Annotated in this window: 42 protein-coding genes, 1 pseudogene and 1 riboswitch (2 of these 44 cut by a window edge); of the genes and pseudogenes, 31 read left to right on the top strand and 12 right to left on the bottom strand. The window is 41.3% G+C overall.

From position 1 onward, the window contains the following. From yidC to G1O98_RS01830, 7 genes are all read left to right on the top strand, one after another. Positions 1-864, top strand: the 3' portion of a protein-coding gene (yidC, locus tag G1O98_RS01860; protein ID WP_163926908.1) for a membrane protein insertase YidC. The gene continues 288 nt to the left of window position 1, outside the view; the window shows 864 of its 1,152 coding nt (coding positions 289-1,152); its start codon lies off the left edge, out of view; its stop codon occupies positions 862-864. Then, positions 861-1,388, top strand: a complete 528-nt coding sequence (locus G1O98_RS01855) for a R3H domain-containing nucleic acid-binding protein (RefSeq protein ID WP_114081017.1) — start codon at positions 861-863, stop codon at positions 1,386-1,388. Before yidC ends, G1O98_RS01855 begins: the two co-directional genes overlap by 4 nt. Positions 1,389-1,550: 162 nt before the next feature. Continuing rightward, positions 1,551-2,072, top strand: coding sequence for a DUF177 domain-containing protein (locus G1O98_RS01850; protein ID WP_163926907.1), 522 nt, complete (start codon positions 1,551-1,553; stop codon positions 2,070-2,072). A 259-nt stretch (positions 2,073-2,331) separates the two neighbouring features. Further along, complete coding sequence (locus G1O98_RS01845; protein WP_163926906.1) at positions 2,332-2,640, top strand: hypothetical protein; 309 nt, start codon at positions 2,332-2,334, stop codon at positions 2,638-2,640. 240 nt (positions 2,641-2,880) lie between these two features. Continuing rightward, the gene (locus G1O98_RS01840) at positions 2,881-4,392 is read left to right on the top strand and encodes an AAA family ATPase (RefSeq protein ID WP_163926905.1); all 1,512 of its coding nucleotides are present in this window, start codon (positions 2,881-2,883) and stop codon (positions 4,390-4,392) included. Between the two features lie 120 nt (positions 4,393-4,512). Next, entirely contained in the window at positions 4,513-5,061 is a 549-nt protein-coding gene (locus tag G1O98_RS01835; protein ID WP_163926904.1) for an SH3 domain-containing protein, read from the top strand. Positions 5,062-5,255: 194 nt separating this feature from the next. After that, positions 5,256-6,737 carry a peptidoglycan-binding protein gene (locus G1O98_RS01830; protein WP_163926903.1) on the top strand — a complete coding sequence of 494 codons (1,482 nt, stop codon included), beginning with the start codon at positions 5,256-5,258 and terminating at the stop codon, positions 6,735-6,737. 105 nt (positions 6,738-6,842) lie between these two features. Here G1O98_RS01830 and G1O98_RS01825 read toward each other — a convergent pair whose 3' ends face one another. Beyond that, a complete protein-coding gene (locus tag G1O98_RS01825) occupies positions 6,843-9,869 on the bottom strand; it encodes an SMC family ATPase (protein WP_163926902.1) in 3,027 nt (1,008 codons plus the stop codon). A 421-nt stretch (positions 9,870-10,290) separates the two neighbouring features. On the opposite strand from G1O98_RS01825, the gene G1O98_RS01820 reads away from it, so the two are divergent. Then, the gene (locus G1O98_RS01820) at positions 10,291-11,205 is read left to right on the top strand and encodes a DUF4351 domain-containing protein (protein ID WP_163926901.1); all 915 of its coding nucleotides are present in this window, start codon (positions 10,291-10,293) and stop codon (positions 11,203-11,205) included. Positions 11,206-11,262: 57 nt separating this feature from the next. Here G1O98_RS01820 and G1O98_RS01815 read toward each other — a convergent pair whose 3' ends face one another. Continuing rightward, on the bottom strand, positions 11,263-13,344 hold the full coding sequence (locus tag G1O98_RS01815) for a cation:proton antiporter (protein ID WP_163926900.1): 2,082 nt from the start codon (positions 13,342-13,344) through the stop codon (positions 11,263-11,265). 416 nt (positions 13,345-13,760) lie between these two features. On the opposite strand from G1O98_RS01815, the gene bchM reads away from it, so the two are divergent. Beyond that, positions 13,761-14,447, top strand: a complete 687-nt coding sequence (gene bchM, locus G1O98_RS01810) for a magnesium protoporphyrin IX methyltransferase (RefSeq protein ID WP_163926899.1) — start codon at positions 13,761-13,763, stop codon at positions 14,445-14,447. A gap of 171 nt (positions 14,448-14,618) precedes the next feature. On the opposite strand, the gene G1O98_RS01805 is transcribed toward bchM, so the two are convergent. After that, positions 14,619-15,275, bottom strand: coding sequence for a DUF1295 domain-containing protein (locus G1O98_RS01805; protein WP_163926898.1), 657 nt, complete (start codon positions 15,273-15,275; stop codon positions 14,619-14,621). A 198-nt stretch (positions 15,276-15,473) separates the two neighbouring features. On the opposite strand from G1O98_RS01805, the gene G1O98_RS01800 reads away from it, so the two are divergent. Continuing rightward, positions 15,474-15,962, top strand: coding sequence for a hypothetical protein (locus G1O98_RS01800; RefSeq protein ID WP_114081027.1), 489 nt, complete (start codon positions 15,474-15,476; stop codon positions 15,960-15,962). Positions 15,963-16,056: 94 nt separating this feature from the next. Continuing rightward, positions 16,057-16,437: a DUF423 domain-containing protein gene (locus G1O98_RS01795; protein ID WP_163926930.1), complete on the top strand. Its 381-nt coding sequence runs from the start codon at positions 16,057-16,059 to the stop codon at positions 16,435-16,437. Positions 16,438-16,626: 189 nt separating this feature from the next. Here the strand turns inward: G1O98_RS01795 and G1O98_RS01790 are convergent, their stop codons facing one another. Then, the gene (locus G1O98_RS01790) at positions 16,627-17,394 is read right to left on the bottom strand and encodes a nucleotidyltransferase domain-containing protein (protein WP_202985774.1); all 768 of its coding nucleotides are present in this window, start codon (positions 17,392-17,394) and stop codon (positions 16,627-16,629) included. Here G1O98_RS01790 and egtC point away from each other — a divergent pair. Beyond that, a complete protein-coding gene (gene egtC, locus G1O98_RS01785) occupies positions 17,393-18,181 on the top strand; it encodes an ergothioneine biosynthesis protein EgtC (RefSeq protein WP_163926897.1) in 789 nt (262 codons plus the stop codon). The genes G1O98_RS01790 and egtC overlap by 2 nt on opposite strands. Before the next feature lie 562 nt (positions 18,182-18,743). Here egtC and G1O98_RS01780 read toward each other — a convergent pair. After that, positions 18,744-19,058, bottom strand: coding sequence for a hypothetical protein (locus G1O98_RS01780; protein ID WP_163926896.1), 315 nt, complete (start codon positions 19,056-19,058; stop codon positions 18,744-18,746). A 761-nt stretch (positions 19,059-19,819) separates the two neighbouring features. On the opposite strand from G1O98_RS01780, the gene G1O98_RS01775 reads away from it, so the two are divergent. The 3 genes from G1O98_RS01775 to glpK all read left to right on the top strand — a co-directional run bounded on the left by G1O98_RS01775 (position 19,820) and on the right by glpK (position 24,877). Beyond that, the gene (locus G1O98_RS01775) at positions 19,820-21,112 is read left to right on the top strand and encodes a hypothetical protein (protein ID WP_163926895.1); all 1,293 of its coding nucleotides are present in this window, start codon (positions 19,820-19,822) and stop codon (positions 21,110-21,112) included. A gap of 950 nt (positions 21,113-22,062) precedes the next feature. Further along, positions 22,063-23,232, top strand: a complete 1,170-nt coding sequence (locus tag G1O98_RS01770; protein ID WP_163926894.1) for a helix-turn-helix domain-containing protein — start codon at positions 22,063-22,065, stop codon at positions 23,230-23,232. A 130-nt stretch (positions 23,233-23,362) separates the two neighbouring features. Next, positions 23,363-24,877 carry a glycerol kinase GlpK gene (gene glpK / locus G1O98_RS01765; RefSeq protein ID WP_163926893.1) on the top strand — a complete coding sequence of 505 codons (1,515 nt, stop codon included), beginning with the start codon at positions 23,363-23,365 and terminating at the stop codon, positions 24,875-24,877. 4 nt (positions 24,878-24,881) lie between these two features. Here the strand turns inward: glpK and G1O98_RS01760 are convergent, their stop codons facing one another. Next, positions 24,882-26,168 (bottom strand): MFS transporter, encoded by a 1,287-nt coding sequence (locus tag G1O98_RS01760; RefSeq protein WP_163926892.1) that lies wholly within the window; start codon positions 26,166-26,168, stop codon positions 24,882-24,884. Positions 26,169-26,784: 616 nt separating this feature from the next. Beyond that, positions 26,785-26,916, bottom strand: a complete 132-nt coding sequence (locus G1O98_RS40565) for a hypothetical protein (RefSeq protein WP_265578544.1) — start codon at positions 26,914-26,916, stop codon at positions 26,785-26,787. A 269-nt stretch (positions 26,917-27,185) separates the two neighbouring features. Between G1O98_RS40565 and argC the strand changes: the two genes are divergently transcribed. Then, on the top strand, positions 27,186-28,175 hold the full coding sequence (argC, locus tag G1O98_RS01755; protein WP_163926928.1) for an N-acetyl-gamma-glutamyl-phosphate reductase: 990 nt from the start codon (positions 27,186-27,188) through the stop codon (positions 28,173-28,175). Between the two features lie 117 nt (positions 28,176-28,292). Here the strand turns inward: argC and G1O98_RS01750 are convergent, their stop codons facing one another. After that, positions 28,293-29,291, bottom strand: a complete 999-nt coding sequence (locus tag G1O98_RS01750) for a DUF1350 family protein (protein WP_163926891.1) — start codon at positions 29,289-29,291, stop codon at positions 28,293-28,295. A 479-nt stretch (positions 29,292-29,770) separates the two neighbouring features. Between G1O98_RS01750 and G1O98_RS01745 the strand changes: the two genes are divergently transcribed. The 6 genes from G1O98_RS01745 (at position 29,771) to G1O98_RS01720 (ending at position 34,812) form a co-directional block, all read left to right on the top strand. Continuing rightward, on the top strand, positions 29,771-30,097 hold the full coding sequence (locus G1O98_RS01745; protein ID WP_243458317.1) for an alkaline phosphatase family protein: 327 nt from the start codon (positions 29,771-29,773) through the stop codon (positions 30,095-30,097). 293 nt (positions 30,098-30,390) lie between these two features. After that, positions 30,391-30,603, top strand: coding sequence for a hypothetical protein (locus tag G1O98_RS01740; protein WP_163926890.1), 213 nt, complete (start codon positions 30,391-30,393; stop codon positions 30,601-30,603). A 254-nt stretch (positions 30,604-30,857) separates the two neighbouring features. Continuing rightward, positions 30,858-31,072, top strand: a riboswitch (cyclic di-AMP (ydaO/yuaA leader). A gap of 161 nt (positions 31,073-31,233) precedes the next feature. Beyond that, entirely contained in the window at positions 31,234-32,505 is a 1,272-nt protein-coding gene (locus G1O98_RS01735) for a glycosyltransferase (protein ID WP_163926889.1), read from the top strand. Between the two features lie 104 nt (positions 32,506-32,609). Continuing rightward, positions 32,610-32,807, top strand: a complete 198-nt coding sequence (locus G1O98_RS01730; protein ID WP_163926888.1) for a hypothetical protein — start codon at positions 32,610-32,612, stop codon at positions 32,805-32,807. Positions 32,808-33,353: 546 nt separating this feature from the next. Further along, entirely contained in the window at positions 33,354-33,995 is a 642-nt protein-coding gene (locus G1O98_RS01725; protein WP_094327655.1) for a hypothetical protein, read from the top strand. 10 nt (positions 33,996-34,005) lie between these two features. Then, entirely contained in the window at positions 34,006-34,812 is an 807-nt protein-coding gene (locus G1O98_RS01720) for a pentapeptide repeat-containing protein (protein WP_163926887.1), read from the top strand. Positions 34,813-35,014: 202 nt separating this feature from the next. Here the strand turns inward: G1O98_RS01720 and G1O98_RS01715 are convergent, their stop codons facing one another. The 3 genes from G1O98_RS01715 to lepA form a co-directional block, all read right to left on the bottom strand. Next, positions 35,015-36,202, bottom strand: a complete 1,188-nt coding sequence (locus tag G1O98_RS01715) for a glycosyltransferase family 4 protein (RefSeq protein WP_163926886.1) — start codon at positions 36,200-36,202, stop codon at positions 35,015-35,017. A 224-nt stretch (positions 36,203-36,426) separates the two neighbouring features. Continuing rightward, a complete protein-coding gene (locus G1O98_RS01710; RefSeq protein WP_163926885.1) occupies positions 36,427-39,090 on the bottom strand; it encodes a PAS domain S-box protein in 2,664 nt (887 codons plus the stop codon). Between the two features lie 383 nt (positions 39,091-39,473). Further along, on the bottom strand, positions 39,474-41,285 hold the full coding sequence (gene lepA, locus G1O98_RS01705; protein WP_012408259.1) for a translation elongation factor 4: 1,812 nt from the start codon (positions 41,283-41,285) through the stop codon (positions 39,474-39,476). A gap of 614 nt (positions 41,286-41,899) precedes the next feature. Here lepA and G1O98_RS01700 point away from each other — a divergent pair. The 6 genes from G1O98_RS01700 to G1O98_RS01675 all read left to right on the top strand — a co-directional run bounded on the left by G1O98_RS01700 (position 41,900) and on the right by G1O98_RS01675 (position 51,151). Then, on the top strand, positions 41,900-42,136 hold the full coding sequence (locus G1O98_RS01700; RefSeq protein ID WP_012408258.1) for a hypothetical protein: 237 nt from the start codon (positions 41,900-41,902) through the stop codon (positions 42,134-42,136). A 172-nt stretch (positions 42,137-42,308) separates the two neighbouring features. Then, entirely contained in the window at positions 42,309-44,096 is a 1,788-nt protein-coding gene (locus G1O98_RS01695) for an ATP-binding protein (RefSeq protein WP_163926884.1), read from the top strand. 496 nt (positions 44,097-44,592) lie between these two features. Continuing rightward, complete coding sequence (locus tag G1O98_RS01690; protein ID WP_012408256.1) at positions 44,593-44,823, top strand: NifU family protein; 231 nt, start codon at positions 44,593-44,595, stop codon at positions 44,821-44,823. 78 nt (positions 44,824-44,901) lie between these two features. Further along, on the top strand, positions 44,902-47,130 hold the full coding sequence (locus tag G1O98_RS01685; RefSeq protein WP_163926883.1) for a glycoside hydrolase: 2,229 nt from the start codon (positions 44,902-44,904) through the stop codon (positions 47,128-47,130). A gap of 362 nt (positions 47,131-47,492) precedes the next feature. Then, complete coding sequence (locus tag G1O98_RS01680; RefSeq protein ID WP_163926882.1) at positions 47,493-48,545, top strand: serine/threonine-protein kinase; 1,053 nt, start codon at positions 47,493-47,495, stop codon at positions 48,543-48,545. Between the two features lie 569 nt (positions 48,546-49,114). Next, positions 49,115-51,151 carry a serine/threonine-protein kinase gene (locus tag G1O98_RS01675; RefSeq protein ID WP_175586467.1) on the top strand — a complete coding sequence of 679 codons (2,037 nt, stop codon included), beginning with the start codon at positions 49,115-49,117 and terminating at the stop codon, positions 51,149-51,151. A gap of 95 nt (positions 51,152-51,246) precedes the next feature. Here G1O98_RS01675 and G1O98_RS01670 read toward each other — a convergent pair whose 3' ends face one another. Then, the gene (locus G1O98_RS01670; protein ID WP_163926880.1) at positions 51,247-52,461 is read right to left on the bottom strand and encodes a peptidase; all 1,215 of its coding nucleotides are present in this window, start codon (positions 52,459-52,461) and stop codon (positions 51,247-51,249) included. A 546-nt stretch (positions 52,462-53,007) separates the two neighbouring features. Between G1O98_RS01670 and G1O98_RS01665 the strand changes: the two genes are divergently transcribed. The 3 genes and pseudogenes from G1O98_RS01665 to G1O98_RS01655 all read left to right on the top strand — a co-directional run. Beyond that, a complete protein-coding gene (locus tag G1O98_RS01665) occupies positions 53,008-55,416 on the top strand; it encodes a GH116 family glycosyl hydrolase (RefSeq protein ID WP_163926879.1) in 2,409 nt (802 codons plus the stop codon). Between the two features lie 1,581 nt (positions 55,417-56,997). Continuing rightward, positions 56,998-57,204 carry a hypothetical protein gene (locus tag G1O98_RS01660; protein WP_163926878.1) on the top strand — a complete coding sequence of 69 codons (207 nt, stop codon included), beginning with the start codon at positions 56,998-57,000 and terminating at the stop codon, positions 57,202-57,204. A gap of 172 nt (positions 57,205-57,376) precedes the next feature. Then, a pseudogene (locus G1O98_RS01655) lies at positions 57,377-57,671 on the top strand (HetP family heterocyst commitment protein); its annotated part runs 41 nt beyond the window's last position; the annotation flags it as partial.

Below are 57,671 nucleotides of genomic sequence, written 5' to 3'. Positions count from 1 at the left end.
GCAGGCTGTTTTCCGTTATTAGTGCAAATGCCGGTCTTATTAGCGCTGTTTGCCACTTTGCGGGGTTCACCTTTTGCAAGTGCAAACTACAGCGTTAACCTGCAAATCGTTCCCGCAGAACAAATCGAGCAAATTCAACCGCAAGCCTTTGCGACTGCTCCTCAAAATATTTATATTGCAGATGGGGAACATGTCAAAGTAGCTGCAATCCTTCCCAGTGGTAACAAACTAGCGGTGGGAGAACAAACTAAGATCCAATATCAGACTGTTGAAGGCAAACCATTTCAGGTACTTTTAGCAGAACACCCAGAAAATAAGCTAACTCCTGATTGGAAAGTAACCAAAGGCGAAGATCGCATAAAAATTGATGCTGATGGCAATGTAGAAGCCTTGCAGCCAGGAGAAGTTAGCATTCAAGGAACAATTCCCGGACTAGCAGCAGAAAAAGGCTTTCTATTCATTGATGCTTTAGGCAGAGTTGGCGCACAAGATGCAGATGGCACAATCCACTGGGATATTGTAGCTATGATCGTCTTCTTTGGAATCAGCCTTTATGTTAGCCAAATGCTTTCTGGGCAAAATTCCAGTGGTGGCAATCCGCAGCAAGATACAGTTAACAAAATTACTCCAGTCATATTTTCTGGGATGTTTTTGTTCTTTCCCCTACCAGCCGGGGTGCTGATGTATATGGTGATTGGTAACATTTTCCAAACTGCACAAACTTATCTTCTCTCCCGCGAACCTCTACCAGAAGAACTGCAAAAAATTGTAGAGACTCAGGAGAAAGAAGCAACAGTCATCGAACAAAAAGCATTGCCATTTGAACCAAAAAGTTCTAAGAAAAAGGCAACAGGGGGATCATGAGCAATATTTCGATGCAGCGAGGTCAGCAGTGGTTAAAAACCCTGCTGGAACTCACTGGAGTACCTGCTGAGATTCAGGGTCATTTAGAAACTCCCCAATCTCAAGACAGCGATTCCCCAGAACCAGATAATTACTGGTTGACAATCGATCAAACTAATTTGACGACAGAACAAATCCAGATATTAATTGGTACTGATGGTTCTGTGCTAGATGCGATTCAGTATCTAGCAAATTCGGTTTTAAACCTGAGCCAACCCCCAGAAGAACAAGCCTCTTACACTATTGAGTTGAATGGCTACCGGGTCAAAAGAGAAGCCGAAATTCGCGCACTAGCAGAAGCAGCAGCCGATGAAGTGCGCTTTTCTGGTAGAGAAGTAGAAATCAAATCTCTCAGTTCTGCTGAAAGGCGACAAATCCATACCTTCTTGAAGGAATTTGGAGATTTGGAAACCTTCAGTCGCGGTAAAGAACCGCATCGTCATTTGGTTGTGCGACCAGCTTCGTTGGAAGAAGTTAGGGGTTAGTAGAAACGCGATTAATCGCGTTTCTACAGGAGTTAAGAGTTAATTGAAAGCTCAATATAATTTCAAAATTTCTCTTGTTCCTAAAAGCTAAAATAAAAATGTAGTATCAGTATTATTGCTGGTAATCACCATTAATTTTCGTGAGGATGTCTCACAAATCCTATGGACGCAATTTATATTCCGCAGCTAACTAAAGCCCCGGAGCGGACAGAGGAAGTTCAGGTTAAAGAATTTCTGCCTGGTCTGGAAACATTGACACCAGTTCGCGGTCATGTGCGCGTGCAGCATCATGGTACTTACCTAGAAGTATCTGCTCAGGCAGAAACAATTATTACTTGTACCTGCAATCGCTGCTTGCAGCAATACAATCGCCGCTTAGGGCTTGATACCAAAGAAATCATCTGGTTAGACGAAGCTGCAAATCAAGTAAATGACTTGCCCCTAGAAAGGGAAGTGATTATGGAAGAGTTGCTTGAAACCCTGCCACCCGATGGTCATTTTTATCCCAACGAATGGCTGTATGAGCAGATGTGTTTGGCAGTACCTCAGCGACAATTATGCGATCGCAATTGTCCAGGTATTCCTGTAAGTAATACTGTTGATAGTTCTGATAGTCCTGAAACTCCAGTTGATAACCGTTGGGCTTCTCTGGAAGCTTTGAAAAAGCAACTTCCGGGATCGTAGCTGGAATTTAACTTTTTTAAAGTGCCATTTGGTGCGTTACGGCACAATTAACTATTTTGTACAAAAAATATGTGTCTATAGTACCTAACGCTCCTAATGGCGCTGCAAGACAAAAATGGTGTTAAGAGAAAAATTAAATTATATTTTAAACTGGATTTTCCCAAAATTTTTAATTCATCATCTTAGTCTTGCCACACTATTAAAAAAGTATCTAAATTAGTTTATGTAAGCTTAATTTATATCAACTTGCGCTGCAACCATGAGTCAAAAAAGAAAGAGTCTTTTTCTAAAATGGATGTATTTAGTCAGTGATATTAATAATTTCTTGCCCAATTCACCCGCATTAGCTTGTCCAAATTGTTATCAGCTAGGAGTTGATTTTCAATATGTTGGTGATTTGCAAACAAAGATAGGCTACATGGTAATATGGTGCCCGTTTTGTTTACAAGGAATACACATTTCTAGAGTGAGCATTCCCGATCAAGCTCAGGCTCTTTCTTTTAATTTATCGCCAGAAAAAATTTTAAAGCGAATTCCAAATTTCACTCTTGTAAAGCCAGACTATTGAGAAAAATTTCAAGTTCAATCCAATTTGAGAAAAGTTTTTGGCAAGGACAAATACAGAAGTGCCACAATTAAATTGTATCAACCACCTAATAATTTAGATCATGCTATCAAAACAGAGTGATAGCACCGACAACTCTGTAAACTTGTGGATAGTAGCCTAGAATTCTTGTTATTAGTTTTTAGTTGTTATAAGCGATACAAAGCTGAACAATGAAAGAAGAACTAATCACAACAGCAAAATATGAACTTCCGTGAAGAGTTTAAACTGCTGCTACGCGCCCGCTACCCTTTAATTTATATTCCCACTTATGAGGAGGAGCGGGTAGAAGCAGCTATCCGGGAAGAAGCAACTAACCAGGGTAATCGCCCAGTGTATACCTGGGATTTTGTCGATGGCTACCAGGGAAACCCCAATGATGTGGGGTTTGGGCGACGTAACCCGTTGCAAGCTTTAGAATTTATCGAAAAATTACCAGCTTCCGCACCTGCGGTATTGATTCTCCGAGATTATCATCGCTTTTTAGATGATGTAGCGATCGCTCGTAAACTCCGCAACCTCGCCCGACTCCTCAAGTCGCAACCAAAAAATATTGTTCTACTGTCGCCGCGCGTCGCCATCCCTGACGATTTAACAGAAGTGCTGACAGTCGTGGAGTTTCCCTTACCCGCCGCCGCAGAAATTAAAACTGAGGTGGAACGCTTACTACAAAGTACTGGTAACTCCCTTTCAGGCCAAGTTTTAGATGACTTGGTGCGTTCTTGTCAAGGGCTTTCGATGGAACGGATTCGTCGGGTTTTAGCAAAAGCGATCGCTACCCACGGCGAATTGCAACCAGAAGATGTGGATCTGGTTTTGGAAGAAAAGCGTCAAACTATCCGCCAAACCCAAATCCTGGACTTCTACCCCGCCACTGAGCAAATTTCTGATATAGGCGGACTCGACAACCTCAAAGACTGGCTGATCCGTCGGGGAGGATCATTTACTGATAAGGCCCGACAGTACGGATTACCGCACCCCCGTGGTTTAATGTTGGTGGGTATTCAGGGAACTGGTAAATCGTTGACGGCAAAAGCGATCGCTCACCACTGGCATTTACCCTTACTACGTCTGGATGTGGGAAGGTTATTTGGTGGTTTGGTGGGTGAATCAGAATCTCGAACTCGCCAAATGATCCAAGTAGCTGAAGCTCTCGCGCCCTGTATTTTGTGGATTGATGAAATAGATAAAGCCTTTGCTGGAGTTGGTAGCAAAGGTGATGCAGGAACAGCCAGCCGTGTGTTTGGTACTTTTATTAACTGGCTAGCCGAAAAAAGCTCACCTGTTTTTGTCGTCGCCACTGCCAACGACATCCAAGCCCTACCGCCGGAAATGCTGCGTAAAGGGCGATTTGATGAAATTTTCTTTGTGGGATTGCCCACCCAAGAAGAGAGAAAAGCAATTTATGATGTTCATTTATCCCGATTGCGCCCCCATAACTTGAAAAGTTATGACATCGAAAGGTTAGCTTATGAAACGCCTGATTTTTCTGGGGCAGAGATTGAGCAAACTTTAATTGAAGCTATGCATATTGGATTTAGCCAAAACCGCGACTTTGCTACTGACGATATTTTAGAAGCCGCCAGTCAAATTATCCCCTTGGCGCGAACTGCTGTAGAGCAAATTCAGCAACTCCAAGAATGGGCGGCGGCTGGGAGAGCGCGTTTAGCATCGAAACACAATCCTTTAAGCGAACGCCTCCGGCGCACTACGTAAACGCATTTGGCAGTAGCTACAATAATTGATTAGTTAATAATTGCTGAGTCAATAGTCAACAGTTAATCATGAATTACTATTGACTATTGACTATTTACTACTGGCGATCGGGTTTTAACTATGTTGTCTGGCTTAACAAAATTTATACTTGGGATTTTCTTAGCGATCGCTGTCCTAATAGGTGGCGGCGCTGCAATTGCACTCTATTTTATGAATCGCACCGGCATACCCCCTGCCAAACCTGTTTATTCCAACGATAGCCCCTCGGTGAAAGCCCAAGCTCCAAAAGGAACTGAGCCTGGAGGAGCTAAACCCAGCCTGACACCTGGGACATCTACTAAATCGTCTCCAAGCTCAAGCCCTACTCCCACAGCATCACCAAAGGCTACCCCATCACCAAAAGCATTGCCATCGGGAGCTTATCGAGGGCGTGTTAGTTGGGCTGAAGGCTTGAGTTTGCGATCGCAACCAAATCTAGAGGCTGAAAAAATTGGTGGGGTTGCTTTTAATCAAAAAATTATTATTTTGGAAGAAAGCGAGGATAAAGGTTGGCAAAAGATCCGTTTGGAAGATAGCGAACAAGAAGGTTGGGTGAAAGCAGGTAATACTGAAAAAGTTGATGAACAAAAGCCTGAAAAACCAGAAGATACACAAAAACCAGAGCAATAAAAATTCTATAAATTTTGTTGCTCTGAAACCGTGATGGCTCTTTTAATTTTTCTCCCTTGTTTCTCCCTTGTTCAGAGCAGTTCCCCTACCTCCTGTTTCTTCTGAAAAATTACTTGTAAAGAATCATACAAATAACAAACATGACACAGAGAAAGCAGTATAATCTTGTATGGTCATAACTTGAAAAAAAGCAAGTGAAAACAGGGGTAGATAGCTATTTAACCAAGCTTGCCTCAGTCTATGAGGCATCCGAAAGCGTCAAGGTTGTTCCTACCGTAGCTAATTTCAAATTTTTGAATTGGAAAAAGTTATCTAGCGGTGCAGCGATGCGTCTTTTGTCTGCGGCAATAATTACGGGGCTTCTGAGTATCGCAGGGCAAGCTTTCGCACTCCAAAAAATCGGAAGTAATGGGCCAGAAGTTACCAGTAGCCAGAGGTGTTTAAAAAAGTTAGGCTACTTTAACGGCCCAGTGAGTGGTAAGTTTGCTAGTCTGACTCAAAACGCTGTCATTAAATTTCAGCAAGCGAACAGAATACCTGCTGATGGGGTTGTAGGTATTAATACGCAACAAGCATTACAAAGAGCATGCCAAAGTAGAACTACAGGTAGGAATACTAGTAGTGCATCGCGGTCAAGTGGCCAATATCCTGTTCTCTCTCAAGGCAAAACTGGTGCAGCCGTAACAAGGCTACAACAGCGTCTGCGGCAGTTAGGCTACTTGAATGCTAATGCCACTGGAAAATTTGGCCCAATGACTAGAGATGCTGTGATCAAATTCCAGCGAAATTATCGCATAGCTGCGAACGGGATTGTGAATCGACAAACTTGGAATGCACTACTAGGTTCCTCTCCAACCCAAGCTAGATCGTCTAGATCGTCGAGTCTTTCTACTCAACAAGTGAGAGAACTACAAGGGCGCTTGCAGCAGCTAGGTTATTTTAATACTAGTCCTACTGGGAAGATTGGCCCAATGACTAGAGATGCTGTGATCAAATTCCAGCGAAATTATCGTCTTCCGGTTGATGGCATTGCCAATGCTCAAGTTTTAGATGCAGTGCGTAGAGTCTCAACTGGTGGATCTATTACTCAACAACCGAGCAGAGATTATCTGACTCTAGGCGATCGCGGAGATAATGTCGCATTAGTTCAGGAGCGTTTATCGCAGTTGGGTTTTTCTAATACCAATCCTGATGGATTCTTCAGTGATTACACTAGAGCATCTGTAATTTCATTCCAGCAATATTCTCGAATTAATGCTACCGGAAATGTAGATTGGCAAACTTGGCAAGCATTAGGGTTGGATAGCTCAACTGGGGGCAATTATACTGATGCAAATGGCTCTGTATTACCTGAAACTCGCTATCTAGTACCTGTTAATACTGGCTATGCTACACCTGAAAATAATCGCTATGTATTACCTCCTGCCAATGCCTATGCTGTACCAGGGACTAATGGCAACACATTAGTTGCTAGTAATCCTTACAGAGTAATAGTGCCAATTTCGAATAACGATACTCTGAGTAAGGTGCAACAATATATACCCAATGCGGTGACAGAGCAATCCCATCTAGGGGATTATGTGAATGCTGGAGCATTTAGCGATCGCGCACAAGCCGAAACCCTAACCAAAATGCTTCGCTCCTATGGTCTGGATGCACGGGTAAAATTCAATTGAAGAAGAATAAAGAATTCAGAATTAGGCGGGAATTCGGCCCATTTATCCGCCAGTCAAACAGAATACCCAACTGAATTCTGGCTCCTGACTCCTGAATTCTTCCTGTTAAATTGACAAACTCAACTGCGAACCTTCTTGAGTTTTATTCACCTCAATCCTGGCTTGGAAAGCTTCTTTGAGGTGGGGCATGTGGGTGACAGTGAGGATGCAGGCAAAATCGGAGGCGATCGCATTAATCGCTGCAATCAAGCGATCGCATCCTTCGGCATCCTGTGTACCAAAACCCTCATCCACAATCAACAATTGCAACGCCGCCCCCGCCCGTTGCGCTAATAATTTTGCCAGGGCTAAACGGATGGCAAAGTTAATTCTAAAGGCTTCTCCACCAGAGTAAGTTTCATAAGATCGCGTTCCTCTAGAATCGGCGATTAAAATATCTAGGGTGTCTATCAGCTTGGCATTTTTCTTGGTTGATTTAGCACTGCGTCCAGCTTTTTGAGTAATAAATTGTACATGAAACTGATTACCACTCAACCGCGAAAGCAATTGATTTGTCTCGGCTTCTAGTTGTGGTAACACATTCTCAATCATCAGTGCTTGGATGCCATTTTTACCAAATGCTTGCGCTAATTCTTGATAAACACGATATTCCTGCTTGCAAGATTGTAATTGCTGCTGCTGTTGTTCATACTGAATTTGCAGCGTTTCCAGTTGAAGCGCCAGCTGTTCCAAACGCCCCAACTTGGCTATTTGCTCATCAAGTTGCCGTCTGCGGATTGCTAACTGCTGCTCTAAAGCTTGAATTTGGGCAGATGGGTTAGCTGTTGCTTGTAGTTGCTGGATAATGCTTTCGATTTGTCCGCCAAGTTTTTGCCGCTCCGTTACTCTGGCGCTTCTGGATTCCTCTAACTCTTGCAATCTCGTCTGGAGTTGGGGATACTGCTGCTGGGCTGATAGCAGTTGTTGATACTGCAAATGCCAGGATTGAGCTTGGCGAACAGCCACACGTAAACTATTGTGCTGCTCGGAACTGTAGCCAATTTCAGTAATGTGACGTTCAAGAGCCGCAATTTGTTTAGCACATTCAGAATCAGTCTGATCCTGCTGGATTCTGACTTGTAATTGAGCAATTTGGGATTGTAATTCTGGTTTTCGGGCTAATAGTTGCGCTTGTCGCTTAGTAGCATCTTTAATCTGCCCTTGTTTAATTTCTGCCCATCGCCACCGCTCAACTTCACTCCGGGCGAGGGCGTGATCTTGTTCATTATAATTAGCTTGTTGCAGATATTGGTCTAACTGCCGGAGTTCGGCTTGCTTATCGGGAGCATAATCACCAGCTTGGAGCGATCGCTCTAAATGCTGTTTTTCGGCAGCAATTTGTTGTAACTGTTGTTGCACATCAGTTGTGGCTTCTAACTGGGCTGCCAACTGCCCTCGCTGCTCACGTAAACCATCGTAACTCGCCAATTGTTGAGAAATTTCTCGATATTCCTGCCTAAGTACCTGAATTTCTCTGTCAGACACAGCCATTTGTTCCCGGACTACCCAAAACTGCCCTTGGGTATCCTCTAACTCAGCCTGGGTTTTTTCCACCACTCGGCTCCAGTGATGTTCATCCAGTGGACGTTCGCATAATGGACAAAGTGCTTCAGGATTTTGCAGCATTTGCAATTTCTGCTCTAATTCTCCCAATAGCTTTTCATAGTCCCGTTGATGAGCTTGCAGACGTTCGATAAAGTGTCGCCTTTCATGCCCTTTTTCCTGCACTCGTTGCAGATAAACCCGCTTTTTCTCCAGTTCCTCAATCTGGATTGCCACATCCATCACCGCTTGTTGCAGTTGCGGTTGGCGATGCTGCTGGCGTTGCAATTGGTTCTCAGTACTTTGGAGTTGTTCGAGTCGCGCTACTAAACCAGCATGAGTGCGATCGAGTTGGCTTTGTAAAGTTGCTCGTTGTTGCAACAACGGAGTCACTTGCATTTGCAGTTGATCCAGACGAGCAACATGGTGACGGGCTGCGGCTAATTGTGACAAAGCAGCTTCTACTTCACCTGATTTAGTTAGAGTTTGCTGAATATCTCGCTCTTGTTGGTGCAAAGCTTCTAACTGCGCTTGGGCTTGTTGCAGTTGCCGTTCGATTTCGTGAATTTGTTTGGTAAGCTGTTGTTGCTTTTGTTGGCGAGTCTGCCCAGCGCGGGTGTATTCTTCAAATTTGGCAGCAAAGGCTTCTTCTTGAGATTGGAGACTTTGATATTGGGCGTATCCAGCTTTAATCTCAGCTTCTTGGTGTAATATTTTTTCTAAATCTGATAACTGAGAGCCAATAGCTGATTGTTCTTGTTGGAGGCGATCGCAATCTTGGGTAAGATTTTGGTATTGCTGCTTTACAAAACTAAGTTGTTGTTCCCAATTTTGGCGCTGATGCTGGACAACTTGCAAACTTTGCAATTGAATATTATCAAAAGCTTGCACCTGTTGCAGTTGGTTGAGTTCGGCTTCTAACTCTACTCTTTGCGCTTGAGTTGTCTCGCGTTGTTGCAACTGAACTTTTATCGACTCCAAAGAACGCTCTAACTCTACTGCCCTGGCTTTGAACTGACGAGAAGATTCCTTTGCCCGTTCTTCCAAATCATCGTACTGATTGAGCTTCAACAACTCCGCTAAAATTTCTTTGCGTTCCGTCGGGCGTTTGAGCATGAACTCATCTGCACGGCCTTGACGTAAGTAAGCAGAATTAATAAATGTATCGTAATCGAGCTTGATGTGTTCTAAAATCAAATCCTGTGTTGCTCTTACCCCTTTACAAGTGAGTGAGCGAAACCCAGATGGTATTTCTATTTGAAATTCGAGGACGCTAGTACCTCCCCGAATTCGGGTACGAATCACGCGATATTTTTGCTGGTTGCTTTGAAAAGTAAAATCAACCCGAACTTCTTTCGCCCCAGAATAGATAACATCATCTTCAGCAGTGGCGCGGCTTTCACCCCAAATTGCCCAAGTGATTGCTTCCAGAAGCGAAGATTTACCCGCACCATTGGAACCCGAAATACAAGCCGTATGCAAACCACGAAAATCTAAAGTTGCATCACGGTAACTAAGAAAGTTTTTGAGGATAAGTTGTACTGGGATCATTCACGCTATAGCGCCACATCTACTTTTAATAGTTAACAGTACAGATGCACTGTTTGTTAGTTTAGCTATCTAGATATCAGGTTTCTAGTCTTGAAGACATCAATTTTACAAAAATTAATAATAAGATGAGCAAATTTCTCTTGTTGGATGAAAAATTTTTGCTATTTTCGGAGAAAAATGAAACTTCCGTGGAGAGCGATCGTTATTTCTTTCTGTCGTCTGCGGTGAAAAAATTATAAGAACTGTGGCGAATTTTCGAAAGACTATGAGCGATCGCACCAAAAACAATTTTAAGCATCAAGTCTCTTTTGACTGATTTACAAGCTAAAGGGAATGTATGCCAAAGCCGAACTTCTAACCTGCCTGAAAATATTGGCTGCTCACACCTTACTATTAAGAACATGAATTTACCAATCAACTGATGATCGAGGAACGAGAAAGAGCCGATAATGATTCGCCGTGGAAAGAAATCTTAGAAGCCTACTTTCCCCAAGCAATGCAGTTTTTCTTCCCCCAAACAGCAGCATTAATTAATTGGGAACGTCCCCATGAGTTTCTCGATAAGGAATTTCAACAAATAGCACGGGACGCTGAACTTGGTAGAAGATATGCAGATAAGTTAGTCAAAGTCTGGCAAATTCAAGGAGAAGAAATTTGGCTGTTGATTCATGTCGAAGTTCAGGCCAAATCGGAAGATGCCTTTGCTCAAAGGATGTTTTCTTACAACCTGCGAATTTTTGACAAATTTGCTCAACCAGCCATTAGCCTAGCAATTTTGTGTGATGCTGACCCTACTTGGAGACCAAATCAATACAGTTACAATTATCCCGATTGTGGTCTGAATTTTAGATTTGGAACTATCAAACTGCTGGATTATCAACAACAATGGACAGAGTTAGAGAATAGCGATAATCCGTTTGCAACGGTGGTAATGGCACATTTGACAACCCAGCAAACTAGTAAAGAACAAGGGCTGCAAGAAAGGGATATTCGCAACCTCTATCGTTTTATCGATTGGGTTATGATTTTACCAAAAGCGTTAGAAGCAGAATTTTGGCAAGAATTTAAGTTATTCGAGCAGGAGCGTACCATGAGTTACATTACTACAGGCGAGCGCATTGGCTACGAGCGAGGAAAGGAAGAAGGAAAACAGGAAGGTGAGCAAGCACTTGTCTTACGACAGCTACAAAAACGGGTAGGAGAGTTACCCGACGAAGTTCGGGAACGAATTCAAAGTCTTTCTCTAGAACAGTTGGAAGCACTAGGTGAGGCTTTGTTAGATTTTAGTGCGATCGCTGATTTGCTTAATTGGCTACAAGCTCATCAAACAGTTTAGTGCATGCGATCGCACCTTTCATTGATTTATGAAAAGTAGCCCACACTACTCCCCACATCACGAGTGAGGTTCTCCCAACAATACAATTGAGCATTTCAATTCTCGAATTAACTGCGTTGTCACTTCGCTGACGGCTAATCCGCCGGCTGTGCGATAACGAACGGAACGCAACACCGCTAAATCAAACGCCTGAGCCTCCCGAATTATCACTCTAGCAACATCATCACCCCTGATTGTTTGGATATTTGTATTCACCTCTAATTGGCTTTTAGAGGTAATATCAGACAATTGAGATACAAAGTTTTCTACTCGAGTCTGAGGTGTTTTGCGATCGCATACATGTAACAGCACAACTTCAGCCTGATTAACATCAGCCAAAATTTGGGCTAACCGTAAAGCACCGATGGTTTGGCGTGTTAAGTCTCCAACTGGTACAAGAATTCTTTGGATTGTTTTAGGACTGCTCAAAAGGCGTGTTACTGCTACTGGACAGTGAGAAGACCAGAAAACGCTATCAATTACACTACCAAATAAGCGGGCACGCAAACCTGTTGTCCGCGACCAGCCCATGACTACTAAGCTAGCATTTTGTTCTCGACTGGCACGGCTAATTCCCAACGCTGCATCATCATCAATCCGAATTGCTGGCGATACTTCTACCTCAAATTCTTGACTAATTTCTTTAGCTAAATTCAATCTTTCTCGACTTTGGTCGAGTGCTGTTACTAATTGCGGATCATCCATCTGAATATGCGCTCTAGTAATAGCCAATGGCACAATTTTTCCAGATTCATGACTAGCCAGTAGTGCTGCCATTTCTATTAGATAGCGCTGGGTTTGAGGGTTGTATATTGGCACTACTACAGTAAATGGATACTGATTTTTTTCTACTTGCTCATCTTCATTATTTTGCCACCAAGTTGTCAAACTATCTGTTTCAAAATCTGTCTGAGAAAGCTGTAGGGAAGGAGCAAATCGTGATGTGATCACTGGGCCTAAAATAGCAGTCACCAGCATGAGGACAATCACACTGTTTAAGACAGCTTCACTGATTAAGCGTTCACCAGCAGGATTTACAGTTTGATAAGCAACCAACGTTGCTGCTAGTGTGGCTGCTACCTGTGGTAGTGACAATGACCACATCGTTAGCAATTCCGCCGTGTTGTAGCGATACAACAATTTGGCTAAGAATGCTGCTATAAATTTGCTGCCAATCAAAGCTATTACAATTACCAGAGTCAGCCAAATTGAACTGAGGGTTTTGATAAATGCAGGGATATTGATCAATAATCCCATGTCCACGAAGAAACAAGGGATAAATAAAACACTACCAATAAACTCGATTTTTTCTTTGACTGGGCTACGCCCCAGAACGTCGTTGACAGCTAAACCTGCTAAAAACGCACCAACAATTTTTTCAACTCCAATTACCTGCGCTCCGACAGATGCCAAAAATAATGCTAGTAATATAAACAAAAACTGGTTACTTTGTTCATCCCCAGAGCGGCGAAAAAACTCTTTTCCTGCCCAGTCAAAGCCAAACAGGACAACAGCAGTGTAAATTGCTAATCCACCCAATAAAATCGCTAAACTCATGGCGGAGAATTGCCCTCCATGAATTCCAACACAAATCGCTAATACTAGCAAAGCACCTGTGTCAGTAAAAATTGTGGCACCAATCGTGACGGTTACAGCTTCATTCGTGACCACTCCCAGACGACTTACAATTGGATATGCTAAGAGAGTATGAGAAGCCAGTAAAGAACCAATGAGGAAGGAGGCATTCCAACCAAAATTGAATAATCTTCCTGTAGCAATGCCAGCAAGAAGTGGAACTAAAAATGTTAAAATGCCAAACCCAATTGAGCGATTTCTAGTTTTACGAAACTGCTCTAAGTCAATTTCTAAACCTGCCACGAACATCAAATAAAGTTTGCCGATCTCCGAGAGCAGATTGATAGTTTCAGACTCAGGGTTTAATAACTTTAGTCCATTTTGTCCTAATAATATACCTGCGACTAACAACCCCACTAATCCAGGTAGTCTTAGTCGCTCAAATATAGGGGGTACAGTAAAGATTACTGTTAGGAGAATCGTAAATGCAACGATAGGACTGTCTGTTAACGAGTTCAGTGCCATGTCTAAATAATTAAGATTAAATAGAAAACATACAATAGCTCTAAGAAAATTTACTTAAAACTTGTCTATGATTCAGTTTTATTGGTTACAAAAAGCTAAATCGTTAACAGCATAAATGTTGCGATCGCAATCACGACTCTACCTAAAGAAGGGGTTGTTTACATCTACAGGTTTAAATAATAATGGAATTTATAGTAAAAAAAAGATTAAATGTTTAAATACTAGTAAATAGTACCAAAAAGTCATAAAACGCTGATATTTACTTAAAAATAGCAGTTCTCGTTAAAATGACTAGAGGCGCACATATTTGTGTCCCTACTTCTGTGCGCCATATCTAGAAAAATCTGGAAGACCGTACTTATGAGTTCCTATCAATGATAATTTTAAGCATTGGGAACCCCTAAAAATCAGAGTTTATGAACGCAGCCGACGATAAAACGATTGTTCGTGAGTATTTCAATTCCACAGGGTTTGACCGTTGGAAGCGAATCTACGGCGATGGCGAAGTCAACAAAGTTCAATTAGACATTCGCAATGGACACCAGCAAACCGTAGATACAGTTATCGGCTGGTTAAAGGCTGATAACAATTTACCAGAGCTATCAATCTGCGATGCTGGGTGTGGTGTCGGTAGTCTCAGCATCCCTTTAGCGGTAGATGGTGCCAAAGTCTATGCCACCGATATCTCTGAAAAAATGGTAGAAGAAGGCAAGGATAGAGCAAAGCTTACCTTGGGAAATGAGGAAAATCCCACTTTTGCTGTGCAGGACTTGGAATCGTTGAGCGGTAGTTACCATACCGTTATTTGCTTGGATGTTCTCATTCACTATCCCCAAGAAAAAGCCGATGAGATGATATCTCATCTCTGTTCTTTAGCACAGTCACGGATAATTCTCAGTTTTGCGCCAAAGACCTGTGCCCTGACTATACTCAAGAAAATTGGCAGTTTCTTTCCTGGGCCAAGTAAAGCGACTCGGGCATATTTGCATCGTGAAGCTGATGTGGTGAGAATCTTGGAAAGTAATGGCTTTTCATTGCAAAGAAAGGCGATGACGAAGACTCGCTTCTATTTTTCTCGCCTACTTGAAGCTACACGCAACTAAGTTTAGGATCGCAGCAAGATCAAATTATACCTTTGCTGCGATTTAAAAATCTGAAGGCTTAACACTGGTAAGTATTCTAGTATAGCGATCGCTCTGATTGGAAGCATAAACAGTTATTATAGCGATCGCATAGCCATATTTAAGTAATAAAGGCAAAATTTATCCTGTATCTTACCAAATAAATGGAATCAAACGAGAACTAGATTGTTGATACTCTGCATACTCTGGATACTTGACAGACATTGCCTGTTCTTTTTGAGATATACGCCAAAGATAGAAGATAAAAATGTATCCCGGCACTAAATAAGCCCAAAAGGAGCCAGCTACAACGCTAAAACTTAAGTACCGCAGCAAATCTGCAAAATAATTGATATTGCGAGAAAAACGCCAAATATTATCACGTACTAGTCCAGCTTGAAACTGTTTAGCGGTGAGCTTTTGGACATCAGCAGTGGCATTGATCAGACTACCAAAAATGTAGAGTAAAAGTGCAATAGCCGCTGTTGCCATTGATAAGGGAACAGGATTGATAAATGCTAAGTATCCAGGTAAGACATAAAAAAATCCTACAATTAATACTGTAAAAATGAGAGTTACTACCCCAGATGGCTCATTGAATATCTTTTGTCGTTCTGGAAACAACCATTGTTCCAGCAACCACCACAGACAGTAGCTAATATGTAGACACATATAAATAACCTGTCGCCAGTCTTGGATACCGAAAACGATAGCAAAACCAATCAAAGAAATAATTGTAATGACTTTTGCCAAATTAATGGCTTTTAATACGGTTATTCCAGGGTTTTCAGCGTTGACAGTGTTCTGCATAAGTTATTGAAATAAAAGCTCTTCATTACTTATTATGCTAAATACATCTGTAGAGAGTTTGTAAGACAAGCGAGCAATTTAAGCGAAGATCGTTGAAGCAAGAATCACGCGATTTTGAGTTGTGTGAGGTTCAAATATTGGAACCTTTACGAAAGTCAGGTTAAAATCGCTAGCAAAGTTCAAATTTGAAGTGGAACTATGAAAACTGCTGAAAAATTGGCTGCCGGTTGGCTACTGACATTTGGATTTATGTTTGTAATGCTATCAGCAGCAGAGGTATTTAATAAAACGACTATGGAAAAATCAATCACCCTACCCTTATCCTGGGATGGCTCGATTGAGTTCGTAGCACCAACAGATACCCCTGTAATTGATAATACTGCGGTAGAACGTCTAATTTTTGGTGTTCCCAGCCTAACATTGGGCACATGGTTAGCATTGGGATTATATCGTCAAAGTCGGCAAGAAAAAAAGGCCCTTAATCAACAAGTTAGCGATCGCCTGCAATCGATTTTTTATGGGATGCTACAAGAAAATCATGGGCGTGTAACTGTTTTAGGCTTCGCAATGAAGTCACAACTACCCGCAGCCCATGCTAGGCAGTATTTAGACGAAAAAGCTAAAGAATTCAATGCAAACTTTAAGGTGAACGAAGAAGGGGCAGTATCATATCATTTTGATGTCTAATTGTCATTTGTCAATAGTCCTTTGTTATTTGTCCTTTGTTATTTACCAATGACTAATGACCAATGACTATTTTACCAACTTACGGCTAGGTCTAATGACGCAGATTTTTTTGAGCATAGCTGCCATTTTAGGCGGTTTGTCAGTTGCTGCTGGTGCTTTTGCTTCCCATGCCTTGCGGGAAAAAATTAGTGAGCGATCGCTAGAAATTTTTGAAACTGGCGCTTGTTACCAAATGTATCATGCTCTGGCACTTTTTCTAGTAGCAATACTAATTAGTCGCACTGAGTCCCCTCAACCCACTCTCATCGCTAGTGGATGGCTGTTTCTCGCTGGCATTGCTATTTTCTCAGGTAGCTTGTATGCCATTAGCTTAACTGGTATTAAGTCCTTGGGAGCGATCGCACCACTAGGCGGGGCAGCCTTTCTCGCTGGTTGGGGTACCTTAGCTTTTGCTGCTTGGAATTTTAAGTTGTAAAAAAGTTAGAAATTAATAGTTAAGGGAATACCAAAAAATAAATTATCCGATATTTGTAGGGTGCTTTTAGTTCACATATCGCAGTGTATTACCTCGTTCTATCTAACGCATCCTACAAATTGGATATTTTTTTAGTTGGAAGTCTTGAAAGCAAGAAGAATATTTTTAAATAAGATTTACAAATAAAACTTATTTCCGTAGTTTTACATTAGTTCTCAGGCGTACTAGCAAATTATGTAAAGCCGCATTTGCTGAAGGTACTTCAGGTAATAGGCTAGATTCGTATGCTTCCTGTAACTTATTACGTAAACGTTCATATTCTATTTGATGAAAATCTACATTAACATTTGACACAACAGACTTTTCTTTCCCTGCTAGCTTTTGGACAATTAAATCATGAATATATGGTAAATTGAAAACCTCATTTAATTTCATGAGATTAGCTTCAACTATACCTGTTTGCATCAAATAAATCCCTGTCAATAAAACTCGATAAACATAAAGTAAAGGCTTTAACCGATACGTGTGTTCATTTTCAAAAAGTTTCCATTGTGTTGCTGCAAAACCAATATAATGGTAATAATGGTGACGGGTAATACAACCTTTGGCAATAAATTTTAATTCATCATATTCGGGTAAATTTTTCAATACCAAAGGTGAGTATAGTTGTTCTAATACGTAGCCATTTTTTTTAAGCAGCATTAAAAAGAATTTTTTGACATCATGAGTTACTAAATCAATTTCTAAAGCTTCGCGAATTTCTGAAACTTCAATAGTTTCATTCCCAGTTTCTAATCCTACAACTTTTTCAACTGGTAAAATATGCACCCCACGCAAGTCATAATCAGAATCAGGTGATGGAAAACCATATAAGTGGGAACCACTAATGATGGCGAATAAAAGCGGGTAAGGCTGTTGCCCAATAATTGTGTTAATAGAAGGTGGAATATTCATCATGTGCCGTTTACTTGCTTACCTTGGTTCGCCTGTTTCTTTAGAGCATCTTTTGTATAAACCAGAACACTCACTCATAGTTCAGAGTTATAAACCCCGCGAAATGACTTCTGGGGTAGTAAATGCAGATGGTTTTGGTGTGGGTTGGTATCATAGCCAAAAAGATATCGAACCATTTACCTACAAAAATACCCTACCTATTTGGAATGATATAAACTTACCCAGTCTCAGCCGTTACGTTGAATCCAAGTGTGTGCTTGCTTATGTCCGCAGTGCTACATCCGAACAAGCCGTAGATTTTGCTAATTGTCAGCCCTTTAAACATCAACAACAGCTATTTATTCACAATGGAAGGATTGAAAATTTCCACAAAACATTACACAGAAAAATCCGCAGCACTTTAACTCAAGATTTTTACGAAAAAATTAATGGTAATACTGACTCTGAACACATTTTTGCATTGTTACTTTCACAAAATCAAATTAACAAACATCGGCCTCCAGAGTATGCTTTACGTACTACATTATTAACACTATTAGAGATGGCAAAGCGCTATCAAGTAGAAGCCTCAATCAATGTAATCTTTAGTGACGGACATCGCCTGATAGCTTCTCGATTTGCTACAACTTCTCCGGCTCCATCTCTTTATTGGATTAGAGACGATCCGACTTTTTCAAATTCTGTAATTATTGCGTCTGAACCTCTATTTATAGGTAACTGGAATGCTTTTCCAGAAAATAGCATAATTACTGCGGGAGCAGACTGTGAGATCCAAATCGAGCAAATTTAGTATAAAAGAAGCTATTTTTCAAACCTTATCTAGGCTATCCATGCAATACCGGCTGATTGATGCGTGTGCAGATATGTTGGAAATTAGCATGAATCAGCTATTAGGGGATTATCCGTCATTTAAAGGTGAATTCTGCACTAGGTGAGACTATCCTCACCGAAATTTCCCGCAAATTTGACCTTGATACTATCAAGGAGTAACTGACTGTAAAAGGTTTATTACCTCTTCAAATATAAACAGATCAAAATCAATGGTTTGGTTTATTGCTTTGTCAAATGCAAGCATCAAGGAAGTCAGGGTATGCCTAACATATATAGCGGTTCTCAGTTAAGTTCAATATAGACCCTAGCCCCAACCTTGTTGTGTTGAGGGATAACACTCAAATCTTCTCTTTTTTTAAAAGAGGGAAATGGAAGTGAAGTCAGGATATATTGCATACAAACGAGAACTGCTATGGATGATATTTTTCTCACCCCAGCAAAAGAGAACAATTAGAACCTTTGTTGCTGGGGTCATATTTTCACTCAATAAATTTGAACTTCCTGTGAATATTAGCCGTTGATTATTGCTGCATCGAAGGTGTGGGAAAAATTCTGCTGAATATAGGAAGCCGTGGCTTTGGCTTCGTTGCAGCTATATTTGCATTCGCAGCAGAAGAGTTATTGCTTACCTCAGAGAGGATAGTTGGTTTGTTATTAGTAGAATTAGCAGAATCACTCAATGGAATAGCCGAAGGTGAATTTGAAGATAGGGAACTAATATTCTCAGTATTTTGATTGTTGGGCTTTACCGGAGTTTGACCTTGACATGGAGTAATTATCAAAGTCGAAGTTGTTCCTAATGCCAGTATGAGTAAATGAGAAAAATATTGTTGCATGGAGATTTGCAAAATGGGTTGGTAAATATTCAAATTTTCAAGAAGTTGTGCTTGCTCCTAGTTAGAAATAAACCGTAGCTATAGGATGTAAATCATGGCAATGTTGCCCTATGGAACCTGATTTTCGGGTTTCATAAGTGAATGAATACTAGCACTTACTAGTAAATTAATTATCTGAAAAAGCTTAAGCGTACCGAGTCAAATCCCTATAAATTAAGGGTGATGTAAATTTCCCTTTAATAAAAAGAGAATGGCTATTTCAAGACTGCTGAATCAGTCTGTTAGAGAGATATAAAATATATACACCTGAAATAGCTGACGTTTTTGTTCATCAACTAAGCCAGCACAACCATTTATACTTTAGTTGTATTTGACCTATTACTAAAAGAGGAATACTACTGATTTTTTAATAAAGCTAGTTTATAAGAAATCAACTCTTAACTCGCATATTTAAGTAACTAAAGCAGAAAGTATATGAACTTTTAATAAAACCTGAGCTTTATGAAGTAGCTTCTGTAAATAAATACGTGTATACGTTCAGTAATAGATACTATTCGTTTATCTCCATACATCCTAAAGCCGCATCCCGCTCGTATCAGAGGAACCAGCCAGCAATCAAGTGATAATTTTTTGAGCTGTTGAGATTTTAAGCTTTACTATCCCACCTGAAACTTTCAGAGCATCTGGAGATTCTTACAAGTTAGACTAGACTTCTCTAGTTAGGAATAACGATACCCACGCCCCTATTTTTCTGGAAATATATGGAATTTAAAATCTTCAAATATCCTTTCGCACTCATGCTAGCCAGCTTCAGTCTTTTGCAGACAGCTGATGCTCAAACTCCTGTAGCTGAAATCTCCAAGTTATCTCAAGAAGTTTCAGTACTTCGGAAACAAGGTCCAAGCGGGTTACAACTATTTCTCAAATCTCATAGGAATACGCTAGATATTAATTCTTCAGATGCAGTTCTACCTTCTTCTGCACTCCGGGTAGCTTTAGACGAACTCTGTCAACAACGAGATTGTTATGCCTCTCGCCTGTACTGGTACACTGACATAGAACAAGCCAAAGCTGCTGCTAGAACTAGTGGTAAACCTATTTTATCTCTGCGTTTGCTGGGCAGACTGGATCAGGATTTGAGTTGTGCCAATAGTAGGTTTTTCAGGGTAGCGCTGTATCCGAATGGTGAAATTTCTAAGCTCCTTCAAGACCACTTTATCTTGCACTGGCAATCGGTGCGCCCTGTACCTAAAGTAACGATTGATTTTGGCGATGGACGCAAGTTGGAGCGAACAATTACAGGTAATAGCATTCACTATATATTAGATGCATCGGGTCGTCCAATCGACGCAATTCCAGGATTATATAGTCCCAGAGAATTTTTACGTCAGTTACAGCAGGCTGAAGTAGCGGTAAAAGATTATAGTAAACTTGCAAAAAGCGATCGCGAGGCTTTTTTAAGAAAATACCACAGCGATCGTTTAAACTCTATCCAAGCCCAATGGGTTGCAGATTTATCCCGCCTGGGTATCCAGTCTCTCCCTAAGTTGGTGAAAGTTCCGAGCAATCCCAGTCAGCCTCCTACAGCAGAAAGAGCAAGTTCTTTAGCAGTTTCTAAGATGAGAGTTGAAACGCCAATGCTGAGTGCTTTTCAGTCTGATGCTGAACGGAATCAAAATGCTTTAGCTGAAATTACCGACCAGGAAGTTTGGAACAAAATCGCTCAACTCTATGCCGCTGATGTCAAGCTAGATCAAAATAGCATCTCTTTGATCAGAGCTAAAAAGTCTCAGCCTGTCAACACGAAAGAAGATAATTTGCCGATCATAGTGAAAAAATTTGAAACCACAATGGCTTTAGATACAGTCAGAAATGAATATATGCTACACAGCCAAATTCATCAATGGTTTATGCAAGGAAAGCAAACAAGCAGTGTGGAAGCCCTAAATGAGCAAGTATACGCCCAACTATTTTTAACTCCTAGTTCTGACCCCTGGTTAGGGCTTTTCCCCAGCGATAGCTACAGCGCTATTGATAATGATGGCATCCGTTAAGTTAATACAGCATATTTTAAGTATTTACACCACAACTGAGACCAGGAGTTGAGAGTAGGACAGTGCAGTTCAATTACTTGAAAAGCGCTGTAAATTGAAGCAAATAAAAGGGAGTGACGAGATTTTATAGTATTGACACCTCATCCATCACTCCTCATAACTTGCGCGTTGATTAGCTGTTACGCATTGTTAAATTACATCAGCTGACTGCTTCATTTATCCTCTAACTAAAGAGGCGGATAATTGTTAAGTTGTTATGTGATTTCCTATACGTCTATTTTTAATTTACCAAACAGAATTCAGTAATTAGAATTCAGTTTGCTATTTTATATGACTGGCAAACTTCAGTTTTCCTTTGCCTGTGCTAGAGAATTCCATAATTGATTTTAAGAGCGAAAGACTTTGATTCCCTACTTTTTACAGAAGTTGGAAATCTTGTTGTGAAATTTGTTACCAATAAATGTATTCATAAGCACAAATAAACTTAACTTAGATTATATGTCTTTGGTGGTGGTGGCTTGATTCTTGTGATGGAAGTTAGGGAAAATATTATGAGTTATTCTAGGTAATATTGAAAATAATTATCATTAATACTAAATCATTCATTGGGGGAATGACAAAGTGGCTTAAACAATAGCGAGAAATTCAGCTTGAGAACGGGTTTTTTCTGGTTATGCTGTCTTATCTAAGTTTGTCTACTAGTCACAATTTTTACTGGTTTATTAGTTTGGTTATAAATGAGCCTAATCTTAGTTCAGCAAGTTAGGCGCTCCTATTGGCTGATTTTACCGAATTGTCCGACCAAAGGTAGACGTAATAACTATCAAAATACCGTAGGCTTGATGTAATAAAGTATTCAAACATCTATAAGTATTAATAGACACTCCATAATTTCTTACCTAGTAGATTTTTTTTGCTCAACCTCTGCAAACAAGTAGCGGCAATTTAAGGTGAACATAGAAAAATTTATCCAACGTACAGAAATATTACACAAGCGTTTAGCAGATTTATACCAAACTGCTAGTGTATTACCTTGGATTCCACCGGATCTACTGCCGCAAGCTTTAAAGGAACTCTATAACACCTTAAAGATAGTACAGTTAGCGGCACAAGAACTGTATCAGCAAAATGAGGAACTATTAGAAACACGAAATAGGCTAGAAGCAGAACGCCAACACTACCAAGATTTATTCGAGTTTGCGCCGGACGGCTATTTAGTGACTAATACAGAAGGAATCATTCAAGAAGCTAACCATACCGCAGCGAGGTTACTCAATGTTTCAAAGCATTTTTTGGTGGGTAAACCAATGATGAACTTTGTTTCTCTAGGAGAACGTCAACAGGTTCGGTGCGAACTCATCCAATTATCTGAATCAGACAGAGTTGAAGAGTTATTGGTAAGCTTGCAAAAACGTCATGGTGAGTCCTTTGATGGAGCTTTGACAGTAACAGTTGTCCGCAATCATCAAGGTAAGGCAATCTCTCTGCGCTGGATGATGCGTAATATTAGTGACCGTCAGTATTTAGAATCCGGAACAGTCAAGAATGACGACGACTTGTTCAACGATGGTCAAGTGCATAAATATTCTAAAGGAGAAACTATTCCCCTCAATCCACTAGTAATTTGGTATGTTTCTCTGGGTTTGGTCAAACTCAGTACTTACTGTGAAACGGGTGAAGAAGTGTTGATAGGATTGGCAACAGCAGGAATGGTTTTTGGCTCTAGTTTGACTTCTTTAAATATCTACCAAGCAACAGCCTTATCTGATGTTAAGTTGGTATCAATTTACGCGGCAGAGATAGAGGCTTCTCCAAATCTGAGCCATACGCTTTTACCAAAAATCAATCAGAGGTTACGGCAAACAGAATCTTTTTTAGCTATTTCTGGAAGGCGAAGAGTACAAGAGCGCTTGCACTATCTATTAGAACTTTTGAAACGAGAAGTGGGTGAAACTGTGCCGGAGGGAACTCGCCTAAGTGTTCGCTTTACTCACGAAGATATTGCTAGCGCCTGTTGTACTACCAGGGTAACAATTACACGATTGATGGGTAAATTACAAGAAGAAGGTATTATCAGTTTTGACTCAAAAAAACACATCATCTTGAAAGATTTCCATTAATTACAGATGGGTATCTGGTGAGAAAAGATGACCTAAATGTACACAAAATAATGTATATGTGATTTAATACGCATTTCTAAAATCATTATGCCTAGGTTGGGCTACACCTACGCAGTATGTCAAAGCAGCTATGCACACACTTGGCAACACAACTCTATCATCGGGCTACATCTTAGCATTAGACTTAGGTACAACAGGCAACCGCGCCTTTGTGTTTAACGCAGACGGTAAGATTGTTGGGCAGGCATACAAAGAACTAACTCAGTATTATCCTCAGCCCGGTTGGTTAGAACATGACCCTCAACAAATCTGGGAAGATACCTGTTGGGTGATAGAAACCGCCATTAAGAATGCCCAGATTACTCCATCAACGATCGCAGCATTGGGACTAACTGTCCAGCGTGAGACCTGCTTGATTTGGGACAAAACTACTGGTAAACCACTCCATAGAGCGATCGTTTGGCAAGATCGTCGCACTGCTCCCCTTTGTCACGAGTTAAAAGAGCAAGGCTATGCTGATGAAATTTACGATCGCACTGGATTAATCATTGATGCCTATTTCTCTGCTACCAAACTTAGGTGGCTATTAGATAAGTTTACAGACGTTGACCTAAACAATGTTTTAGCAGGTACTATTGATACCTGGGTGCTGTGGAATCTTACAGGTGGAAAAGTCCATGCTACTGACCACAGCAACGCCAGCCGGACAATGTTGATGAATCTCAAAACCTGTGATTGGGATGAGAATTTACTAAATCTGTTTCAAATTCCGGCTCATATTTTGCCCCAGATTCAGCCTAGTTTAGGAGTATTTGGAGTTACTGATGCGGCTTTGTTGGGTGCTGAAATTCCGATTACTGCGATCTTGGGGGATCAACAAGCAGCTCTATTTGGTCATGGTTGCGATCGCCCCGGTTTGATGAAATGTACTTACGGAACTGGTAGCTTTTTGGTAGCTCACACAGGCAATCGAATTGTGCGCTCGCACCATCAACTTATTTCTACGGTGGCATGGACACAATCAAATCCAAGTGGAGCATTGGATATAGGCTATGCCTTAGAAGGTAGTATGTTTACTAGTGGAGCTTGTATTCAATGGTTGCGCGATCGCCTCAAGCTAATTAGAACTGCTGCTGAAAGTGAAACGATGGCAAATCAGGTGACAGATAATGGCGGAGTCTACTTTGTGCCTGCATTTAGTGGACTGGGCGCACCATATTGGGATATGAGTGCTAGGGGAGCTTTTTTCGGCATTACCGCCAGTGTCCAACCAGAGCATCTAGTACGCGCCGTGTTGGAAGCGATCGCGTATCAAGTTTTGGAAGTAGTACAGGCAATTAATTCATCTAGCAGTACTCCAGTTGGTCGATTAACCGTAGATGGTGGTGCTTGCGAAAATAATTTTTTGATGCAATTTCAGGCTGATGTATTAGGTATTCCAGTTGAACGTCCGATAATGCGCGATACGACCGTTCAGGGTGCAGCATTTGCAGCAGGTTTAGCTATAGAATTTTGGGAGAGCTACGAAGCGCTGGTGCAGCAACGGCAAATTGAGCGTGTGTTTGAACCGAGGAGCGATAGGCCATTATCTAACTTTGATACTTGGCAAAAAGCAGTGAAACGCACTCTGGCTTGGGAGGAGTAAATGCTTACTGCTCAGGCAAAACTTCAACTGAATGGTTACTAAAATTTTGTTCCAGATAACGTGGATCGCGCACTCCTAGGTGCAAAACTAGTGCTGTAACTAATCCACCTATAGCTGCCACCAAGAAGGCAGTTCTATAGTCAATATTATCCACTATCCATCCACCTAAAAGGGGAGCAAGCATTGTGGCAGGGGCAACAAGGGTATTACCAAGACCAATATAGGCTGGTCGTTGACGCTGATTACCAAACTCTAAGGTCATTACCGCAGCAATATTTTGCAGAGCGCTCATACCTATTCCCGCTCCTATAAATACCAAGTAAAAACAGTTTATATTTGTTGCTAGCCCAGCTAGAACCGAACTGAAAGCACAAACAACAGAACCAACTTCCAAGACCAACTTGTTACCCCAGCGATCGCCTACCCAACCCAAAACCAATCCAGCAATAGTTTGCGTTCCCATCAGCACGCCAGTAATTAATCCAATAGATGCTTCTCCCATACCTTGATGGTGTACGGCATAGAGGGTATAGAAGGGAAGTGGCATTAAGGCTAATTGTGAAAGCATACGTGCGACCACAAAGTAACGGAAATTCTTATCGCACCGGAGAATCACATTAAGACTGGCCCAAAATTCACGTCTAGTTTCAATAGTCGATAATGATTTGTTTACTGGCTCTCGCGTCCTAGACATAAAAAACCAAGATAGAGCCATCGCAAGGCTGGCACACAAAAAACAGAGAACAAAGTTAAATGGCTGGGCAATTTGCTTGAGCAGTAAACCAGCACTCAAAGCACCAATAATACTCATTAGATTAGCAGCCGCAGCTAAAGCACCGTAAAAAATGCCAAGCCTTCCCGATGGAACAATTTTAGCAACCATACTTTGCCAAGCAGGAGCGCTAAATCCGCTACCTAGTCCCTGCCAAATGAGGATGGCGAATGTCAAATATAAGATAGTTTGGTGATTGAGTTGTAGCTCTAACAAAGCAACCAGTGCTAATCCTAAAAAAGGAAGTTTCTGGTGAATTGTCAACCACATTACAGTTGGTTTGTAATACTGTAATCGAGCTATTCTATCAGCTGTTAATAGCTGAGGTAGTTGCCAACCTAAACGCGGAATAGCTGGGATCAGACCAATGAGCAATGCAGAATTGGTTAAACCACTAACAAATAGAGGAATAATCGTGATATAAGAGGCAAAACCAGCTCCTAAACCAAAAAATGCACTTTCAACAACATTGACCGTTAAGTTATGACGAAGGTCTTTTTGAATTTTAGAGTTAGGCATTTTTATAGATACTGCAAGTGTAGGTAAGTTTTTATTCCATACCAAAATCCGGCTTGAAAAATCCGCATTTAGAATGTTAAAAATTGGGAAAATAAAGCTATGAAAAATCTATCTCTCAGTTGAAAGAGCGACAAATACCTGTGTTATTTATTACTGTTTTAATTTAGATTCTTTCGGTTATTGTTTCTCTAAAATAGAATAAATACTTTTAAGGTTTCTAGTTTTTTACTCACGGGTTATTTTGGTAAACTGGGACAGTATTTTAAACAGGTTTATGTTCTTTTCTTAAGCGCTTAGTAAGTGCTAAGTACCGAACAAAAATCTGAGTTCCATAGATTGTTCCCAGATGCCGCACTTAAATCATCAATTGGAAAATATTTTTGTAAAAAATCTCAAATTATGAATCTGCAAGGTTTTTGGCAATTTACACTCCAACAATTTGGAACAAATACTGTAAACCGCGATTGTACTGAGAGATAGCAAGAATAAGTCAGGTATTCTCCAGGTGTATTTAGCAGTAAGATCAGGACAAAGTAGAACTTGGAAACAGCTCGTCAAAGCGTTGAATAGCAAGCTTGGTAAGCTGAAAGCCTTGCATAAAGAAGGCTTTTGGGAATTATTCCTGGTGAAGATGAAGAATACGCCAAGTTGAGGTGGTATTCATACGTGCGATCGCAGAAGATAGAAAGCGATAAAATACTGGTGTAAAGCCCAAGTAGGGGAAGAAAGCGTGACTTGTTAATGCCAAGTCTGCGGAGTTTTTCAGTCGGTAATTATCTAATTTTTTACCACCTTATAAATTAAAGGGTTGAAACCATCCGTTTTCCGCATAGGACAAGAGATATTTAAAGCCTTTTTGAAGATCCTTCAGAAGGTGCAGAGTAAACAGTTGCGAGTCAGAGTTCCCCAGAACTATTGCGTGGTAAGTTTGATTTGGGGTGTAAATTCCCATCTTGAACTTTGATAACTGATAGCTGTTTTAAAATACTACTGACATCTAAGGATACTCCCCGCATGATTACTAAACCTAAGATTTTCATTGATGGCGAATCAGGAACCACAGGCTTACAAATTTATTCACGTCTCAATCAACGGGATGATATCGAGTTAGTTAGCATTGAGGCATCTAAACGTAAAGATGCAAGTGAGCGAGCTAAACTAATTAATGCCGTCGATGTTGTTATTCTCTGCCTACCTGATGATGCAGCCCGCGAAGCTGTTAGCTTAGTAAGTAGTACTACGGTTAAAATCCTTGATGCTAGTAGTGCCCATCGGACAGCTAATGGCTGGATATATGGGTTCCCCGAACTCAATCCAGGACAGCGAGAGAAAATCGCCAGCGCTCAGTTTGTCAGCAATCCAGGCTGTTATCCCACAGGATTTTTAGCCTGTATCCGTCCGTTGATTGCTAAGGGACTTTTAAAAAGTAATTTTCCCATCACCGTGAATGCAGTATCAGGTTACTCTGGTGGCGGAAAGAATCTTATCAAACAATACCATACCTTCCATGAACAGCAAGCCGGGGGCGAGTCACTATATCCTTATGGAATCTACGGTTTGCAGTTTGGACATAAGCATGTCAAGGAAATGCATTATTATTCAGGGTTAGCATCGCCGCCACTATTTGTACCTTCAGTAGGGGATTTTGAGCAAGGGATGCTAGTTCAAGTGCCTTTGCCGTTAGGAACTTTGGATAATCCACCATCAGGTGAGGTAATCTATGAAGCGATCGCTGATTACTACCAAGGTGAAAAATTTGTGCAGGTTGCTCCATTCCAAGATTCTACTCTGCTGCGAGACGGAATATTTTTGGATGCGATGTCTACGACGGGCTACGCCTACGCAGTGAACGGCACTAATATTGTTCAGGTTTTTGTATTCGCCAATGACACCACCAAAGAAGCATTGCTAGTTGCTCGTCTCGACAACTTGGGCAAAGGCGCATCAGGAGCTGCAATCCAAAACCTAAACATCATGCTGGGCTTTCCAGAAGAATTGGGATTGTGATGAAAAAGCATTAGGGAATGGGGAAGAAGCAGGGGAGCAGGGGGAAATTATTGAACAAGTCTCTTCCTTGTCTCCCTTGCCTCTTCTCAATGCCCAATTCCCAATTCCCAATGCCCATTATTTTGATTCTTCTTTGAGTGCCTCAAGTAATTCAATTACATGATGCTCAAAGCCTCTATTTCGATCTTGAACTGACTCAATTAAAGGTTTGTCAAAAAGATTAATGACAGTATTACCTAATTGAATACCTAAAGGTTTTAAATGCCCACCGTCTAAAGTTTCGAGAAATTTTTGAGGTGGTCTTTTCAAAATATCAGTAAACCATTCACAGGTTAACTTAGCAATCTTATCAGACTTAAAACAGACTAAACCCATGATATTAAATAACCCACTATCCTTGATTAAATTCTTGGTTTCTTCAGGGTTTGGTTTTACACCCAAACCAAGATTATCGATGATATCGGCTAAAAATTGAGGGCGAATTGCACTGGCTGTATCGCTAATATCAGGTGCTAAGAGGATAGAAACTTGCCCTCTAATAAAGACACTATTAATTTTAATTTCCCGACCTATGTAACTATAAATTAGTTTCTGATCTTCTATAATTTTTCGTTTAAGTTCCTCGACGAGAATGTTAATATCTTTAATTACACTTTCTATTTGGGACTTATCTGAAGTATGAGATAGCAGATTCCGAATAAAAGGTTCTCTTTTTTGAATATCATCTGGCAGAGCGGTAAATCCTTCTAACAGGGAAATATATTTACAGCCAAGGCTATGTCCAATCCAAGAAAAGTTTTTATCATCTAGATAGGCTTCATAATCATATCCCTCAACACTTGCCATCCTCACAAGCTCTGGCAAAATCTCATACTGCTCTCTCATCAAAAAACCAGCTTCTACATAATGGTTAAAAGTAAAATTAAACGGCAGAAGAATAATCGTGTATCCCTGATTAAATAAAGACTGAAGTAGATAGCGATAAAAAAGCATGGGGCCAAATGTACCAAAGAAAGCCCCTGCAATAAATTGAATTACTCCTTTAGGCTGTGGATGCAGAGCAACCCAACTGTGAGAAACGGGTTTAAATCTCAGTTTTAAATTTGTATTAACCATGACTTAGCAACGAGTTCATCTCATTTTGGTACGTGTATAGTTAATCTCCAAACTGATGTTGCTGCTTTTCGGATTCTTTAAAAAATATTTTCCCAAAACTGAGATACTCGGTTCAATAACATAGTAAACGTTTGTAGCTCTCAAAGCATTTATGAAAGAGAGATATTTCAATGATTTAATAAACTTTACTTATATAACTTCAAATACTTGATATCTTCACAGCCAGTATAAATACTGCTATTGTCCATTTCAATTGGCTGGAAGTCAAGCAGCCATCTAAATTTATTCTGGGATGAAAAATTGGTATTCCTTTTAATAGATAATAAAATTTTATACATAGTTTTATTAAATACTAAAGCCCCAAAAATCCGTAAATACCTATATTTGGAGATGTAAGAAAATGGTTTTACTTAAGATATATAAGACTTTTCTGATAATAGCTACAGTTACACTTGTTGCAGTATTGACAGCTTCAGGGTTTGCTAAGACGCTACCAACGCAGTGTAATAATTTTTATTACCGATGGGTTGCGACCTAGCAAAGTTAATGATGATGAAACTCCTAATCTTCATGAAATTCGCCAACAGGGTTTAAGTTTTGTCAATAGTCATTCGTTGTTTCCTACTTTTACTACCGCTAATGCTTCTGCGATCGCAACTGGACATTATCTCGGTGATACTGGTAATTTTAGCAATACAATTAATGTTGGCTTTTCTGTCAAAAGCGCCAGTAACAACCCCGTTCTTTTTTTAGAAAAAATGCTGTTTTGGGGGAAATTAGCCAACACTTTGATGGTAATTACTTAAACGAAGAAAGCCTATTTAGATGCTGCACATGAAGCTGGGTTTAGTACTGCCGCCGTTGGCAGGATTGGGACAGTATTAATTCAAGATATTACTCAAAGACCTGGTAAATCCACAATTATAATTGATGATGCCACCGGGTCTCTAAGCTGATGTGGCTATTACCTTAGCTAAGATTTTAAATTTGAATATTCCCCATCAAGAAGAACTTATAGGTCTTGTTTCAATACGGTTCGGATAAGCATTTTTCACTTTCCTTGTGGTCTGGGTAAAGGGTAAGGGGTAAAGGGGAAAGGATGTATTTAAAACCTTTACCCTTTAACCGAACCGTATTGGGTCGTGTTTTACATGAATCTTTGGTCAAAGGAGTCAAAAAAGTTACTTTTAAAGCTAATACTTTGACATCCCAACCAAGTACTAATGGATTAAAAACGATCCTGAAGTATCAAACTGTTGGCTCAACTCGATATTTTGACGTTGGAGGTTTTCCTCTTGGACGCTTGGTTTAGCAAAATAGTACGCCATTGCTATATTTAACTCTTTGAAACTCTCAAAATTATTTCATTCCCAGAAACTAAAGAAAATGTAGCAATCAACATCAGTAAGTGTCTTCTTGAGAGCTTCTCAACAACACTAACTTTCCCCTACAGTCTGATTCTTCAAAGCTAGTTACAACGCGCTTTGAAGTGATTAGCATCACCATTTTTTTGTTCATACTGTTGACATAGTTGATGACTAAAGGTTATAAAAATTTAAAGAAAAATAAATCAGTCTGCCTAATCCACTATATTCCCAACAAACATTTGTAAAGGGTAAACCGGAGCGGAGGAACCAAACCTGGGGCGTATTTTGAAGAAAGTTAGTAGTTAATAGTGAGGAGTTAAAAGTTACTAAACTCATAACTCATAACTTTCTTAAGAAGGACATCTCTCAGTCCTAGCCCGTCAGCTAACTTCGTCGGCATTGAGAAGAGACTGAACGAGCAGCATTCTTAACAAGTAATGCCTTGTTCTCGTCAGTGTCCTTTGGCTGGTAACTTTGCGGTTCGTTGTGCCTGCCCTCGACCTTGAGAGAGGATAATAATATCTTGATTTCTGGCGTTTGAGGCAGGATTATTTACCTTGAGGTGAAAATCAGCTATGTTCCAGAATAAGAAACATCGCATTGCCCTAATTTCTGTTGATGGCGACCCGGCCGTTGAAATTGGTCAAGAAGAAGCTGGGGGTCAAAATGTTTATGTGCGTCAAGTAGGTTATGCCTTAGCCCAGCAAGGTTGGCAAGTGGATATGTTCACTCGTCGTAGTAATCCTGAACAATCTGCGATCGCTCAACATAGTCCAAACTGTCGTACTATTCGGTTAAAAGCTGGCCCAGCTGAGTTTATCGGGCGAGATAACTTGTTTGGCCATTTACCTGAATTCATCGAAGAATTCCAGAAATTTCAGCAGCGCCAAGGGTTTCATTACTCCTTAATTCATACCAACTACTGGTTATCATCTTGGGTGGGTATGGAGTTGAAAAAACAGCAACCCCTGATTCAGGTACATACCTACCACTCTTTAGGAGCCGTTAAATACAGAAGTATTGGTGATGTTCCTGTAATTGCAGCCCAGCGATTGGCTGTAGAAAAAGCCTGCTTGGAAACTATAGACTGTGTAGTTGCAACCAGTCCGCAAGAACAGAAACACATGCGGGTACTCGTTTCTAGCAAAGGGAATATTGAAATGATTCCCTGTGGCACTGATACTGACAAATTTGGGGGAATTCAGCGAACTACGGCGCGAGAAAAGTTGGGAATTGCCCCAGATGCCAAAATGGTTCTCTATGTTGGTCGCTTTGACCGCCGCAAAGGTATTGAAACCTTGGTAAGAGCCGTTGCCAAGTCTAATTTAAGAGGTGAAGCTAACCTCCAGCTAGTAATTGGCGGTGGTAGCCGTCCCGGTCAGAGTGATGGAATAGAACGCGATCGCATTGCTACCATAGTGAATGAACTCGGATTAGAAAATTGTACAACCTTTGCTGGTCGCCTAGATGAAACTGTTCTCCCCTTCTACTACGCCGCTGCTGATGTCTGCGTAGTCCCCAGCCACTATGAACCTTTTGGTTTAGTTGCTATTGAGGCAATGGCTAGTCAGACACCAGTCATAGCTAGTGATGTTGGCGGGTTGCAGTTTACTGTTGTACCAGAAGTTACAGGATTACTTGCACCTCCTAAAGATGAAGTCGCTTTTGCTACTGCTATAGACCGCATTCTTACCAATCCAGCTTGGCGAGACCAGTTAGGTGAAGCGGCTCGACAACGGACAGAAATCGCCTTTAGTTGGTACAGTGTCGGATTCCGACTGACTCAACTTTACACTCGTTTGTTGGCTCAAACTGCACCCAATACCCAACTCCGAATTGCAGCTTAATTTTTACAGCTTTATGCGCGGAACTAATATCATCAGAGTTATTTTGCCGCGCACAAATAGCCAACGACAAACTACTCAACCTAGTTAATTAGGAAGTCAGAATTATGTTGCATATCGGGGATTATGCTTTGCATCAAAGAACAGGGCAAATTGGTCAAGTTTTCGGTTATGGGCATGAGGTAATGGATGGAGTGTACATAACCACCCTCAAAGTCAGAGTGAGCAAGCATAAAGGAACTCGTCGTCAAAGCAGATTTCTCGAAGATGCTTACTCCAGATGGATACTGGCAGAGGCAAAATAAGGGACTTAGAGTAAAAAAACATCTCATCTCCAGGAAGCACAACTGTGCATCCCTACAAATAATTTGGGATAATTTATTTTTTGGAAGTCCTTAAACTAATAGATTTGTTTTTCTATTAAACGCAGAAAAACAAATCTATTAGTCTATCAAGCCAACAATACTTGGTGAGGCACTTCTTAAAATCTCTTTTTGTCAATTTAATTGGCTGCGGTTTTGGCAGCATTTTGAAGATAGCGGGGAAAGTTCACTGAACTTTCCCCGCTTCAGTTTAGCTAAAGACTTTTTTTGTCACATTAACTTAATCAATAAATCAAAACAAGCATTGCCCGATTTAGGATTGCAGGCAGCGATTTGTGCGTAATAAAGCTTGTACAATTATCAAGGCGGTTTTTACTGCCAGAATACTTCTCAGGTGTAGAATTTATCGACAGCAAAATTTTTATACTTTGTACTTTCCCATCCTTCACTTGTGGCAAAAATTACCCAAGTTAGGCACTCATATCTTGCAATAGATAACTTTTACCCTTATGACTGGAGAGCAAAATCTTGGGAATAGAACTACGCAGTTTCGTATTTCTCGACAACCTGCAACCTCAACATGCAGCATATATGGGAACAGTAGCCCAAGGCTTCTTACCATTACCAGGGGATACATCACTGTGGATTGAAATCTCTCCTGGTATCGAAATTAATAAGATTACGGATATAGCTCTGAAATCTGCCTCTGTCCGTCCGGGAGTACAGGTAGTTGAACGACTATACGGACTATTGGAAGTTCATTCTAGCTCCCAAGGGGAAACGCGAGCTGCTGGTCAAGCCATTTTAGCGGCACTAGGAGTCAAAAGAGAGGAATGTCTGAAACCGCGTGTTATTTCCAGTCAGATTATCCGCAACATCGATGCTTATCAAACACAACTGATTAATCGCACGCGCCGGGGACAGCTACTACTAGCAGGACAAACACTATATGTATTAGAAGTGGAACCTGCTGCTTACGCCGCACTCGCTGCCAATGAAGCCGAGAAAGCGGCGAGGATTAACATTCTTGAAGTTCAAGCTGTAGGTAGCTTTGGACGACTTTACTTAGGTGGGCAAGAACAGGATATTCTAGCAGGTGCGGCGGGAGCTTTAACGGCCATTGAAAATGTAGCTGGCCGAGCAAATCCTCTAGGTGGTCGTCAGGAGTAAAGGAAAGAAAATGGCAAATCGAGAGCATCTAGCTTTACTCAAAGCAGGTGCAGTGACATGGATTGAGTGGAGAAAGAAAAATCCTCAGATTGAACCAGACCTCAGTGCTGCAAATCTGCAAGGGCATAACCTCAGAGGCGGAAACCTCCAGGGGGTAAATTTGAGAAAGGTAGATTTAGGTAATGCTTTACTGGTGCGAGCAAACCTCAGTGGTGCTGACCTCAGTAGTGCCAACCTCAGCAAAGCCTTTCTCATTGAAGCTAACTTGAGTGATGCTAGCTTGAGTGTTGCTAACTTGAGTGGTGCTATACTTACGCAGGCAGATTTGAGTCAGGCTAATTTGATTGGAGCCGATTTGAGTGAGGCGAATCTGAGAGGCGCTGTGATCGCTCATGCTAATCTAATTGGAACTGACCTAAGAGGCGCTAACTTGAGAGATGCCGATTTAGGTGCAGCGAAGCTAATAAGGGCAAATCTATCTTTTGCCAACCTGATTGAAGCCAACTTGATTGAGGCTGACCTCAGTGAAGCAAGTTTGTACGAAGCGGAAGTATTGGGGGCTTATCTTTATAAAACTGACTTATACAAAGCTAATTTGAATAAGGCTCGCTTCAGTGGCGCTTACCTGTTGCGGGCTAACTTAAGTGAAGCTGACTTGAGTCAAGCTGACTTGAGTTGGACTAACCTTAGAGGCGCGAATTTGGCAGGGGCAAATCTCAGAGGAGCCAACCTGAGAGGAGCCGACATGAGAGGAGCTAACCTCAGTGGCGTAAATCTTCAGGAGGCAATTATGCCTGACGCTTCAAAGCACGATTAGTTAGCAACAAAAGGTAATTGTGTTGATTATTACAAGGTTTGCGGTAAGCGTAAAGCTCAGTCACTTCAGTACTGAGATATCAGCGACGTGAGCATTCATCAAGGCAAATGAAAAATCCGGTTTCCTCCCCTTTACAAAGGGTTTGAGGCTCTATTGGGTGTAAGTCCTACTTTTTGAAGAAATCGCCGCTGTGAAAAGTCTCTTACCAGGAAATTTGCGATCGCTCTTGCACAACTCGCTGATATACTTCTTGAGTTTGCCTAGCTAATTTCGGCCAGCTAAAGCGCCGCTCTAAATCCTCATAAGCGTTATCCACTAGCCATTGTCGATAACCTGGATTTTTCAATACTTCCAAAATTCCCCAAGCTAAAGAGTCGGAATTGTTCACCCAAGTAACAATGCCTGTTTTTGTATGTTGCACTACTTCGGGAAAACCACCTGTATCGGAAACCACTACAGGCACGCGAGAAGCAAAGCTTTCTAAAGCTACAATTCCAAAGGGTTCGTAAAGACTAGGAAAAACGGCACAGTCAGCAACAGTTTGGAATTTATCTAAGTAATCATCAGAGAGAAAACCTGTAAAATAGCAATGATGCCAAATTCCCAAATCCCAGGTTTGGCGTTTGAGATGGTCAGTATTTCCACCACCAACGATGACAAATTTAACGTTACCTCCCATTTCCGAAAGGATTTTGGGTGCAGCATTAAGTAATATAGGTACACCTTTTTCGTATGTCATGCGACCGAGGTAGTAAACGATTTTCTCATTGTCTGTAGCAAATTGGCGGCGAAAATCTAGTGCATGAAAATCTACGTGATGCTGTTTCTTTTCGGCTCTGATACCGTTATAGATAACATCAATTTTGTCCCAAGGACTGTGTAATGCTCGTTCTACCTCTTGGCGCATATAGTCGCTACAAACAATAATTCGCCAAGCATTGTAAGCCAGCAAAGTTTCTTTGCCATTTATATAGCCTTGAACCTCTGTATGAATACCGTTATAGCGTCCGTATTCTGTAGCATGAATTGTGGCAATTAGTGGTATTTTAAAATTATGCTTGAGAGCGATCGCAGCATCTCCAACTAACCAATCGTGGGCATGAATTAAATCAAAGGGCCCTTCCTCCAAGATCAACTTACCACCGTGATCTCCCATACTCAAGTTGAGATTCACTACCCAGTGGAAAAAGTCGTTACTATAAGCCACAGGCACCCGATGTACCTTTACTCCTTCAACCACCTCATACATCGATGCGTGACCAAACTCCGCCGTAATCAGGTGGACTTCATGTCCTAGCTTTACCAGTTCCGGGTACAATTCCGCTACATGTCGCGCAATTCCCCCAACAATCCTTGGCGGAAACTCCCAACTCAATACCAATATCTTCATCTGTTAGACTCCCCGACACTTTACAAATATCTAAACAACTACATTTACCTAAAAATACAAGTCTGGCGAATGCAGTGAGTACTTTTACTAAATTTTTAGATTTTTTAACAGTTATTTTGTTAAAGTTTATCAAAGGTTATCAACTGTGTGCTATCGATAGGAAGCAATGTATAATACTAATTCGTAATTTAAAACACTTGAGTGCCCGTTTTGTAACTCAGGCTTTAAGAAGGGGTAACGACGCAAACAGTATGAACTCGATCGCGCCCTTGCTGTTTAGCTATATAGAGTGATTTGTCCGCAGCATTAATCAAGTCTTGCGGCGAAGTTTCGGAATTTGGCACAATGCTGGCAACACCTAGACTAACAGTAACGCGATCGCACACACTAGATTGAGCATGGGGAATGGTCAAGTCCGAGACTGCTTGTCGAATAGTTTGAGCTACAGAAATTGCTCCTTCAATCTCTGTACTAGGCAGAATCACAGCAAATTCTTCGCCGCCGTAACGAGCTACTAAATCGGCTGGACGCTTAATAACACTTTTAAGCGCACTCCCCAATTGCCGTAAACAATCATCTCCTGCTAAATGCCCGTAAGTATCGTTGTAGCGTTTAAAAAAATCGACATCGAACAAGATTAAAGACAACGGTATTTGCTCGCGTTTGAGTCGATGCCACTCATTCTCAAGATACTGATCGAATCGGCGACGATTGGCTATTTGAGTCAAACCATCTAAAGTGGCCAATCTTTGCAGTTCTTCATTGGCAGCTTGTAATTGCTGGTAGAGTACTGATTGATGAATAGCGATCGCTACCTGACTGGCTAACTGCTGCAACAAATTAACTTCAAATGCTTGCCAGTAACGAGGTGCGCTACACTGATGAGCAATGAGTAAACCCCACAGATGCTCCCCATTCAAAATCGGTACTACCATCGCAGCCTTGATTTGATAGAGTTGCAATAACTCAAAAACATCGGCTGAAAGATCAGACTCCTGAATATTATGCAGGACTGTAGGTAATCCCTGGTAATAGTAGCTAAAATCTCGTGTTCTCGAAAATGGGTGCAGTGTCTGCTCTAATCTCTGCGGGTAGTCATCACTCAGCGATTCTGCCGCGAAATAGCCATTTCCGTCAGATTCCAACTGGTAGATAGCGACGGAATCTGAACCCAAACATTCTCGAATACTGTTGACTGTTGTATTTAAAACCTCCTCCAAATTCAGTGATTGCCGAATCTGTTGAGTTACTTCAGTAATTAGCCGTTCCCCCTCTGCCTGTTGTCGCAGTAATCCTTCAGCTTGTTTGCGAGTGCTAATATCTTCTACCGAGCCAAGAATCTGTATCGGAGTGCCGCTAGCATCTCTGGCAAATACGACTTCTCGTGTATTCAGCCAAAGCCACTCCCCATTTTTATGTCGGAATCGGTATTCGGTGGAAAGAACTTCGTTGTCGCTAAGGTTGACGAAGCGACTTGGTATGTCATAGCAGAGGTGTTGGTCGTCTGGATGAAAGCAATTCAGGAACCACTGCGGATCTGCGTTACAAAATTCCTCTGGAGAGTAGCCTAAAATACTAAGACTTTTTTGGTTAAGATAAATGCTTGTTCCTTTTAAGAGATCAAATAAATACAAAATATGCGGTACGGTATTAGCAACCTTTTGGAGAAAGTCTTGACTTGAGCGCAATGCTTCTTCAGCTTTTTGGCGTTCGCGCAGTGCGGCTTGATATTCACTAATATCTCGTCCCTCAGAAATAAGTAATGTTACACACCCTGTTTCATCGAGTATGGGACGTAGTGAAAAATCAATCGCGATCGCTTGATCGTCTCGATCCAAAACCTCAACTTCATAGCGAATAGATTCACCATTAGCAGCAGCTGCGATCGCAGTTTTTAATTGTGCTTGTGTCTCTGAAGAAATTGTCCACCATTTTGCCTCCCAAAATGGCTTACCGACTACTTCTTCTCGAGTAATCCCAGCAAAGTCTAGTGCTGTTTGGTTAGCCTCTAATACAATTCCATTGGGCTGAAGTAATCCGATAAACTGATTGGTTTGATTGAAAATCGCCCGGAATTTTTGCTCATTTTCACTTAATGCTTCTTCTACCTGTTTGCGGTCAGTAATATCTCGTCCAACAGATTGAAGTTCTACAAGAGTACCCTGGTCATCAAATATGCCTCGAATAATCCACTGCGTCCACCGCACGCCAAGGTTTGCTATGGCCCGATTTTCAATGGCAATCACGGGATTTTCGGAACTAATGGAATTTACCTGACTAAACACACGTTCCCGGTCTTCCTCAAACACAACAGGTTCGTAGTGTTGGGCAATAATCTCTTCTCGCTTGAGTCCAAAAAATCGACAGAAAGCTTCATTAACAAAAGTAACAATACCATCTGGTGAGCCTCTAGCAATCAGTTCCGTTTGATCTTCGAGGATGGCACGATAACGCGCTTCGCTCTCTTGCAATGCTGCTTCTGTCTGTTTGCGTTCGCTAATATCAAACACTAAACCCTGAAGTACCTGAGTTTGTCCATCCGCACAGAGAACAAGATTAGCTTGATCCCGCACCCAAATTGTTCTACCATCGCGCCTCATCATTCGATACTCGACCCTCAAAGGCTCTCCGGTGGTGATTGTCGTATTTACAGCTTGCCAATAGTGATCGCGATCGTCTGGATGAGTGTAATTTAACCAACTATTAAAAAAACTGTGATGCCAATTTTCGGGGGCAATGCCTAACAATTGTTGCAGTTGCGGACTAATATAAGCTTCTTGAGCAGTGATGTTAATCGGTAAAATATAAACAACGCCCGGAATTTGTTCTACCAGAGTGCGGTATTTTTGCTCTGCCTCAGAGAGTTCTTGGGCCTGCTTGCGACTCATGATGTTTTGAATTTCTACAATAAATATATATTTTGCTGTTAGAAATCCTGCATTAGAGGCACGCTCAAGGATTTTTGAGCCAATGGCTAGTTAGTCTCTGGCTTTCTGAAAGCTAAACCTACCAGCAGCAGGCTGAAACTCTTACGCTTGAGGCTGCTGTTGACAGCCTTTGTAATTAAAATTAACAGATATTGAAAAAGAATTCAGAATTCAGAATTCAGAACAAAAAATTTTGGTGGGGGACTGAAAATAGTAGATTCAGACGCTTTTGCTAGCTTGCTGCTTTGCAGGAGTATGCGGACTCGCTTTGCGTAGCGATATCCGCCATTCGGACTCAAATTCATTCTGACTTCTGACTTCTGACTCCTGACTCCTGAATTCTATTAGCTTTGATCCAAGCGCAGTACTGCCATAAAAGCTTCCTGGGGTACATCTACAGTACCTACAGATTTCATCCGCTTTTTACCTTTTGCTTGCTTCTGTAAAAGTTTCTTCTTCCGGCTGATGTCACCACCGTAGCATTTGGCTAGCACATCTTTCCGCAAGGCGGGGATGTGTTCGCTGGCGATAACTTTACTGCCAATAGATGCCTGAATTGGGACTTTGAATTGATGGCGGGGAATTAATTCTTTAAGTTTTTCTGCCATTGCCCGCCCAACGTTGTAAGCTTTGTCTCGATGCACAATCATCGCCAAGGAATCCACAGGATCGCCGTTAATCATGATATCCAGCTTCACCAGAGGGTTTTCACGGTAGCCAATGAGGTGATATTCCATACTAGCATAACCGCGTGATCGCGATTTCATCTGATCGAAAAAGTCAGTCACAACTTCCGCCAAGGGGAGTTCGTAAGTCAGAGTGGTTCGTCCTTGGGCGAGATATTTCATATCTTTAAAGATGCCCCGGCGATTTTGTGACAACTCCATCAAGCTGCCGACATAGGTTTCCGGCGTTATCATCTCTACTTGGACATAAGGTTCTTCAATTCTTTGGCGATCGTTGGGAGAAGGCAAACGGCTAGGATTATCGATGTAAAGTTCCTCTCCTTTGAGAGTAATCACCTTATAAACCACCGAGGGGGCTGTAATGATTAAATCGAGATTATACTCCCGCTCTAGGCGTTCCTGGACGATTTCCATGTGCAGCAAACCCAAAAACCCGCAACGGAAGCCAAACCCCATCGCGCTCGAAGTTTCTGGTTCGTAATGCAGAGCTGCGTCGTTGAGTTCCAGCTTTTCTAATGCTTCTCGCAAGTCTTCAAATTGGTCAGCATCAATGGGGAACATCCCACAATAAACCATTGGGTTCGCTTCTGCGTAACCTGGTAAGGGTGACTCAGCTTTTGCCTTACTAAGGGTAATTGTGTCACCCACCCGTGCATCAGCTACTGCTCTAATTGCCGCTCCCAAATAGCCTACTTCGCCAGCGTGGAGTTCTTCAACTTGCTTTTGAGTGGGAGAAAGAACACCTAACTCATCAATTTCAAATTCTTTACCGGATGCCATTAAATGAATGCGATCGCCTTTTCTGACAGTGCCATCCATCACCCGGAAATACACAATTACTCCTCGGTAACTGTCGTAATAGCTATCAAATATTAACGCTCGTAACCGTTCATTTATGGTATTGGGCGGTGGCGGTATCCGCTCCACAACTGCTTCTAAAATCTCATCAATACCAAGTCCTTCTTTAGCAGAAGCCAAAATCGCACCACTGCAATCTAGACCGATAATTTCTTCAATTTCGCCAATTACCCGTTCTGGTTCTGCCCCAGGTAAATCAATTTTATTCAAAACCGGAATAATTTCCAGGTTATTCTCTAAGGCTAAATAGACATTTGCCAAAGTTTGCGCCTCCACACCTTGGGAAGCATCTACTACCAATAGCGCTCCTTCACAAGCAACAAGAGAGCGGGAGACTTCATAAGAAAAATCCACGTGTCCAGGAGTATCAATTAAGTTCAGCACATACTGCTGACCATCCTTAGCTGTGTAGTTCATCCGGGCAGCTTGCAGCTTAATCGTAATGCCGCGCTCCCGTTCCAGATCCATGTTGTCGAGAAACTGTTCCTTCATCTTTCGGTCTTCAACAGTGCCAGTCGCTTGTAGCAAGCGATCGGCGAGGGTTGATTTCCCGTGGTCGATGTGAGCAATAATACAAAAATTGCGAATGCGAACTGCGGGAACGTCAGTCATATACTATCTTTGCCTTAGCAGCAACCAAAGTTAAAAGAGCAATTTACTTAATGTATTTTAATGCTTTCTTAGCCAAGACGCTCCGTTTTTAGTGCTGAGTTCCGAGTGCTGTTAGCGCATAGCTAGGGTTTAGCCCGTGCTGAGTTAGGAGTCAAAAGTTAAGAGTTAAAAGTTAGAAGTTAAAAGTTAGGAGTTAGGAGTTATTATTTTTCCCCTGCTCCCTGCTCCCCTACCCTCTTCACCCCATCTTTAACTTTCGATCTAAATAGGTGGACTTTTAAGAATATTATGAAAGTCTATTTGTCGCTGCTAGTATTCAACAGCTAGGAGCGTACAATAAATGTAAATAAGTACATGTAGGGATCATGTAGTGATCTTGGGCAATTACGACCTGTAATTACTCATAATCACTGATTTATCGGCAAAACTTCTAGAGCCATTGTCTAGTCAGTTATATGAAAAATGCGATTTAAAACTTAAAGCTGTTACTTTGGTGCTATTTCGGGGAACTATGTAAATGTCCCATTGAAGATTTTTCAGTGAATTAGCCCAAATGATGAATATAACTACTTTACAAAGCTTTAGACAAAACCAATTCAGAGTATATCAAACCTATGAATATGCAAGAGAAAACTACCGAAGCGGAAAACACACGAGCCGATAAGGTAGAAATTGCCGTCCGCCTGGACTCCGAGTTACTAGAGCAAATTCAGCATCTCACCAATGACCCAAGTAAAGTGATTGAGGTAGCAATTCGCCAGTGGTTGCGTGGTGAAATCCTCAGAGATGACGAACTGACACGCACCCCTGTGCGTACTCCCGTTCCTCCTCGCGGTGAATGGAACGATTAATGCCATCAGTCATCTGTTAATGCAAGTTAAAAAAGGTGAAGTTTGCCAAGCTGGATTTCAGAACACCAAGAAATACCCAATAAAAGCAAAAAAGCTGTAAAAATTTATGTATAAATTTTAGCAGCTTTAGTAAAATTACGGTCGGATATCCTTTGTCTATCCAACTCAATTAATGACTATTACTGCCAATTCCCAATTGCCGAATGTATTTTCCCAAAATCTGGAATCTATTGCCAGTAAAACTGATGGCTCATTACCAACTCTAGGAGCTGAGTTGGTGTATACGCAAGATGGGGCAGGGCGCTATCTGACCTTTCATTGGCAGCACAGCGAACTCCTGGGGTTAAATACCGAAAAAATAGTTGACGAGCTGAACCAGACGCAAACCTTTGCCCCAGTGGATAAGGTTAATTATGTGGAACGATTGCACCGAATTTTGACAAGTTTGGTGCCAGAAAGGTTTCAGTGTTGGTTTAGCTACCATCAGGAATTATTTGAGTTGGACTTAGTGATTAGTCCGATTATGCCGAGTTTGGGAACAACTGCCACTACAGTTTTAGTTATGGGACGCTTAGTGCAAGCGACACTCAACAAAAAACAAGCGCGTGTGGCATCCAAAACGCCCACACAAATAGAGTTGGCTTTACGTTCACAGCAACATCAAAAACTGGTAAATCGGATTACCAGAAATATTCGCCGGACATTGGATTTAGATATTATTTGGCAGCAAACAGTTGACAGTTTAGGAAAAGCACTGCGGCTAGAGCGCTGTATTATTTGTCCTTATCAGCCCTCTAGCTCAAAAGTAAAAGTGAAGGCTGAGTATCGCCAGCTAGAACTCAGATCAATGCTAGGCTTAGAAATAGATGTAGCTTCTGAGCCTGCCTTTGCTCAGGCTTTGACAACCCTAGAACCAGTTGTGATGGAAGTGCCTGGATGCACAGAGTCTGGGCGGCAGAAAACTTTGGTGGTTGCGACTTGCTATCAAGACCAAGCCAATGGATTGGTTGCCTTGAATTGGCAAGATGAATGCTATACATTAACAGAATCGGAATTAGAGTTAGCAAAAGAAGCAGCAGATCAATTGGGAACTGCGATCGCACATGCTACTTTATACGAAGAATTAGAAGTAGCGCGTCAAAAAGCTGAAGAAGCTTCCCGTCTCAAAAGCGAGTTTCTGGCTAATGTATCCCATGAAATTCGTACCCCCCTCAATGGCATGATTGGCTTCTTAAAGCTGATTTTGGAAGGGATGGCAGATGACCCAGAAGAACAAAACCAATTTTTGGCAGAAGCGCACAACTTATCGATACATCTACTAAATATCATCAACGACATTTTGGACATTGCCAAAATCGAAGCTGGTAAAATGGAGCTAGCTTACGCTCCAGTTAAGCTAAATGAGCTATTTAGTGATGTAGAAAGTTTTATGCGTCCCCAAGCAGAAATGAGAAACCTCAGCTTTCGGATGCAAATGCCTGCTACCTCGGATGAAATCATTGTCCAAAGCAACTACCAACGCTTGCTCCAAGTGATGCTCAATTTACTAGGTAATGCCATCAAATTTACCCATGAAGGCGGTGTCACCGTCAGCGCCGATTTAGTACTCAAAAAATCGAAGCTTCAAGACCAGCAATTTCCTGGCATGGTAAGAGTCCGTGTGGCAGACACAGGCATCGGTGTTTCCCTAGACAAACAAGATAAACTGTTTCAATTATTCTCTCAGGTGGATGGCTCACGCACTCGCCAGTATGGTGGCACAGGTTTAGGACTGGCAATATCCCAGAAGCTAGTTGAAGCAATGGGCGGCGAGGTACATTTTTATAGTCTGGGTGAAGGACTTGGTTCAACAGTGACATTTACAGTGCCACTATATCAACAGCCAGTTATGGTTTCGTCTACTGATAGCGATTCAACAGACAGTGCTGTTAGCGATAGCGGGGCATTTAGTCCGTTATGATTTAGTCATTGGTCATCTGGAACATTACCAATACTAGGTTTGGAGTTTTAAAATTTAAAGTTTCTTAGTAATTATTATTCAATAAATAACAAAATTGGGCATAGGAGATGGTAAGTAATTCCGTCCCTAGACCACAAAATTGTATAATTATGGGCTGGGTTGAAGAACAAAACACAACAAACGCCTAAATGTTGGCTTTTGCTCCGTTTTACTCAAAATTTACAAAAAATAGATTTTTGACTCCTTTTTACGGTGACGTGTACTTGGAGAATTAAATCCTGTCTTTCGTCTGACTGCAAAGCAGAACCTAAAAGCTAAAGTAAAGTAGGAGGCTCACACGAAAACTTTGTTCAGACAACATGGAAAATAAGATTTTGGATAATAGTTAACGAGTAACAGCGCATCTGGCACAGGAATCATTATTATTCAATGTCCCATGCCCCATGCCCCATGCCCCATTCCCAATGCCCACCATTAACTTAGCAGGTCTAAAACTATGGAACTCACAATTGACAACGTTGAAACAGTCTTAGATGAAATGCGCCCTTATCTCATGTCTGATGGCGGCAATGTGGAACTCGTAGAACTCGATGGGCCTGTTGTAAAACTTCGCCTGCAAGGTGCTTGTGGTTCTTGTCCCAGTTCTGCAATGACCCTGAGAATGGGTATTGAGCGCCGCCTAAAAGAAATGATTCCTGAAATTGCGGAAATTGAACAAGTGGTGTAAAAGTTAGGAGTTAGGAGTTAGGAGTTATGAGTTTTGAATCAACTCCTAACTCCTCATTCTTAACTCCTAACTATTCCTATGTCCCATCCTCTCTATATCGCTTTTATCTGGCATCAACATCAGCCTCTGTACAAATCTCCTGGTAGTGCCTTATCTCCCAGTCAGCAGTACCGCCTACCTTGGGTACGTTTACATGGGACTAAAGATTATTTGGATTTGGTATTGCTCTTAGAGCGGTATCCTAAGTTACACCAAACGGTGAATTTAGTTCCATCGCTGATATTACAACTAGAAGATTATATTGCTGGGACTGCTTTTGACCCTTACCTCACAGCCTGCTTGACACCGGATGAACAACTCAGCCAGGAACAGAGGGAATTCATTATCCAACACTTTTTTGATGCCAATCACCATACGTTGATTGACCCACATCCCCGCTATAGCGAGTTGTATCAGCAAAGGCAGGAGAAGGGGCAAGCCTGGTGTTTAGCAAATTGGGAATTGCCTGATTATGGTGATTTGCTAGCTTGGCACAATTTAGCTTGGATCGATCCACTGTTTTGGGATGACCCGGAAATTGCTACTTGGTTAAAGCAGGGTCGAAATTTTACTTTAAGCGATCGCCAGCGCATTTATTCCAAACAACGAGAAATCCTTAGCCGCATCATCCCCCAACATCGCAAAATGCAGGAGGCTGGGCAGCTAGAAATTACCACTACGCCCTACACTCACCCGATTTTACCCTTACTCGCTGATACTAATTCCGGTCGGGTAGCTGTGCCCAATATGACACTACCTAAGCAGCGCTTTCAGTGGGAAGAAGATATTCCCCGTCACTTACGGAAAGCTTGGAACTTTTATAAAGACCGCTTTGGACAAATACCTCGTGGTTTATGGCCTTCGGAACAGTCAGTTAGTCCGGCAACACTTCCACACATTATTAACCAAGGATTTAAGTGGATATGCTCAGATGAAGCGGTCTTAGGGTGGACGCTGAAACACTTTTTTCATCGGGATGGGGCGGGGAATGTACAGCAACCAGAACTGTTGTACCGACCCTATCGACTGCAAACCGCAGAGGGTGATTTGTCAATTGTGTTTCGTGACCACAGATTATCAGATTTGATTGGCTTTACCTACAGTGCGATGCCAGCAAAAAAAGCAGCAGCAGACTTAGTGGGACATTTGCAAGCGATCGCTAAAATGCAAAGAGATAGTCAAAGCGAACAACCTTGGCTAGTTACCATTGCCTTAGATGGGGAGAATTGCTGGGAATTTTATCCCGAAGATGGCAAACCCTTCTTAGAAGCTTTGTATCAAAGTTTGAGCGATGAACCCCACCTCAAACTCGTCACCGTCTCCGAATTTCTGGAAGAATTTCCCGCCACAGCCACCATTCCCGGAGGGCAACTACATAGTGGTTCTTGGGTGGATGGCAGCTTCACCACCTGGATCGGCGATCGCGCCAAAAATCGGGCTTGGGATTACTTAACGGAAGCAAGAGAAATGCTCGCAAGTCATCCCGAAGCAACGGAAGAAAACAACCCAGAAGCATGGGAAGCATTGTATGCCGCAGAGGGTTCAGACTGGTTTTGGTGGTTTGGTGCAGGACACTCTTCAAATCAAGATGCCATCTTTGACCAGTTGTTTCGAGAACACCTGTTTGGGATTTACAAGGCATTAAATGAACCTGTACCACCTTATCTCAAACAACCAGTGGAAATCCACGAAGCACAAGGAAGCCATACCCCACAAGGGTTTATCCATCCTGTTATCGATGGTAAGGGTGATGAGCAAGATTGGGACAAAGCTGGACGCATAGAAATCGGCGGGGCGCGGGGGACGATGCACAATAGCAGTGTCATCCAGCGACTTTGGTATGGCGTAGATCACCTCAATTTCTATGTGCGGCTGGACTTTAAAGGTGGCGTTGCACCAGGGAGGGATTTTCCTACAGAGTTGAATTTGCTGTGGTTTTACCCAGAAAAAACAATGGTTAATAGCCCAGTTCCCTTGGCAGATGTACCAGATGCAGCCCCGCTTAATTATCTTTTTCACCATCTTCTAGAAGTTAACTTACTAACGCAATCGATTCAGTTTCGGGAAGCTGGAGACAATTATCAATGGCAGCCCCGTTTCAGTCGCGCTCAAGTAGCTTTAAATAGTTGTTTAGAGTTGGCTGTGCCGTGGGCAGATTTGCAAGTTCCGCCAGATTATCCCCTGCGTCTGATTTTGGTGCTTGCAGATGAAGGGCGTTTTTGCAACTACTTGCCAGAAAATGCTTTGATTCCTATTGAAGTACCTTAGAACTCAATACCCTTGGTTTTATAGCCATTCTCATGTGAATAAATAGTGGCGTACAGATGTACGCCACTACGAGGATATATCTTTCATCTATAAAGACTCGCAAGACTAACCCCAAAATATCGACCGTCATAAATCGCTATCAAGAAATGCAGGGGCAATTCATGTAGACGCATTCGCGGAGCGTCTCGTAGAGAAGCGGCTACTCTACGAGTTCTCCAGAGGAGTACCGCAGATACTGTGTGTACTTTTGCGTAAGTCCTAAGAAGAATAATGATGATTTAGCAAAGTTCCAGTAATATTACTGTTATCAAGGAATATTTGTCGTAAGATTAGAGACATTTTAGAGCAGATATTCTATACTAATGAATCGCTTTTCTCAGAAAATAACGAATTCTCAAGAGAGCATTTCACAGCAAACTCAACTTGGTCAGATGTGTGCTTCCAAGAAGCTATTCCGCGATCGCTATGAAATATTGCAAGTTCTAGGTAAAGGTGGTTTTGGCATCACTTTTTTAGCCAAAAATGCCGTATTACCTGGGCATCCTCTGTGCGTCATTAAACAACTTTGCCCGAAAGTGACTAGTCCCCAAAGTTGGCAAAAGGCATGTGCGCGTTTTGAAAAAGAAGCAAGAACTTTAGGTCAACTCGGTAGTCATTCGCAAATTCCCATGCTGCTAGACTACTTTCAGGCGAATGAGGAGTTTTTTTTAATTCAAGAATACGTACCGGGTTTGACTTTAGCCCAAGAAGTGCGGCGAGGTGGGCCCAAAAGTGAAGCCTCGGTGAAACAGTTTTTACAGGAATTATTACCAGTATTACAGTATCTTCATAAACATCATGTGATTCATCGGGATATTAAGCCCCAAAATTTATTGCGGTGTGAGTATGACAAACGGGTAGTGCTGATTGATTTTGGTGCAGTGAAAGAGCAATTAGTTGATGCTTGTGAAAACTCTACCAATCAAGCTGTAAATACCAACTTTATTGGAACTAGGGGATTTGCGCCACCAGAACAGTATTCTCTTCGCCCAGTTTATGCCAGTGATATTTATGCACTGGGTGTAACTTGTATTTATATGTTGACTGGTAAAAGTCCTTTAGAATTTGATTACCACCCAAATACTGGTGAGATATGCTGGCAAAAAGAAGTAAATATTACCGATAATTTCGCCAAAACTTTAGGGAAAATGGTGAAGATTACATTAGACGATCGGTTTAAGAATGTCGATGAAGTAATAAAAGCTTTAAGTTATGAAAGCTATTTGCCTACTTTAGCTAACTGTCTAACTACCCAAAAATTAAATAATAAAAGTATTACACAATACGAAAACTCTAACGAAGCTCCAGATGTCTACATACCACCAGTCACCAGAACTGCTAATGCTATTCGGAAATGGAGAGCGAGGCTTAAGTAAATAAGGTAGTAAAATTAAGTTAAAAGATATTTTAAAAGTTATTTGTGATGTATCAAATAGTTGTATATCCTCCTAAATCTTCATTAGAAAGGGGGATTAGGGGGATCTGAAAGTGTCTAAAATCACAGCAAAATCCTTTTCAAACAACCTTTTATTACCTAAAGTATCAAATTAACAATTATCATGAGCAATTGAAAATATCAAAAACAAATCTAGTAACCATTGCGACTACATTTCATCGTCAGTGATGGTTAATTAATCAGGGTTTTACTTAATACTTAGTCAATCTTTGCTTGTCAATATACAAGCAAAATTACTAGGGGTACTAGTTCAGAGAAATATTTCTATTCAGATTATTATATAATCGGAAGAATAATTAATTTTATGGCTCTCGTAGTTTTCCACAGAAGAGGAAGACTGACTACTATTTACAAACGCTAACTATATTAAGTAATTCCCCAATCCCCAGAACAGGGTTTTCTACCACAAGTAAGCGAGAGTCAATTTTCTTAAGGGACAGTTCGGGGCAAACTTAGCCTAAGTTGTTATGCAGTCGCGCCTGTCAGATCATGATCTGCTGCTTAAATCCCGATTGCCTAAATCCCCTGAATCCCAATGGAAAGAAGTTTTGCCAAAGTTGTAGCACCCCGTTGGTGTCACTTTTAAGAAATCGCTTCCGTGTCATCCGAGTCCTTTCAGATGAGGGGGGATTTGGCAGAACCTATCTATCAGAAGATGTCGATAAACTCAATGAACGCTGTGTTATCAAGCAATTAGCTCCAAAGTTCCAAGGAACTTGGTCGCAAAAAAAAGCGATGGAATTGTTTGCTGAAGAAGCGCAGCGACTACAAGACCTTGGGGAACATCCCCAAATTCCAACTTTAATAGCTTACTTTGAGCAAGATGGCTGCCTATATTTAGTGCAGCAGTTTATCAATGGCGATAATTTGTTAAAGGAGTTGCAACAGCGCAAGGGTTATAACGCTAGGGATATTCAATCTATTTTGCTAGATTTATTGCCCATCCTGAAATTTATCCACGATCGCAAAGTCATTCATCGGGATATCAAGCCAGAAAATATTATCCGCCATAAAAGTGATGGGCGATTAAGTCTGATTGATTTTGGTTCCTCAAAGCAATTCACCGCCAAAGTTCAGCACAAATCTGGCACATCCATTGGTTCACATGGTTATTCTCCCTTAGAACAAATTAGAGATGGTAAAGCTTTCCCTGCCAGTGACTTGTTCGGTTTAGGCGCTACCTGCTTTCATCTACTAACGGGAACTTCTCCCTTTCAATTGTGGATGGAATCGGGGTACGCGTGGGTGAGTAATTGGCGGGAATATTTGCGGAGTCCATTAAATGCTGAGTTGGATTTTGTCATCGACAAACTTTTAAAAAAAGATATCCATGAACGTTACCAATCAGCCGATGAAGTTCTCAAGGACTTAACTCCAAAACAACTCCTTGCCCTACCACCAGCCGGGAAGTCATCTGGAAAAATTCCCGCAACTCAAGCCCCATCTTTACCAAAAAGTTATCCCTTACTGAGAACTTTAATTTTGGTAAGTGCTTTTATTCTGTTGTTCGGATTCCAAGAATCTTGGTATAAACATTTTCGCCGGATTCAAACCAGTTTAGTTTCTAGGCTGAGTCAGCATAATAATTCTGGCAAAGATGACGTGCTTTTAGGTCAACCACCAAAGATTACTTTGGGTAGGGTTTCCTTAGCTAACACCATCCAAGGATATGAAAACTCGGTTTTATCCGTCGCCATCAGCCCCGATGGTAAAACCATTGCCAGCAGTGGAGGCGATGGCACAATCAAACTTTGGAATCTCGCCACCGGGAAAGAAATATCTTCACTCAACGCCTATTCTCAGCAGGTGAATACGTTAGTCATTAGCCCAGATGGGAAAACTCTGGTAAGTGCCAGTGATGACAGCACTATCAAAATTTGGAATTTAGCAACAGGAAAACAAATTCGCACTCTTACAGGGCATTCTGACTCAGTTCGGGCCCTAGCGATCAGCGCTGATAGCGAGACTCTGGTGAGTGGTAGTGATGACAACACCATCAAAATCTGGGATTTAGCCACAGGAGAGCAAATTCGGACATTGGTAGGGCATACATTTTGGGTGCGATCGGTAGCTATCAGTCCCGATAGCGTGATTCTTGCTAGTGGCAGTTTTGACAAGACGATCAAAATCTGGAATCTGACAAAAGGGTACTCAATCCGCACACTAGAGGGAAATTATCAAACAGTAACAGCTGTAGCTATTAGCCCAGATGGGAAAATTTTAGCCAGTGCTAGCCGCGATCGCACTATTAAACTTTGGGATCTACTGACAGGAAAAGAAATCCGCACACTGGCAGGACACGCCAACACAGTCACAACCGTAGCCTTCAGTGCCGATGGTAAAATTATTGCCAGTGGTAGCCGCGATCGCGCCATCAAACTCTGGAATTCGGCCACAGGAGAAGAAATTCTCACATTAACAGGGCATACAAACACTGTGACATCCGTAGCCTTCAGTCCTGATAGCAAAACCCTTGTCAGTGGTAGTGAAGACAACACCATTAAGATTTGGCGGTTGTCTCAGTAAAAATTTCTCCCCTACTAGAATGTCCCTCTCCGGCTCGGAAAGGGACAAATTTTACGTAGTAAAATCAGGCAGAGGTTTTTATAGAACCTAAATTATCAGAAGAGAGTCAATCTATATTTACCGCGTTCCTGTGGATTTTTGGAACTGACAACTATGTAGTAAGTGTCATCTTCAGGCAACCTAGCTCGGTCAATTAAAGCGCTGTAGGTGCCAGCTTTATCTTTGTCTCTATCTATAGCGATCGTCTGGCCTTTTGAATTTAGCAAAGCTACGTAAGGAGAAAATTCTTCATCAACACTATCTACACGAATACTTACAAGCTGATTTTTTCTTCCTTGGAAATTAGAAACATTGTAAGCGCCTCCATTTTGTTTCAAGGTTGAGCTATTGGCGCTTAGTTGGCCTGCTTCATCTAAGGTATAGCTAGCTCTATCATTCCTCAAAGCCAAACTATAGCGACCGATCTCACCGACATCTCGGCTAGTAACTGCAATTTTGTAAATGCCATTCTTAGGCAACCGCGCAAAAATAAAGGCATCATCGCCATCACTGCTTTTTTCCAAAGTGCCTTTTTTGACGATGATATTATCATCAGGATCGTGCAGAAATAACAAAGGATTTAAACTCAAGTTATTTGATCTGCGTGTATCTTTACTACCAACAAGCCTAATTTGCACTAGTTGATTTTCTCTACCTTCAAACTCATAGAAATGAAAATATCGACCTTGAGATTGAAAGTCACTTTTACTCAGAATACCCAATGCGACATCTACAAAGTTAATCTCTTTATAAGTAGGTGTTGCAGGTGCAGAAACTGCCGGAAGATCGATATTTTGGTTGCCACTTCTAGCTACATTAGAACTTGGCTTGCGAACTCTCCCGGAACCATTTGAATTAGAAGCCCTACCTCCAGACGTTCTAGATGTACTACTATTGGAACGATTAGAATTTGAGTTAGAAGTCCTACGTCTAGATGGTCTAGAAGTAGAGTCATCATTTGAAGCGTTCGAGGTTGGCTGGGAAGTTTCTGTATTAGAAGATATAGGACGATTCTGGATTGGCGACTCAATAGATGTCTTCTTTTTTGGAGATATTGATGCTTGAGAAGCAGGAAGTTGCTCAATTCCTTTTTTTACTGCTTCTGGTTGTCTCTCATCTGGTGATTTAGCAATTATGAAGCCTTGAGAATGTTGAGGTTTCCCTAAAGCATTTATAGGTAGCACATTGCTCGCGATCAACAAACTACTACCCAAGGAACAAATTAAAATGCGGCTTAATTTGTGGCGATAGTTTTTGGTTTCTAGTAGCATAATTACGCTCCTAATTTTGCGGATGATTTCGTATTTAACAGATAGACAAATTTGAAGTCAAAAATTTATATTCCTATTGAGACTTATAATACACTGTGGTGGAAGTTTGCCTACCATATCAAACAAGAGGATTTTGCTCTAAGTCTTGTTTGATATGGTAGCATCTGTACTAGAGTGAATATTAATTTTGTAAGTATATACTGAGCTACAAGCTGAAATTGCTGCTTTTCGAATTTTTGCCGAGATATTTTTGACTGGGCCAGATGCTACTAAGTAAGTGGGCGTAAATAATTATCGGCGGGATAAGGAAATAGGCAATAAGGGTTTTAGCCTAGTTTGATTTTATTGTGCCAACTTACTTAGACTACTGAATCGAGAAGGCATATTTGTGTCAATACTGCTGAAGGGTTGATATATAAGCTTTTTCCCTTTTAACCTTTTCCCTTTCCCCCAAAACCCGACAAGTATTGATATTTGTGCCCCTTGAGAAAAATCGCACATCGCGCTAGTCTTCATTGACGTAACTGCACGCTGTAACATTAGGCGATGACAAATCAATTCTCTGTGAAAATTCCCTCTTGTACTTGGAGCCGTCCCATCGGTTTAGGCTGGGACAAACCTTATACTGTCCGCTACGCAAGTAATATCGATGATGGCCCTTGGCATGGTATGCCTTTAGGTGGCTTTGGTGCAGGTTGCATCGGTCGTTCTTCACGGGGAGATTTTAACCTGTGGCACATCGACGGCGGTGAGCATACCTTCAAAAACGTCCCCGCTTGTCAATTCAGTGTATTTGAATCCAATGGCACATCTACCCAAGCCTGCGCTTTATCTACCCAAGGGCCCGATGATGGTACTCTTAAAGCTTGGCAGTGGTATCCAACGCTTGCCAGTACAGAGGGGACTGGTAATTATCACGCGCTATACCCACGTAGCTGGTTTGTGTACGAAAATGTATTCCAAGCACAGTTGACTTGTGAGCAATTTTCTCCAATTTGGGCAGGTAATTATCAAGAAACTAGCTACCCTGTAGCAATATTCCTCTGGAATGCCCACAACCCCACAAATGCACCAATTACCCTCAGCATTATGCTCACTTGGCAAAATATGGTGGGCTGGTTTACAAATGCCCTCAAATCTCCCGAAGTGAGGGTGCGTGATGATGGTAGTCCGGTTTATGAATACCAACCACGTTGGGGCGAAAGTCAAAGAAACCATAACCAAATAGTTGAAAATCCACAACAGTTTGGCTGTCTTTTAAGTCGGGTTGATAGTGATAAACCTTTGCAAGAAGGAGATGGAACTTGGTGTATTGCGACACTGAAACATCCCCAAGTAGAAATATTTCACCACACACGCTGGAATGCTGAAGGAACTGGTGATGAGGTGTGGGAAAGCTTTGCCAAAGATGGTTCTTTGTCCAATTATATAGATGCTAATCCAGTAGCAGAAGGTGAACAGTTAGGGGCTGCGATTGCACTTCGTTTTACTCTCCAACCAGGCGAAACCCTCGAAATCCCCTTTGTTCTCGCTTGGGATTTACCCATTACAGAATTTGCCGCCGGAGTCAACTATTATCGCAGATATACAGACTTCTTTGATAGAAGTGGAAATAATGCTTGGGCGATCGCATCTACTGCTCTACAAGAATATCAAACCTGGCGATCGCAAATTCAAACTTGGCAACAACCCATTCTCGACCGGGAAGATTTACCCAACTGGTTTAAAATGGCTCTATTTAATGAGCTTTATGATCTTACTAGCGGCGGTACCCTCTGGAGTGCAGCATCAGAACTTGACCCCATCGGTCAGTTCGCGGTGCTGGAGTGCCTAGATTATCGTTGGTATGAAAGTCTAGATGTGCGATTATATGGCTCTTTTGCCTTGTTGATGCTGTTTCCAGAACTGGAGAAGTCGGTGATTCGGGCATTTGCACGGGCGATTCCTCAAGGTGATGATACACCCCGAATCATCGGTTACTACATGACAATCAAAGCTGAAAGCCCAATTGCAGTTCGCAAAGTCGTCGGTGCAACACCCCACGATTTAGGCGCACCGAATGAACACGTTTGGCAGAAAACCAATTATACCAGCTATCAAGACTGCAACTTATGGAAAGATTTGGGTAGTGATTTTGTCTTGCAAGTATACCGGGATTTTCTGCTCACGGGTGCTGACGATGTAGAATTCTTAGCAGATTGCTGGCCTGCGATCGTTCAAACCCTCGACTACCTGAAAACTTTTGACCTTGATGGCGATGGGATTCCTGAAAATTCTGGTGCGCCCGATCAAACCTTTGATGATTGGCGGTTACAGGGTGTTAGCGCCTATTGTGGTGGGTTGTGGTTAGCGGCGTTGGAGGCTGCGATCGCAATTAGCGATCTTTTATTAACTTACCAGACAGGTAACACAGCAGAGTTGGCGGCGCAAAAGTCCACTTATGAAGCTTGGTTGACACAATCTCTTCCTATTTACCAAGAAAAACTTTGGAATGGGCAATATTACCAACTTGATAGTGAAAGTGGTTCCAATGTGGTAATGGCAGATCAATTGTGCGGGCAATTCTACGCTCGTCTGCTGGACTTACCAGATATTGTACCGAGCGATCGCGCCCTTTCTGCCCTGAAAACTGTTTATGATGCGTGCTTTTTGAAATTCTGCAATGGAGAGTTTGGTGCTGCGAATGGTGTTCGTCCTGACGGTTCACCAGAAAACCCTAAAGCTACTCATCCCCTAGAAGTTTGGACTGGAATAAACTTTGGGCTAGCGGCTTTTCTTGTGCAAATGGGAATGAAAGATGAAGGGTTGAGATTAACACAGGCTGTAGTCGAGCAAATTTATGAAAATGGGCTGCAATTTCGCACCCCTGAAGCTATCACCGCAACTGGTACTTTCCGCGCTAGCACCTACTTACGGGCAATGGCTATCTGGGGAATTTACTTAGTTATTAATTGATTAGCTATCAAAACGGTTCTCATACCCTGCAAGTTCGCTGAAAGCGTTCTCGTAAGAGTAGCCGCTACGCGTCTATGGATGCAATACACTTTCACCTCTCTCCAAACCTCTTTATTAAAAGGAGAGAGGCTTTGAATCTGACTCCCCTTCAAGGAGAAGGGACTGGGGCTTAGGTCTGTATTCGATGCAATTGAGAACCGCTATAGTATATGCGTTGTCAGAATTAGCCTGTCTTTATCTGAGAAAGCAGAGTTTAAATTTGTGATTTTATTTTCCGAGTGTTTCCGGAAGCAAGGGAAAATTTCAGTAATGGTAAGAGTTGAAGTAGTGAGAACTCTAGACTACTCTATGCCGACTATATCTTTGTTCTAGACCGAGGTATTATTGTTGAGCAAAGCACTCATCACAAACTCATGTCAATTGATGGTTTTTACTAGCATTTAGCACAAGTGTCACAGCATCCGTAATCTCTACTTTAAAAATTTTTAAAGATAAATACATAGAGAATTTACTGTTGAATAAAATTGACAATATTCTAATATTTTAAAGATTTAACCTACTATATATTTCTATTCAAAGCATCTTAGTACAGATATTGATAATAATTAAAACTATAGCAATCCGCTTTGATTTTTGTTCGTGTAACGTGGCGTAGCCATACTTACTTGTGTGGGTAGATAAGAAGCAATAGGAAATACTTTTTCAAAAATCAAAGCGGATTGCTATAGGCTAGCTGTTATTAATAGCTAATAATCATAAAATATTTATGATTGGTTTACAGTGATTTTATTTAGATACGTTGAATCTGTAGTTCTTGTAAACCAAGAAACATCAGAATAATAAATATTATTATCTAATTGAACTTATTAAGTAAATATGTTCAAGACTATGGCTGCAAACGTTTTTTACTGTTGAGCAGTTACTATTTTTGGAAGTTGTTTTACATCATAGTTAATGGTAGTATTTTCTAGCGACTCGACAATAATAAAGGGTTTAAATTGAGATTGTGTGGGGGGTCAGACCCCTCATAAATTAGTAAGGGAGGACAAAATTAAAAGTTGCACAATAGGCAAGTACGTATCGAAATACATTCAGTAAATTTAACTTAAAAATCTACTAAATTCGTAGATGACATTAACGACAAAAAATAGTATATATACGAATGACGTTGTTAAAGATCAAGAATAAATAAATTTTTTCCACTACTCAAAAAAATATGAAAACTTGCCGGAAATTGCTTAATTAACCAGTAGTAAGAAATACAGGCGTTTTAACAGAGAAAATTGATTGAATTAAAAGTCTATAAAGTTTCAGAGGATAAAACTGCATCTACCAAGAGCTACGCCTAGACTTTTGTCCTACCAGTCAAATGAGAAGACAAAAGATAAATTTTTTCCTTTCAGTTACTAACAAGCAAAAGCTACAGTTTCCTCAATTCATCGGATGGAATCTGGATAATTAGCAATGAGCAGCCAACAAACTTGCTTAAAAACTTGATTGTTTTTAATCAAAGGTTAGTTCATGAAAATAATCATCAGGTCAAATGCAGTCGAAACCTCAAGCCAAGGGGACAGTTCAGCAATGAATCTATATAATTTGTATCCCTACTACAAGCTAGCTCTTGCCCAAACTAGTTTACTAGGGGAGTTATCAGCCAAAATCACTAAAACTCTGCTTAATAGCGCCAAGGTAAAGCTCAAACAGCAGAAAAGTTTCAGTCTGTATCTTTACCGCTCAAAGCTGCGGGAGCTAATAAGAGCTTGGGAAAGTTATGTACGCATCTGTTGATAGAGGGATTTTTAGCCCTCGTCAACGTCCAACACCACCAAATTGCTGATAATTTCCCGAAAGCGATTGAACAACTGCAAAAAAGTTAGTGCAGTTTATAAACCTCAATTGAAACGCTAAAAATCGCAGAAACTGAACTAGTTTACTTCATCCAAAATAATTAAACACTATGATGAATCAAGACATTGCTGGTATTAGTAGTAACTTAGATACAACAGTAAAGGCTCAACAATTTGATAAAGTAGTTGAAGCGATTATTGCTGGAAAGTACTCCTGGGCATGTGTTTTAATGCTACGTTTTGCTGGTTATAATCCTCTCCATTACATTCCGTACCGTACCTACAACCGATTGCTGAAAGAAAACTCTCAAACCAACAGAACAAAACAGCAGCAAAGTGAAAATCTAAAAATGCTGAAACATGCTAATGATTCAAGACCTGCTTATCTTGAAGTAGTTGGAAAGCAAA

This window comes from Nostoc sp. UIC 10630 (genome assembly GCF_010747425.1).
Classification (GTDB): Bacteria; Cyanobacteriota; Cyanobacteriia; order Cyanobacteriales; family Nostocaceae; genus Nostoc.
The sequence above is the reverse complement of the archived record's forward strand: the minus strand, read 5'-3'. Positions and strand labels throughout refer to the sequence as shown.

Coding starts and splice junctions, on each gene's coding strand:
- G1O98_RS01805 (WP_163926898.1), bottom strand. CDS start 15,275: ATGCAGAACACTGTCAACGCTGAAAACCCTGGAATAACCGTATTAAAA.
- G1O98_RS01665 (WP_163926879.1), top strand. CDS start 53,008: ATGACAAATCAATTCTCTGTGAAAATTCCCTCTTGTACTTGGAGCCGT.
- G1O98_RS01710 (WP_163926885.1), bottom strand. CDS start 39,090: ATGAGTCGCAAGCAGGCCCAAGAACTCTCTGAGGCAGAGCAAAAATAC.
- G1O98_RS01750 (WP_163926891.1), bottom strand. CDS start 29,291: ATGGTTAATACAAATTTAAAACTGAGATTTAAACCCGTTTCTCACAGT.
- bchM (WP_163926899.1), top strand. CDS start 13,761: ATGAACGCAGCCGACGATAAAACGATTGTTCGTGAGTATTTCAATTCC.
- G1O98_RS01680 (WP_163926882.1), top strand. CDS start 47,493: ATGAATCGCTTTTCTCAGAAAATAACGAATTCTCAAGAGAGCATTTCA.
- lepA (WP_012408259.1), bottom strand. CDS start 41,285: ATGACTGACGTTCCCGCAGTTCGCATTCGCAATTTTTGTATTATTGCT.
- glpK (WP_163926893.1), top strand. CDS start 23,363: ATGCACACACTTGGCAACACAACTCTATCATCGGGCTACATCTTAGCA.
- G1O98_RS01775 (WP_163926895.1), top strand. CDS start 19,820: ATGGAATTTAAAATCTTCAAATATCCTTTCGCACTCATGCTAGCCAGC.
- G1O98_RS01735 (WP_163926889.1), top strand. CDS start 31,234: ATGTTCCAGAATAAGAAACATCGCATTGCCCTAATTTCTGTTGATGGC.
- G1O98_RS01720 (WP_163926887.1), top strand. CDS start 34,006: ATGGCAAATCGAGAGCATCTAGCTTTACTCAAAGCAGGTGCAGTGACA.
- G1O98_RS01700 (WP_012408258.1), top strand. CDS start 41,900: ATGAATATGCAAGAGAAAACTACCGAAGCGGAAAACACACGAGCCGAT.
- G1O98_RS01840 (WP_163926905.1), top strand. CDS start 2,881: ATGAACTTCCGTGAAGAGTTTAAACTGCTGCTACGCGCCCGCTACCCT.
- G1O98_RS01675 (WP_175586467.1), top strand. CDS start 49,115: ATGATCTGCTGCTTAAATCCCGATTGCCTAAATCCCCTGAATCCCAAT.
- G1O98_RS01685 (WP_163926883.1), top strand. CDS start 44,902: ATGTCCCATCCTCTCTATATCGCTTTTATCTGGCATCAACATCAGCCT.
- egtC (WP_163926897.1), top strand. CDS start 17,393: ATGTGCCGTTTACTTGCTTACCTTGGTTCGCCTGTTTCTTTAGAGCAT.
- G1O98_RS01795 (WP_163926930.1), top strand. CDS start 16,057: ATGACGCAGATTTTTTTGAGCATAGCTGCCATTTTAGGCGGTTTGTCA.
- G1O98_RS01690 (WP_012408256.1), top strand. CDS start 44,593: ATGGAACTCACAATTGACAACGTTGAAACAGTCTTAGATGAAATGCGC.
- G1O98_RS01740 (WP_163926890.1), top strand. CDS start 30,391: ATGTATTTAAAACCTTTACCCTTTAACCGAACCGTATTGGGTCGTGTT.
- G1O98_RS01715 (WP_163926886.1), bottom strand. CDS start 36,202: ATGAAGATATTGGTATTGAGTTGGGAGTTTCCGCCAAGGATTGTTGGG.
- G1O98_RS01845 (WP_163926906.1), top strand. CDS start 2,332: ATGAGTCAAAAAAGAAAGAGTCTTTTTCTAAAATGGATGTATTTAGTC.
- G1O98_RS01730 (WP_163926888.1), top strand. CDS start 32,610: ATGTTGCATATCGGGGATTATGCTTTGCATCAAAGAACAGGGCAAATT.
- G1O98_RS01855 (WP_114081017.1), top strand. CDS start 861: ATGAGCAATATTTCGATGCAGCGAGGTCAGCAGTGGTTAAAAACCCTG.
- G1O98_RS01825 (WP_163926902.1), bottom strand. CDS start 9,869: ATGATCCCAGTACAACTTATCCTCAAAAACTTTCTTAGTTACCGTGAT.
- G1O98_RS01670 (WP_163926880.1), bottom strand. CDS start 52,461: ATGCTACTAGAAACCAAAAACTATCGCCACAAATTAAGCCGCATTTTA.
- G1O98_RS01760 (WP_163926892.1), bottom strand. CDS start 26,168: ATGCCTAACTCTAAAATTCAAAAAGACCTTCGTCATAACTTAACGGTC.
- G1O98_RS01660 (WP_163926878.1), top strand. CDS start 56,998: ATGAATCTATATAATTTGTATCCCTACTACAAGCTAGCTCTTGCCCAA.
- G1O98_RS01820 (WP_163926901.1), top strand. CDS start 10,291: ATGATCGAGGAACGAGAAAGAGCCGATAATGATTCGCCGTGGAAAGAA.
- G1O98_RS01695 (WP_163926884.1), top strand. CDS start 42,309: ATGACTATTACTGCCAATTCCCAATTGCCGAATGTATTTTCCCAAAAT.
- G1O98_RS01835 (WP_163926904.1), top strand. CDS start 4,513: ATGTTGTCTGGCTTAACAAAATTTATACTTGGGATTTTCTTAGCGATC.
- G1O98_RS01850 (WP_163926907.1), top strand. CDS start 1,551: ATGGACGCAATTTATATTCCGCAGCTAACTAAAGCCCCGGAGCGGACA.
- G1O98_RS01790 (WP_202985774.1), bottom strand. CDS start 17,394: ATGATGAATATTCCACCTTCTATTAACACAATTATTGGGCAACAGCCT.
- G1O98_RS01800 (WP_114081027.1), top strand. CDS start 15,474: ATGAAAACTGCTGAAAAATTGGCTGCCGGTTGGCTACTGACATTTGGA.
- G1O98_RS01780 (WP_163926896.1), bottom strand. CDS start 19,058: ATGCAACAATATTTTTCTCATTTACTCATACTGGCATTAGGAACAACT.
- G1O98_RS01815 (WP_163926900.1), bottom strand. CDS start 13,344: ATGGCACTGAACTCGTTAACAGACAGTCCTATCGTTGCATTTACGATT.